51 protein-coding genes are annotated in these 55,637 nt (G+C 71.4%); 34 read left to right on the top strand and 17 right to left on the bottom strand.

The genetic code is table 11. From position 1 onward, the window contains the following. Positions 1–78 precede the first annotated feature (78 nt). The 3 genes from ACFT2C_RS18685 to ACFT2C_RS18675 are packed head-to-tail and all read right to left on the bottom strand — an operon-like array spanning position 79 to position 4,397. Entirely contained in the window at positions 79–1,170 is a 1,092-nt protein-coding gene (locus ACFT2C_RS18685) for an AEC family transporter (protein ID WP_377208572.1), read from the bottom strand. 30 nt (positions 1,171–1,200) lie between these two features. Continuing rightward, a complete protein-coding gene (locus ACFT2C_RS18680) occupies positions 1,201–2,334 on the bottom strand; it encodes a Gfo/Idh/MocA family protein (protein ID WP_377208571.1) in 1,134 nt (377 codons plus the stop codon). Beyond that, a complete protein-coding gene (locus tag ACFT2C_RS18675) occupies positions 2,331–4,397 on the bottom strand; it encodes a DUF6807 family protein (RefSeq protein ID WP_377208570.1) in 2,067 nt (688 codons plus the stop codon). The genes ACFT2C_RS18680 and ACFT2C_RS18675 overlap by 4 nt, the downstream gene beginning before the upstream one ends. Before the next feature lie 288 nt (positions 4,398–4,685). On the opposite strand from ACFT2C_RS18675, the gene ACFT2C_RS18670 reads away from it, so the two are divergent. From ACFT2C_RS18670 to ACFT2C_RS18655, 4 genes are all read left to right on the top strand, one after another. Further along, positions 4,686–5,609 carry a carbohydrate ABC transporter permease gene (locus tag ACFT2C_RS18670; RefSeq protein ID WP_377208569.1) on the top strand — a complete coding sequence of 308 codons (924 nt, stop codon included), beginning with the start codon at positions 4,686–4,688 and terminating at the stop codon, positions 5,607–5,609. Beyond that, on the top strand, positions 5,602–6,555 hold the full coding sequence (locus ACFT2C_RS18665; protein ID WP_377208568.1) for a carbohydrate ABC transporter permease: 954 nt from the start codon (positions 5,602–5,604) through the stop codon (positions 6,553–6,555). The genes ACFT2C_RS18670 and ACFT2C_RS18665 overlap by 8 nt, the downstream gene beginning before the upstream one ends. Before the next feature lie 60 nt (positions 6,556–6,615). Further along, positions 6,616–7,962, top strand: coding sequence for an ABC transporter substrate-binding protein (locus tag ACFT2C_RS18660; RefSeq protein ID WP_377208567.1), 1,347 nt, complete (start codon positions 6,616–6,618; stop codon positions 7,960–7,962). A 120-nt stretch (positions 7,963–8,082) separates the two neighbouring features. Further along, complete coding sequence (locus ACFT2C_RS18655) at positions 8,083–9,681, top strand: UxaA family hydrolase (protein WP_377208566.1); 1,599 nt, start codon at positions 8,083–8,085, stop codon at positions 9,679–9,681. A gap of 79 nt (positions 9,682–9,760) precedes the next feature. On the opposite strand, the gene ACFT2C_RS18650 is transcribed toward ACFT2C_RS18655, so the two are convergent. Next, positions 9,761–10,570, bottom strand: coding sequence for a MerR family transcriptional regulator (locus ACFT2C_RS18650; RefSeq protein ID WP_377208565.1), 810 nt, complete (start codon positions 10,568–10,570; stop codon positions 9,761–9,763). Between the two features lie 352 nt (positions 10,571–10,922). On the opposite strand from ACFT2C_RS18650, the gene ACFT2C_RS18645 reads away from it, so the two are divergent. The 3 genes from ACFT2C_RS18645 to ACFT2C_RS18635 all read left to right on the top strand — a co-directional run bounded on the left by ACFT2C_RS18645 (position 10,923) and on the right by ACFT2C_RS18635 (position 14,438). Further along, positions 10,923–11,840 (top strand): glycoside hydrolase family 19 protein, encoded by a 918-nt coding sequence (locus tag ACFT2C_RS18645; protein ID WP_377208564.1) that lies wholly within the window; start codon positions 10,923–10,925, stop codon positions 11,838–11,840. A 149-nt stretch (positions 11,841–11,989) separates the two neighbouring features. Continuing rightward, positions 11,990–13,045 (top strand): aldo/keto reductase, encoded by a 1,056-nt coding sequence (locus ACFT2C_RS18640; RefSeq protein ID WP_377208563.1) that lies wholly within the window; start codon positions 11,990–11,992, stop codon positions 13,043–13,045. A gap of 157 nt (positions 13,046–13,202) precedes the next feature. Continuing rightward, complete coding sequence (locus tag ACFT2C_RS18635; protein ID WP_377208562.1) at positions 13,203–14,438, top strand: NAD(P)/FAD-dependent oxidoreductase; 1,236 nt, start codon at positions 13,203–13,205, stop codon at positions 14,436–14,438. 30 nt (positions 14,439–14,468) lie between these two features. On the opposite strand, the gene ACFT2C_RS18630 is transcribed toward ACFT2C_RS18635, so the two are convergent. Then, positions 14,469–15,221 carry a TetR/AcrR family transcriptional regulator gene (locus tag ACFT2C_RS18630; protein WP_377208561.1) on the bottom strand — a complete coding sequence of 251 codons (753 nt, stop codon included), beginning with the start codon at positions 15,219–15,221 and terminating at the stop codon, positions 14,469–14,471. Between the two features lie 105 nt (positions 15,222–15,326). Here ACFT2C_RS18630 and ACFT2C_RS18625 point away from each other — a divergent pair, with 105 nt between their 5' ends. The 6 genes from ACFT2C_RS18625 to ACFT2C_RS18600 all read left to right on the top strand — a co-directional run bounded on the left by ACFT2C_RS18625 (position 15,327) and on the right by ACFT2C_RS18600 (position 18,951). Further along, entirely contained in the window at positions 15,327–15,824 is a 498-nt protein-coding gene (locus ACFT2C_RS18625) for a nitroreductase family deazaflavin-dependent oxidoreductase (protein WP_377208560.1), read from the top strand. Beyond that, positions 15,821–16,792, top strand: coding sequence for an NAD(P)-dependent alcohol dehydrogenase (locus ACFT2C_RS18620; RefSeq protein ID WP_377208559.1), 972 nt, complete (start codon positions 15,821–15,823; stop codon positions 16,790–16,792). The genes ACFT2C_RS18625 and ACFT2C_RS18620 overlap by 4 nt, the downstream gene beginning before the upstream one ends. A 29-nt stretch (positions 16,793–16,821) precedes the next feature. Then, positions 16,822–17,493 carry a ThuA domain-containing protein gene (locus ACFT2C_RS18615; RefSeq protein WP_377208558.1) on the top strand — a complete coding sequence of 224 codons (672 nt, stop codon included), beginning with the start codon at positions 16,822–16,824 and terminating at the stop codon, positions 17,491–17,493. Positions 17,494–17,550: 57 nt separating this feature from the next. Next, positions 17,551–18,294: a hypothetical protein gene (locus ACFT2C_RS18610; RefSeq protein WP_377208557.1), complete on the top strand. Its 744-nt coding sequence runs from the start codon at positions 17,551–17,553 to the stop codon at positions 18,292–18,294. Positions 18,295–18,392: 98 nt separating this feature from the next. Next, positions 18,393–18,614 (top strand): type II toxin-antitoxin system ParD family antitoxin, encoded by a 222-nt coding sequence (locus ACFT2C_RS18605; protein ID WP_377208556.1) that lies wholly within the window; start codon positions 18,393–18,395, stop codon positions 18,612–18,614. Continuing rightward, entirely contained in the window at positions 18,601–18,951 is a 351-nt protein-coding gene (locus ACFT2C_RS18600; RefSeq protein ID WP_377208555.1) for a type II toxin-antitoxin system PemK/MazF family toxin, read from the top strand. The genes ACFT2C_RS18605 and ACFT2C_RS18600 overlap by 14 nt, the downstream gene beginning before the upstream one ends. 69 nt (positions 18,952–19,020) lie before the next feature. On the opposite strand, the gene ACFT2C_RS18595 is transcribed toward ACFT2C_RS18600, so the two are convergent. From ACFT2C_RS18595 to ACFT2C_RS18580, 4 genes are all read right to left on the bottom strand, one after another. Beyond that, a complete protein-coding gene (locus tag ACFT2C_RS18595) occupies positions 19,021–19,500 on the bottom strand; it encodes a tRNA (cytidine(34)-2'-O)-methyltransferase (RefSeq protein WP_377208575.1) in 480 nt (159 codons plus the stop codon). A 129-nt stretch (positions 19,501–19,629) separates the two neighbouring features. Further along, entirely contained in the window at positions 19,630–20,451 is an 822-nt protein-coding gene (locus tag ACFT2C_RS18590; RefSeq protein ID WP_377208554.1) for an alpha/beta fold hydrolase, read from the bottom strand. Positions 20,452–20,591: 140 nt separating this feature from the next. Next, complete coding sequence (locus ACFT2C_RS18585) at positions 20,592–22,091, bottom strand: LuxR C-terminal-related transcriptional regulator (protein WP_377208553.1); 1,500 nt, start codon at positions 22,089–22,091, stop codon at positions 20,592–20,594. A 57-nt stretch (positions 22,092–22,148) separates the two neighbouring features. Then, positions 22,149–22,754, bottom strand: coding sequence for a hypothetical protein (locus ACFT2C_RS18580; RefSeq protein ID WP_377208552.1), 606 nt, complete (start codon positions 22,752–22,754; stop codon positions 22,149–22,151). A gap of 237 nt (positions 22,755–22,991) precedes the next feature. Here ACFT2C_RS18580 and trpS point away from each other — a divergent pair, with 237 nt between their 5' ends. Continuing rightward, positions 22,992–24,125, top strand: coding sequence for a tryptophan--tRNA ligase (gene trpS / locus ACFT2C_RS18575; RefSeq protein WP_377208551.1), 1,134 nt, complete (start codon positions 22,992–22,994; stop codon positions 24,123–24,125). A 121-nt stretch (positions 24,126–24,246) separates the two neighbouring features. Here trpS and ACFT2C_RS18570 read toward each other — a convergent pair whose 3' ends face one another. Beyond that, a complete protein-coding gene (locus ACFT2C_RS18570) occupies positions 24,247–26,172 on the bottom strand; it encodes a phosphoenolpyruvate carboxykinase (GTP) (protein WP_377208550.1) in 1,926 nt (641 codons plus the stop codon). Between the two features lie 245 nt (positions 26,173–26,417). Between ACFT2C_RS18570 and ACFT2C_RS18565 the strand changes: the two genes are divergently transcribed. The 3 genes from ACFT2C_RS18565 to ACFT2C_RS18555 all read left to right on the top strand — a co-directional run bounded on the left by ACFT2C_RS18565 (position 26,418) and on the right by ACFT2C_RS18555 (position 29,560). Then, a complete protein-coding gene (locus ACFT2C_RS18565; protein WP_377208549.1) occupies positions 26,418–27,908 on the top strand; it encodes a helix-turn-helix domain-containing protein in 1,491 nt (496 codons plus the stop codon). A gap of 55 nt (positions 27,909–27,963) precedes the next feature. Beyond that, on the top strand, positions 27,964–28,641 hold the full coding sequence (locus ACFT2C_RS18560) for a hypothetical protein (RefSeq protein ID WP_377208548.1): 678 nt from the start codon (positions 27,964–27,966) through the stop codon (positions 28,639–28,641). Positions 28,642–28,822: 181 nt separating this feature from the next. Continuing rightward, positions 28,823–29,560 carry a DUF2306 domain-containing protein gene (locus ACFT2C_RS18555; protein ID WP_377208547.1) on the top strand — a complete coding sequence of 246 codons (738 nt, stop codon included), beginning with the start codon at positions 28,823–28,825 and terminating at the stop codon, positions 29,558–29,560. Here ACFT2C_RS18555 and ACFT2C_RS18550 read toward each other — a convergent pair. Next, positions 29,557–30,855 (bottom strand): alpha/beta fold hydrolase, encoded by a 1,299-nt coding sequence (locus ACFT2C_RS18550; protein WP_377208546.1) that lies wholly within the window; start codon positions 30,853–30,855, stop codon positions 29,557–29,559. The two genes, ACFT2C_RS18555 and ACFT2C_RS18550, sit on opposite strands and share 4 nt — an antisense overlap. A 70-nt stretch (positions 30,856–30,925) precedes the next feature. On the opposite strand from ACFT2C_RS18550, the gene ACFT2C_RS18545 reads away from it, so the two are divergent. The 4 genes from ACFT2C_RS18545 to ACFT2C_RS18530 are packed head-to-tail and all read left to right on the top strand — an operon-like array spanning position 30,926 to position 33,085. After that, complete coding sequence (locus tag ACFT2C_RS18545) at positions 30,926–31,381, top strand: nucleotidyltransferase domain-containing protein (protein WP_377208545.1); 456 nt, start codon at positions 30,926–30,928, stop codon at positions 31,379–31,381. Beyond that, positions 31,378–31,770, top strand: a complete 393-nt coding sequence (locus ACFT2C_RS18540; RefSeq protein WP_377208544.1) for a DUF86 domain-containing protein — start codon at positions 31,378–31,380, stop codon at positions 31,768–31,770. Before ACFT2C_RS18545 ends, ACFT2C_RS18540 begins: the two co-directional genes overlap by 4 nt. A 27-nt stretch (positions 31,771–31,797) precedes the next feature. Beyond that, a complete protein-coding gene (locus tag ACFT2C_RS18535; RefSeq protein WP_377208543.1) occupies positions 31,798–32,508 on the top strand; it encodes a hypothetical protein in 711 nt (236 codons plus the stop codon). Continuing rightward, positions 32,492–33,085: a TetR/AcrR family transcriptional regulator gene (locus ACFT2C_RS18530; protein ID WP_377208542.1), complete on the top strand. Its 594-nt coding sequence runs from the start codon at positions 32,492–32,494 to the stop codon at positions 33,083–33,085. Before ACFT2C_RS18535 ends, ACFT2C_RS18530 begins: the two co-directional genes overlap by 17 nt. Positions 33,086–33,160: 75 nt before the next feature. Here ACFT2C_RS18530 and glpK read toward each other — a convergent pair whose 3' ends face one another. The 3 genes from glpK to ACFT2C_RS18515 form a co-directional block, all read right to left on the bottom strand. Beyond that, the gene (gene glpK, locus ACFT2C_RS18525) at positions 33,161–34,675 is read right to left on the bottom strand and encodes a glycerol kinase GlpK (protein WP_377208541.1); all 1,515 of its coding nucleotides are present in this window, start codon (positions 34,673–34,675) and stop codon (positions 33,161–33,163) included. Between the two features lie 54 nt (positions 34,676–34,729). Then, complete coding sequence (locus tag ACFT2C_RS18520) at positions 34,730–35,461, bottom strand: MIP/aquaporin family protein (protein ID WP_377208540.1); 732 nt, start codon at positions 35,459–35,461, stop codon at positions 34,730–34,732. A 121-nt stretch (positions 35,462–35,582) separates the two neighbouring features. After that, positions 35,583–37,328, bottom strand: a complete 1,746-nt coding sequence (locus ACFT2C_RS18515; protein ID WP_377208539.1) for an FAD-dependent oxidoreductase — start codon at positions 37,326–37,328, stop codon at positions 35,583–35,585. 214 nt (positions 37,329–37,542) lie between these two features. Between ACFT2C_RS18515 and ACFT2C_RS18510 the strand changes: the two genes are divergently transcribed. Then, entirely contained in the window at positions 37,543–38,055 is a 513-nt protein-coding gene (locus ACFT2C_RS18510) for an amino-acid N-acetyltransferase (RefSeq protein WP_377208574.1), read from the top strand. 7 nt (positions 38,056–38,062) lie between these two features. Here the strand turns inward: ACFT2C_RS18510 and ACFT2C_RS18505 are convergent, their stop codons facing one another. Beyond that, positions 38,063–38,959 (bottom strand): A/G-specific adenine glycosylase, encoded by an 897-nt coding sequence (locus ACFT2C_RS18505; RefSeq protein WP_377208538.1) that lies wholly within the window; start codon positions 38,957–38,959, stop codon positions 38,063–38,065. Between the two features lie 246 nt (positions 38,960–39,205). On the opposite strand from ACFT2C_RS18505, the gene ACFT2C_RS18500 reads away from it, so the two are divergent. After that, the gene (locus ACFT2C_RS18500) at positions 39,206–40,024 is read left to right on the top strand and encodes a hypothetical protein (RefSeq protein WP_377208537.1); all 819 of its coding nucleotides are present in this window, start codon (positions 39,206–39,208) and stop codon (positions 40,022–40,024) included. A gap of 72 nt (positions 40,025–40,096) precedes the next feature. Here the strand turns inward: ACFT2C_RS18500 and disA are convergent, their stop codons facing one another. Together disA and radA are read right to left on the bottom strand one after the other, a co-directional pair. Further along, positions 40,097–41,179: a DNA integrity scanning diadenylate cyclase DisA gene (gene disA, locus ACFT2C_RS18495; protein ID WP_377208536.1), complete on the bottom strand. Its 1,083-nt coding sequence runs from the start codon at positions 41,177–41,179 to the stop codon at positions 40,097–40,099. A gap of 80 nt (positions 41,180–41,259) precedes the next feature. Continuing rightward, positions 41,260–42,666, bottom strand: a complete 1,407-nt coding sequence (radA, locus tag ACFT2C_RS18490; RefSeq protein WP_377208535.1) for a DNA repair protein RadA — start codon at positions 42,664–42,666, stop codon at positions 41,260–41,262. Between the two features lie 103 nt (positions 42,667–42,769). On the opposite strand from radA, the gene ACFT2C_RS18485 reads away from it, so the two are divergent. From ACFT2C_RS18485 to araA, 11 genes are all read left to right on the top strand, one after another. After that, on the top strand, positions 42,770–43,720 hold the full coding sequence (locus ACFT2C_RS18485) for a phosphatase PAP2 family protein (protein WP_377208534.1): 951 nt from the start codon (positions 42,770–42,772) through the stop codon (positions 43,718–43,720). 56 nt (positions 43,721–43,776) lie between these two features. Next, on the top strand, positions 43,777–44,433 hold the full coding sequence (locus ACFT2C_RS18480) for a hypothetical protein (RefSeq protein ID WP_377208533.1): 657 nt from the start codon (positions 43,777–43,779) through the stop codon (positions 44,431–44,433). A gap of 34 nt (positions 44,434–44,467) precedes the next feature. Continuing rightward, entirely contained in the window at positions 44,468–45,271 is an 804-nt protein-coding gene (gene proC / locus ACFT2C_RS18475) for a pyrroline-5-carboxylate reductase (protein WP_377208532.1), read from the top strand. A 46-nt stretch (positions 45,272–45,317) separates the two neighbouring features. Then, complete coding sequence (locus tag ACFT2C_RS18470) at positions 45,318–46,319, top strand: LacI family DNA-binding transcriptional regulator (RefSeq protein ID WP_377208573.1); 1,002 nt, start codon at positions 45,318–45,320, stop codon at positions 46,317–46,319. A gap of 191 nt (positions 46,320–46,510) precedes the next feature. Then, entirely contained in the window at positions 46,511–47,446 is a 936-nt protein-coding gene (locus ACFT2C_RS18465) for a carbohydrate ABC transporter permease (protein WP_377208531.1), read from the top strand. Continuing rightward, positions 47,446–48,309, top strand: coding sequence for a carbohydrate ABC transporter permease (locus ACFT2C_RS18460; RefSeq protein WP_377208530.1), 864 nt, complete (start codon positions 47,446–47,448; stop codon positions 48,307–48,309). The genes ACFT2C_RS18465 and ACFT2C_RS18460 overlap by 1 nt, the downstream gene beginning before the upstream one ends. Positions 48,310–48,359: 50 nt before the next feature. Beyond that, positions 48,360–49,703: an ABC transporter substrate-binding protein gene (locus ACFT2C_RS18455; protein ID WP_377208529.1), complete on the top strand. Its 1,344-nt coding sequence runs from the start codon at positions 48,360–48,362 to the stop codon at positions 49,701–49,703. Positions 49,704–49,889: 186 nt separating this feature from the next. Further along, complete coding sequence (locus ACFT2C_RS18450) at positions 49,890–51,293, top strand: RICIN domain-containing protein (protein ID WP_377208528.1); 1,404 nt, start codon at positions 49,890–49,892, stop codon at positions 51,291–51,293. A gap of 320 nt (positions 51,294–51,613) precedes the next feature. Continuing rightward, positions 51,614–53,281, top strand: coding sequence for a xylulokinase (locus tag ACFT2C_RS18445; RefSeq protein WP_377208527.1), 1,668 nt, complete (start codon positions 51,614–51,616; stop codon positions 53,279–53,281). Then, entirely contained in the window at positions 53,278–54,057 is a 780-nt protein-coding gene (locus tag ACFT2C_RS18440; protein WP_377208526.1) for an L-ribulose-5-phosphate 4-epimerase, read from the top strand. Before ACFT2C_RS18445 ends, ACFT2C_RS18440 begins: the two co-directional genes overlap by 4 nt. Further along, on the top strand, positions 54,054–55,568 hold the full coding sequence (gene araA, locus ACFT2C_RS18435; RefSeq protein WP_377208525.1) for an L-arabinose isomerase: 1,515 nt from the start codon (positions 54,054–54,056) through the stop codon (positions 55,566–55,568). The genes ACFT2C_RS18440 and araA overlap by 4 nt, the downstream gene beginning before the upstream one ends. Positions 55,569–55,637: the final 69 nt, after the last annotated feature.

Here is a 55,637-nt window from a genome sequence, read left to right as displayed (position 1 = left end):
GTTGCGCCTAAGACGGGCACTTAGGCGCAACGATCACGCCCACAACCAAAGACCGGCTACGGCAGGCGCGCGGGCGCGTCACGCCAGGAGCGCGCCGACGACCACCAGGACGGGCACGCACAGCGCCGTCGTCCAGACCGTCGCGCGCGCGGAGACGCCGTCGAACACGCCGTACCGCGTCGCGTACGTGGTCACGTTCACGGCCGTGGGCAGCGCCGCCATCGTGACGACGACGGCGAGGGCCGGCGCGTCGAGGCCCACCGCGATCCCCAGCCCCCACGCAGCCAGCGGGTGCAGGACGTTGCGCACCAGGACGGCGACGGCGATCACCGAGCCCACCAGCCTGCGGCCCTGGCTCTGGCCCGCGCCCGCGCCGCTGCCGTCGCCATCGACGTCGCGATCACCATCGACGTCACCGCCGCCGAAGCCGCCCGCCGGGGGCAGCGGCACTGCGAGCGTCATGCCGAACATCAGCAGTCCCAGCGGCGGCGCGGCGGCGCCGATCAGGTCGAACGGCATCAGGACGACGTCGGGCAGCCGGCCGCCGGTCAGCTCACCCAGCACCGCGACCAGCAGGCCCGCGACCGTACCGAGCGTGATCGGGTTCCGGAACGCGGCGAGGAACACGTGCCCCACGGACCGCCAGGCCGACGGCGCCGCTCGCCCGTCGGCCGCCACCGACCGGTCGAGCACGGAGAGGGTCAGCGGCGCCAGCACGAGCAGCTGGAAGAGCAGGGTCGGCACCACGGCGAGCGCGTCGTCGAACAGGTAGACGGCGAGCGGGATCCCGATGTTCCCTGCGTTGACGTAGACGGCGGCGAGCGTCGTCACGGCGGCAGGGCCGGCAGGCAGCCGGAGGAGCCACCGCGCCACCGCGGCGGTGACCAGGCCGAGCGCGGCGGTCGTTGCCCAGGTGACCACGGCGCCGCGCGAGAGGACGTGCGCCAGGTCCGTCGAGGCGAGCGTGCTGAACATCAGCGCGGGCGCGCAGATCGTGAAGGACAGGGTCGCGAGGGTATGCCGGGCCCCGGCGCCGTCGGCGGACTCTCCGGAACCGCCCCGCGCGACCCCGCGAGGGAGGCTACGGCCCGACAGCAGGCCGGTCCGCTGGATCACCCAGCCGAGCGCGACCACGCAGGCCATGGAACCGATGGCAGTCAGGACGGGCAACACCTACGCACCCTCCCACGGACGGGCGCGCTAGCTCCGGCCTGTCCACGGGGCGCCCAGCTCCGTGAACGTGCGCTGCTCGCGGGCGGCCCGCTCGCACCACTCGGCGACGTCGTGCACCACGGGGTGCCGGGCGTCGTCGGCGTCGACCCAGTCCACGAACGCGTCCCCGATCGGCGCCGGATCGGCCGCCGTGCGCACGGCTTCGAGCACCTGCATGAACGCTCCGGTGTCCCGCACGTCGCACAGGAGCCGCTCCCCGGAACCCGCCGCCGAACGCGCCACCAGCAGGTTCTCCAGCAGCCCGGTGCGCCCGTACTGCTTCTCCGCGACGACTCGTCCTGTGCGCAGCCGCACCAGGTCGTGCTCGTACTCCAGCTCGATCTCGCCGGCGGTGCCCTGCACGATCACCCGCGCCGGAGTGCGTTGTGCCGCGCAGAGCGTCAGCCCGAACCCGTACCGCGTCCCGTCCGTGCCGACGGCCCGCAGCGACGAGGTGTCGTCCGCCTCGATCGCGTTGGCCCGCCACAGGTCGGTGTTCACGTACGCGACGTCGGTGGAGGCCCGGGCGCCGCCGACCCACAGCGCCGTCGCGACGGCGTGCGCGAGCGGGTTGGTCACCACGCCGTCGACCACCGCGCGACCGCCCATCCGGCGCCGTCCCGCCCAGGGCGAGCGCGCCCAGTAGGCGGCGGTGCGGACCCACGTCCCGACGGCGCCGATGCCGGTCACCTGCCCCACCTCGCCGCGCGCGATCATGTCGGCGACGGCGGGCAGCGCGTGCGACCCGAAGGTCTGGAACCCGACCTGGCACAGCCGCCCGGTCCGCTCGGCGACGGCGACGAGCTCCGCGTGCTCCGCGAGGGACGCGCTGGTCGGCTTCTCCAGCAGGACGTCGATGCCCGCCTCCATCGCGGCGCGAGCGAGCGGCAGGTGCGTGTGGATCGGCGTGGAGAGCACGACGACGTCGGGCAGCGCATCGGCGTCGGCCGAGAGCAGGTCGCCGAGGCTCGCGAACCAGGACGCCGGGGCGTCGTCGGGTTCCCGCGGGTCGACGACGGCGCTCAGCCGCGCGAGCCCCTTCTCCTCGAGGTCCGCGACGGCGCGCAGGTGGGAGCCGCCGTGACCGTGGACGCCGACGACCGCCACCTTCGGCAGGCTCATCGTCCGCCCCCGTCGGTGAGGTTCGCGGCCAGCGCTGCGGCCGCCGTGCCGGTGAGCGCGCTGTCGAGCAGCACGGCGACGAGGTCGAGCTGCACGGCGCCGCCGTCAGGCACGAGCAGCGGGGAGTCCCACGCGAGCGCGGGGCCGGCGCCGGGGTACTCGGCACTACGCAAGAACCACGGTCGGACCTGGCTCGGCTGCACCAGCAGGAGCGTAGTGGACCGGCCGCCCTGCCGCTGCACGAACGCGACCCACGGCGACGTGCTGCCGTGCGCCCGGCGCTCGCCGGTGCCCGCCGCCGACAGGACCTTGGTGCTCTCGGCGATCGGCAGACGCCAGAACAGGCCGCCGTAGCCGGCGCCCGGCCGGCCGTTGGTGGCGGGCGAGCGGATCTCCAGGGGGCCGTGGTCGGCGTGCAGGGTGGAACGCCAGTCGAGGATCCAGCCAGGCGCGGCGTCGGAACCCGGGATCTGGGGGAGCAGGCGGGCGGTGACGCGGCGCTCCTCGCGGAGCTGCGGGTCGCCGTGCTCGTCGGACCACAGCACGTCCTCGACCAGCACCTCGTCGGCCCCGGCGCCCGACCTGGCACCGGACACCGAGGTCGCGGCCTCCACGCGGATGCCCTGAGAGGTCTGCCGGCCGTGGTTCTTCAGCAGCGTCGGGCCGACGTCCTCGATGAAGGTACGGCCGCCCCAGTGGCTCGTGCCGTTCACGTCCGGGACGGCGATACCGACGCCGTAGTGGTGCCGGTGGTCCACCGGGCTCACGTCGGTGAGCGGCACGCCGCCCAGGGTGTGCACGGGGTGCAGGTAGGGGCGCCGGGCGTGCACCTTCGGCATGCGGTCGCCGGCGTCGCGGCGGACCAGCTCCAGCCCGTCGCCGACGGTCAGCACGACGGCGTCGGCCTCGGGGTCGGCGGGGACGGACCACGTGGGCGGTGCCGTGGGCGGCACGGTCGGTATCTCCTCCCGCCCGACGACGACGACGGCGCCGTCGTCGTCCGTGATGTGCACGCGTTCCGGCCCCTGCGGCACCGGCCCGGTGCTGCCGCGCACCTCCAGGCTGGGCGTGAATCGGGCAGAGCTTGCGGGGTGGGCGTCGTCGTCGATCACGGCGTGCAGCTCCCTCCAGGCGTGTCGGCCGAGCTCGGCCTGCGGCACCGCGACAGTCGTCAGCGCGGGTGTGGCGTAGCGAGACAGTTCGATGTCGTCGAAACCGGCCACTGAGATGTCGGCGGGCACGGCGACCCCTGCCTCGTTCAGGCCCGCGAGCAGGCCGAACGCGACCAGGTCGTTGAAGGCCACCGCGGCGGTGGCGCGGGTCGCCAGGACGGCGGGCGCGGCGGCGTGGCCGGCCTGGATGTCCGGCCCGGCGGGCAGGTCGAGGACCTCCAGGTCCGCGTGCTGCTTCCGGGCGCGGGCGAGGCCGGCGCGGCGCAGCTCGTCGGAGGCGCTCCGCACGGGCCCGCCGAGGTAGACGATCCGGCGGTGGCCGAGGGCCACCAGGTGCTCGACGACCTGGAGCGCGCCGTCCTCGTAGTCCACGACGAGGCTGGGCGCCGCGCCGCCGGTCTCCCGGTTGACCAGGACGACGGGCTCGACATCGGCGATGAGCGCGCTCAGCTCGGCGTCCCCGATGCGGGGCGAAACGAGCACCAGGGCGTCGCAGCGCATGCGCGCCTCCAGGGCGATGGCGCCCTCCTGCTGATCGTCCTCGACCGTGTCCGCGACGAGCACGCGGTAGCCGTCCTCGGCGGCGCCGTCCATGACGCCGCGCAGGATCTGCTGGAACACGGGATTTCCCAGGTCAGGCACGACGAGCGCCACCGTCTGGGTGCGGCCGAGCGCGAGGCTGCGCGCGGCGTTGCTGGGCCGGTAGCTCAGCGACGCCGCGGCGCCGCGCACGCGCTCGGCGATCGTGGCGTCGACGGTGCTGCGCCCGTTCATGACGCGGGAGACGGTGGCCCGCGAGACCCCGGCCGCCGTCGCGACATCCCCGATCGTGGCCGTGACACGGCGCTGACCTGCGCGCTGACCCGTGCCCCCGGCGCTGCCGCTGACCATGTGCTCTCCGTCCGTCACTGACCGGTCCGCCTGGGCGATCTCCCGCGCCGTGGCGCGACGTCGGGCGGTACCGGTTTCCCGATGTGACCGTACACCATGGGAAACCGGTTCCTCATATGGTACGTTCCTCCACCAGAGACCGGTTTCTCACCGAGGTGACCGGGGATCGACGACGATCCGGAGGACGAACGCGATGCGCCACCCGAACCGCGAGCCCGGACCTTGGCGGTCCGAGCCCCCGCCCGCCAGGCGGTCCGAGCCCCCGCCCGCCAGCGCGGGGGTGAGCCCATGTCAGTGATCCAGGAGCTCTCCCACACCAAGAAGAGCGTCAGCCCACGGAGGAAGGGCGACGGGCGCTGGGCGCTGTTCTTCCTCGCGCCCTGGTTCGTGGGGCTCGCGCTCATCACCGCCGGTCCCATGGGCGCGTCGCTGTACCTGTCGTTCACGGACTACGACCTGCTCTCGGCGCCCCAGTGGGTGGGCCTCGAGAACTACACGCGGATGTTCGACGACCCGCGGTTCCTGAAGTCCCTCGGCGTCACGTTCACCTACGTGTTCGTGTCGGTGCCGCTGCAGCTCGCCGCGGCCCTCGGCCTGGCGCTGCTGCTCGACAAGGGCATGCGCGGGCTCGCCCTGTACCGCTCGGTCTACTACCTGCCCTCGCTGCTCGGCGGCTCGGTGGCGATCGCGATCCTGTGGCGCCAGATCTTCGGCGCGGACGGCCTGGTCAACCAGGTCCTGGCGCTCTTCGGCGTGCAGGGCCAGGGCTGGGTGTCGCACCCGGACTACGCGCTCGGCACCCTCATGGCGCTCAACGTCTGGACGTTCGGCGCGCCCATGGTGATCTTCCTGGCGGGCCTGCGGCAGATCCCGCAGATGTACTACGAGGCGGCCTCGATCGACGGCGCCTCCCGGTGGCGGCAGTTCCGCAGCATCACGGTGCCGCTGCTGACGCCGATCATCTTCTTCAACCTCGTGCTGCAGCTCATCGAGGCGTTCCAGTCCTTCACCAGGGCCTTCGTCGTGAGCGGCGGCAACGGCGGCCCCTCGGACTCGACGCTGCTCTACACGCTGTACCTCTACCTCAAGGGGTTCGGCTCCCTGGAGATGGGCTACGCGTCGGCGATGGCCTGGTTCCTGCTGCTGATCATCGGCGGCATGACCGTCGTCAACTTCGTCGCCTCCAAGTACTGGGTCTTCTACGATGACTGACGCCTCCACTCCCACCCGGACCGCGACGCCGACGGCAGTGCCACCGCCGTCCGACGGCGAGAAGCGAACCGCACCCGAGGACCGCCGTCCGACCGTCCGGCCACGGGGCCGGCACCTGCGCGCCAGGATCGGCAGCGTGCTCAAGCACGCCGGCCTGATCGCCTTCGGCTTCGTGATGCTGTACCCGCTGCTCTGGATGCTGGCGAGCTCGTTCAAGCCGAACGCGCTGATCTTCCGTGAGCCCGGGCTCATCCCGACCGACATCGACCTGTCCAACTACACGGACGGGTGGAACGCTCTGCTGCACCCGTTCAGCCACTACCTGATCAACTCGGCGCTCGTGGTGCTCGGGTCGGTGCTCGGCAACCTGCTGTCCTGCTCCCTGGCGGCGTACGCGTTCGCGCGGCTCGAGTTCCGGGGCAAGCGGCTGTGGTTCGCGATCATGCTGATGTCGATCATGCTGCCGATCCACGTCGTGATCGTGCCGCAGTACGTGCTGTTCTCCCAGCTCGAGTGGATCAACACGTTCCTGCCGCTGATCGTGCCGAAGATCCTGGCCACCGACGCGTTCTTCATCTTCCTGATGGTCCAGTTCTTCCGGGGAATCCCGCGCGAGCTGGACGAGGCGGCGACCATCGACGGCGCCAACCACCTGCGCATCTACCTGCAGATCCTGCTGCCGCTGTCGATGCCGGCCCTCGCCACCACTGCGATCTTCACGTTCATCTGGACCTGGAACGACTTCTTCAGCCAGCTCATCTTCCTCACCCGGCCGGAGATGTACACCGTGCCGATCGCTCTGCGCACCTTCGTCGACTCCACGGGCAACAGCTCGTGGGGCTCGCTGTTCGCGATGTCGATCGTGTCGCTGATACCCGTCTTCATCGCCTTCCTGTTCGGACAGAAGTACCTGGTCAAGGGCATTGCGACCACCGGAATCAAGTAGCGGTCCCGGAGCTCCGCCCGCGATGCGACAACGACGTCAACGTCACCGAAGGAGAAACCCATGAGCACCACCGGCAAGGCACTGACCACGAGGCGCGGCAAGCGCCTCGCCGCCTCGGCCGCGGGCATCGCGGCCGTAGCACTGACCCTCGCCGCCTGCGCGGGCGGCGACTCGGGCATCGGCGGGGGCGGCGACGAGTCGCCCACCGCCGCGGAGGAGTGCCCCTGCGAGATCCGGTTCGCGTGGTGGGGCTCCGACACCCGCCACGCCTCCACGCAGGAGATCATCAAGGCGTTCGAGGCGGAGAACCCCGACATCACGGTGGTCCCGGACTTCACCGACTGGGACGGCTACTGGGACAAGCTGGCCACCTCGGTGGCCGCCGGCGACACCCCCGACGTCATCACCCAGGAGGAGCGCTACATCTCCGACTACTCGTCGAAGAACGTGCTCGCCGACCTGGACTCGCTGGAGATCGACACGTCCAAGATCGACGACGGCGTCCTGGCCGGCGGCCAGATCGACGGGACGCAGTACGGCATCCCGACCGGGATCAACGCCTACGCGCTCGTCGCGGACCCGGAGCTCTTCGCCGACGCCGGCGTCGAGGTGCCGGACGACGCCACCTGGACCTGGGAGGACTACGTCACCACGGCGAACGCCGTCGGGAAGGGCGGCGACGGCGTCTGGGGCACGCAGGACCAGGGCTTCAACGAGGCCGGCCTCAACGTGATGGCGCGCCAGCGCGGCGAGACGCTGTTCACGCCCGAGGGCGAGCTCGGCGTCTCCGAGGAGACCATCGCGGACTTCTTCCAGGTCTCCCTCGACCTGATGGAAGGCGGCGGGCAGCCCGACGCCGCACGCACCGTCGAGTACCAGGCGGCCGGCCCCGAGGGTGGTCTGCTCGGGACCAACCAGGGCGCCATGGGCGTCTGGTGGACCAACCAGCTCGGCGCGCTGACCGAGTCGTCCGGCCACGAGCTCGAGCTGCTGCGGATGCCCGGCGAGACCGAGGGCGAGCGCACCGGCATGTACTACAAGCCCGCGATGTTCTACTCGGTCTCCGCGGACACCGCGTACCCGGAAGCCAGCGCGAAGTTCGTCGATTTCCTGCTGAACTCGCAGGAGGCGGCCGACATCATGCTGACGGACCGTGGCCTGCCGGCGAACACCGAGGTGCGCGAAGGGATCCTGGAGCACCTGCCGCCCACCGAGCAGAAGGTCGCTGACTTCATGGCGGACATCGAGGACGAGATCGTCGACAACCCGCCGCTGCCGCCGAACGGGTCCGCCGAGCTCGCCGACATCATGGAGCGCATCAACACCGAGGTGCTCTTCGAGCGCATCACCCCGGACGAGGCGGCCACCCAGTTCATAGACGAGGTAACGGCGGCCACAGCCAACTGACCCCCGGTCCGTTGAGTGCGGGGTATTTGTTGGGCTGGGGCCTTCCAGACCGCAAATACCCCGCACTCACCATGTCGGGGGGTCGGTAGGGTGAAACAGGTTCGATAGAGAGGTGTACCCGTGTCAGAGGTCGATCTGCTCGTCCTGCGCGAGGGGGACGACGTCGCCGTCGCGACCCGCGACCTGAGGCCGGGCGATACCGCCTCGGCCCCAGGGACAGGCCGGGTCGCCGTCGGGCAGCCGGTGCCGCGGGGCCACAAGATCGCGCTACGAGACGTTCCCGCGGGCGCTGGGGTGCACAAGTACGGGCAGGTCATCGGGGTCGCGACCGCCGACATCGCCTTGGGCGACCACGTGCACTCGCACAACCTCGGGTTCGAGGAGGGCTCGCGCGAGGCGCCCCTGGGCGGCACGCACACCGAGCTCCCGCTGCCCGACGGCGCCCGCCCCACCTTCCGCGGTTACCGGCGGGCCGACGGCGGCGTCGGCACGCGCAACTTCGTGGCGATCCTGACGAGCGTGAACTGCTCGGCGTCGACGGCGAAGATGATCGCCGACCAGTTCCGCGGCGCCGCCCTGGACGAGTTCGAGAACGTCGACGGCGTCATCGCCCTCACGCACACGTCGGGCTGCGGCCTGGTGCCCGACTCGGAGGGCGGCCAGATCCTGCTGCGCACCCTGCGCGGGTATGCCGCCCACCCGAACGTGGCCGGCCTGCTCGTGCTGGGGCTGGGCTGCGAGATGGTGCCGGGCGCCGCGCTCTCGTCCCGCTCGGGCCAGGTCGCGGACCTGGGGATGCCCACTCTCGGGCCGCCCGACGACGCGAGACAGGGCCTGCTGGCCGCCATCCCGGCCGACACCCTCGTGCGGAGCCTGACCATCCAGGAGGCCGGCGGCGTACGCGCCTCCGTGCGGGCGGGCATTGCCGCAGTCCGCGAGATGCTGCCGCTGGTGAACGCCCGCGAGCGCGTCGAGTGCGACGTGTCGGAGCTGGTGCTCGCCCTGAACTGCGGCGGGTCGGACGGCTACTCCGGCATCACGGCCAACCCCGCGCTGGGCTGGGCCTCGGACCGCCTGGTCGCCTATGGGGCGACGTCGGTGCTGGCCGAGACCCCCGAGGTGTACGGCGCGGAGCACCTGCTCACGGCCCGCGCGGTGAAGCCCGAGGTGGCGCAGCGCCTGCTGGACCGCATCGACTGGTGGCGCGGCTACGTCGCGGCGGGCGGCGGCACGCTGGACAACAACCCGTCGCCGGGCAACAAGGCCGGCGGCCTCACCACGATCCTCGAGAAGTCCCTCGGGGCGGTCGCCAAGGGCGGCCAGGCCGACCTCGGCGCCGTCTACGAGTACGCCGAGCCGATCACCGAGCGCGGCTTCGGGTTCATGGACACACCCGGCTACGACCCGGTGTCGGTGACGGGCCTGGTGGCGGGCGGCGCTAACGTGGTGGTGTTCACGACCGGGCGCGGTTCGGTCTTCGGCTGCCGCCCGACGCCGTCGATCAAGGTGGCTACGAACACCCCGATGTACTCGGTGATGTCCGAGGACATGGACATCAACGCGGGCGTCGTCGTCGACGGCACGGCCACCGTCGCCGAGGTGGGCCGGCAGATCTTCGACCGGATCCTTGCTGTCGCGTCCGGCGAGCGGACGGTCAGCGAGGAGCTGGAGATCGGCGCCGAGGAGTTCATCCCCTGGCACATGGGCGCCGTCACCTGACCCCGCTCTTGGTTGTGGGCGGGATCGTTGCGCCCAAAACAGGCGCGTAGGAGCCACGATCACGCCCACAACCAAGGGGTCATGCGCGGGTGACGGGCTGTTGCAGCTCGGTGACCCAGTCGGCCTGGTCCTCGCGTTCGGCCCGGATGTACAGCTCGCGGCAGGGGCCTGACGGCGTGAGCCCGCGCTCCGTCGCCTCGGTCATCAGGGCCATCCAGCTTCTCGAGATCCCATCCATGGGTCCCAGGTGGACGGCACATGCCGCGACCCGCTGGGCGGGCAGCTCGACGATCTCGATGCCGGGCAGTGGCTCGCCGTCGTACTCGAATCCGCAGGTGATGCTGACGCCGTCCTCGCCCATGTCGTACTGGGCGATGGGGACCTCCAGCATCCCTGGGCCGTGTGCGTCAGTGAGGGCGTTCGCGACGGCGTCGAACATCGGCCCGACGACGGACGCCACTTGCGGCTGCTCCGCGACAATGGTGGACTGCATGGCCAGCCTGACGGCCGGCAGGTCCTTGGTGATCATCTCGATGGTGGACATGGTCTTCTCCTCTTCGATGAGCCGGAGCCTGCGTCCGACGTCGGCCAGCCGCGCGGTCGCCAGCGCGTGCTCCCGAGCGACCTCGTCCAGGCGTTCGCGCAGGAGCACGGCCAGCCGACCGGTGTCGACGCCGTCGGCCAGCGCGGCCGCGATGTCGTCGAGGCCGAAACCGAGCTGGCGCAGTGCCACGATCCGGTGCAGCCGGGCCAGCTGTGACGGGTCGTACGAGCGGTAGCCGGTGAACTCGTCGACGTGGGCGGGAACTAGCAGCCCGGCCGTGTCCCAGTGCCGCAGCATGCGGTGGGTCACCTGACCGATCTGCGCGAAGGCTCCGATGGGCAACACAGTCCAGTTCTCCCGCCTGACACGGTGTGAGGGTCAAGTCGAATGCTGCCCTACGGTGGCGGGGAATCTCCTCTGTTGTCGCAGCGGAAAGCCAGCGACAACTGAGTTCTCCCCGCAAACATCAGCGGAAGGTGCGTTCCGCTGATGTTTGGGTGAGAAGCTCAGCCCTGGCTGATGTTGCGTCTCGTGCCGCCGTCCCCGGCGGTGCGCCACTCGTGGTCTCGTCGTCCGCACCCGTACGGGTCGTTCGTGTGGGAATCCCTCACGCACGCCCATCAACCACCTTGCTAGGTTCCTGAACAAATCGGTCGTCGACCCCGACGGCCCAGAACCCGAAGCGAGGTGGTTCCCCGTGAGATCTCGTCGCGCACCGCTACTGATCGCAGCTCTCGTTGCTGCGCTCCTGACCACAGGAGCAGCCGTCGTCACCGTTCCGGCAGCCCAGGCCGCGGTGGCCGACTGCAGCTCGCCCGCCTGGAGCAGCAGCGCGGTCTACGTCGGCGGCAACCAGGTCACCTACGGCGGCGCCGCCTGGCGCGCCAAGTGGTGGACCCAGGGCGAGACACCCGGCACCACCGGCGAGTGGGGAGTGTGGGAGCGGGTCGGCACGTGCGACGGCGGCGACCCGCCGACCGATCCGCCCGGCGCCGAGGACTTCCCGGTCAGCCAGACCCAGTTCAATCAGTTCTTCCCCAACCGGAACGCGTTCTACACCTACGCCGGGCTCGTCGACGCGCTCACCGCGTACCCCGGCTTCGCCAACACCGGTAGCGAGACCGTCCAGAAGCGTGAGGCCGCCGCATTCCTCGCCAACGTCTCCCACGAGACGGGCGGCCTGGTCTACATCGTCGAGCAGAACACCGCGAACTACCCGCACTATTGCGACACGTCCCAGCCCTACGGCTGCCCGGCCGGCACCGACCAGTACTACGGTCGCGGGCCCATCCAGCTGAGCTGGAATTTCAACTACAAGGCGGCGGGTGACGCCCTCGGCATCGACCTGCTGCACAACCCGCGCCTCGTGGAGACCGACTCGGCGATCGCCTGGAAGACCGGGCTCTGGTACTGGAACACCCAGAACGGTCCAGGCACGATGACGCCGCACGCGGCGATCGTGAACGGCGCCGGATTCGGCGAGACCATCCGCTCCATCAACGGCAGCATCGAGTGCAACGGCGGCAACCCCGCACAGGTGCAGAGCCGCATCGACACGTATCTCCGCTTCACGTCCGCGCTGGGCGTCGACCCGGGCGGCAACCTGAGCTGCTGACGCTCCGCGAAGTGCGCTTCTGCTCAGCGATCAGGCCCGAAATCCCGGTAAGTTCCGGGCCGGATCGCTGAGCAGAAGCGCACTTTCCGATCTCGCGGCAGCGGGCCGCGTGGTCGATCGGCCGGAGCGGCCCGTGCCACGATGGGCGCATGCCTCTCGCACCTCGGTACCTCGCAGCTGAGGACCGTTACGACACCATGACCTACCGTCGCACCGGCCGTTCCGGCCTGGATCTGCCCGCGCTGTCCCTGGGGCTCTGGCACAACTTCGGCGACACCAGCCCGTTCGACACGCAGCGCGCGATCCTGCGCCGGGCGCTCGACCTGGGTGTGACGCACTTCGACCTGGCGAACAACTACGGCCCGCCGTACGGCTCGGCGGAGGAGAACTTCGGCCGCCACTTCGCGGCCGACTTCAAGCCGTACCGCGACGAGCTGATCCTCTCCACGAAGGCCGGCTACGACATGTGGCCCGGCCCCTACGGGGACCACGGGTCGCGCAAGTACCTCATCGCGTCCCTGAACCAGTCGCTCACCAGGATGGGCGTCGACTACGTCGACGTCTTCTACCACCACCGGCCGGACCCCTCGACGCCACTCGAGGAGACCATGGGCGCGCTCGCGTCGGCGGTCCAGCAGGGCAAGGCGCTGTACGTGGGCGTCTCCAACTACTCGCCGGAGCGGACGCGCGAGGCTGCGCGGATCCTCGGCGACCTGGGCGTCCCGCTGCTCATCCACCAGCCGTCCTACTCGATGCTCAACCGGCACATCGAGAACCCGGCGCACGAGGACGCCTACGACGGCAGGCAGAGCGAGTCGCTGCTCGACGTCGTCGGCGAGCTCGGCGTGGGGACCATCGTCTTCTCCCCGCTGCAGCAAGGCCTGCTGACCAGCAAGTACCTCACGGGCGCGGCGCCCGAAGGGTCCCGGGCCGCGCGCCCCGACTCGCCGTTCCTCTCGTCCGGCGCGCTCACCGAGGACTACCTCGGCCGCGCCAAGGCGCTCAACGAGATCGCCGGCGGCCGCGGCCAGACGCTCGCGCAGCTCGCGCTCGCCTGGGTGCTCCGGGACCAGCGCGTGACGTCGGCCCTGATCGGCGCGTCGTCGGTGGCGCAGCTCGAGGACAACGTCGCGGCGCTCGCGGCGGGCCCGCTGAGCGACGACGAGATCGCGGCGATCGAGCCGTTCGCGCAGCCGCTCGGCTGACGGGGGAGCGGGACAACCAGGAAATCCACACCACACGTTCCACCGCACTTCACGGAGTCGTTGCACCGAATCGACCCGTCGGGCGGACGATAGAGGCGTCGCCGCTCGACGGGGAGGGGTATGGGGAGGTAGGGCTCTGAGGAGAGGGAGCACGAGCGTGCGCGAGACGAAGACCGCTGTCGTCGTGGGGGCCGGGATGGTCGGCCTCGCGACCGCCTGGCACCTGCAGGAACGTGGCGTCGAGGTGACGGTCCTGGACCGGACCGGTGTGGCCTCCGGCGCGTCCTGGGGGAACGCCGGCTGGCTTACTCCGGGCATGGCGATGCCGCTGGCCGACCCGTCGCTCTGGACCTATGGCCCTAAGGCGATGCTCGACCCCGACGCCGCCCTCAGCGTCCCCTTCCGGTTCGACCGGGCGCTCTGGGGCTTCGTCGCCCGGTTCATGGCGCACGCGACGCCGGGCGCGTGGCGGCGCGCGATGGCGGACCTCACGCCGATCGACCGGATGGCGCTCGAGGCGTACGACGAGCTCGAGGCGGGCGGCGTGCACGCGACGTCGTACCCCAGCCGCTGGGTGGTCGGGTTCGAGCGGGAGCGGGAGTCGGTCCCGTTCGTCCACGAGCTGCGCGGTGTGGCCAAGGCGGGCCAGGAGGTCCGCCTCTCGAGGGTGCCCGACGGCGTCCGCGTGCCCCACCTCTCCCGGGCCATCCAGTCGGCCTGGACGCTGGAGGGGCAGCGATACATCGAGCCGGGCCCGTACGTGGAGGCGCTGGCGACCGCGGTCAGCGCGCGTGGCGCGAAGCTCCTGACGGACGCTCAGGTCACCGGCATCCGGCCGGTGCCGGGCGGCGCCGAGGTCGCCATCCAGGGACACGACACGATGACCGCCGACGCCGTGGTGATCGCCACCGGCGCGTGGCTCCCGGGCCTGGCGCGGCAGTTCGGCGTGCGGACCCGGGTGCAGGCGGGGCGGGGCTACTCGTTCAGCGTTCCCGTGGAGGGCCCGCCGATCGACCACCCCGTCTACTTCCCGGCCCGGCGCGTGGCCTGCACGCCCTACCAGGGGCGGCTGCGCGTGGCCGGGACCATGGAGTTCCGCGGGCCGGACGAGCCGTTCCAGGCCGGCCGCGTCCGGGCGATAGTGAACTCGGTCCGCGGCCTCTTCGAGGGCGTCGACCTGGACTCCCGCGAGGACGAGTGGGTGGGCTCCCGGCCGGTGACGCCGGACGGGCTGCCGCTCGTGGGCCGGACTGCCGCCCCCGGCGTCTACGTGGCCGGCGGCCACGGTATGTGGGGCATCGTGCTCGGCCCCGCGACCGGCCGCGCGCTTGCGGGCCTGATCACGACGGGGCAGACGCCGGAGGAGATCCGGCCGTTCGACCCGTTGCGGTGACCCTGTCCACGGCCGTCGCGGGAGATCCGGTCAGCTCTGCTCACGTGCGGCGAGCCGGTCGAGCCCGTCGAGGACGATGTCGAGGCCGAACTCGAACTCCGTCTGATCGTCGCACCAGCCGAGGGCCGACCCCGCACCCTCGTGCGTGACCTCCGCCAGCATCTCCATCATGTGCGGAACCTGGTCGGCCATCTGCGCGAGCAGCGCGATGGCGGGGTCGTCGGCGCCCTCCTTGGCGCCCCCGCCCGCGGCCGAGCCGGCCACGGCGCCGTCGGGCTCGAAAAGCTCCTGCGAGAACCCGAGTGCCCGGCTGCCCAGGGCGTGCATGGCGTGGTGGATCAGGTCGTAGGAGAAGCCCCCGCGGCGCATCAGGCCGAGGAGCGAGTCGTAGTACCGCACAATGTGCAGGCTGAACGACGTCCGGGTCTCCAGGACCGTGGGCGCCCACGGGTGACGGACCAGCACCGCGCGGGCCGTGAGGATCTGCCGGCGCATCGTGGGCTTCCACGCTGCCAGGGGAGCGTCGTCGGCCAGCGGCTCCAGCCGGCCGACGGCGTCCTGGATCTCCGCCGCGACCACGTCGACCACGCCGTCCAGCAGGTCTTCCTTGTTGGCGACGTGGTGGTAGAGCGACATCGCCTCGATCCCGAGCTCGCGGGCCAGGCTGCGCATCGTGAGCGCGCCTAGGCCGTCCCGGTCGGCCAGCGCGACCGCCGACTCGAGCACCCGGGCGCGCGTCAGGACGCTCCGTGGTGCCGTGCCTGTCGTCCGAGGTGAAGTCATGGTGCCGCGATCCTACGTCTACCGAACCCTTGACGGGCCGGGCTTGCACATCTACCTTACGACGTAAGGCTTGCATCGTAAGCCTCTTCGAGAAGGCGGGACGTCATGTGGGTCTGGATCCTCTGGGTTGTCCTGGGGCTGCTGGTGGTGGCGCTCGCCGGCTTCCTCGCGCTCGTGATGGCCATGCGCACCAAGAACCGGCGAGGGCTCGCCATCATCCGCCGCTTCAGCAGGCGGTTCGGCCGCCCGATCGAGCTGCGCACCGCTGGGGAGCCCGGCGCTTCCGCGGCGGTCGTCCGGCACGTCGGGCGAAAGTCGGGTGCGTCGTACGCGACGCCGATCGGCGTGTATCCGATGGACGACGACTTCCTCGTCTACCTGCCGTACGGGCCGGGCGTCGACTGGTTGCGGAACATCCGTGCGGCCGGCTCTGCGGAGCTGCGGGTCGAGGGGCGCACGCACCGGGTGGCGCCGCAGGTCGTCGAACCGGCCGACGCGCTGCCCTACCTGTCCGCGCGGGATCGCCGGGTCGCCCGCGTCTTCGGCGTCACCGACTTCCTCGTGCTGCGGCGCACGCCGGTCGTCTCGGGCGGCGCCTCGTGAGGGCCGTCGTCCGGGACAGATACGGTCCGGTCGAGGGCCTGCGGGTGGCCACGCTCGAGCGGCCCGTCCCGGATCCGGGGGAGGTAGTGGTCCGGGTCAGGGCCGCCTCGCTGAACATGGCGGACCTCGATCACCTTCTCGGCCGCCCGCGCCTCGCGCGGATCGGCACCGGCCTGGTCCGGCCGGCCAACCGCCGGGTCGGGGTCGACGTCGCCGGGACCGTCGAGGAGGTGGGGCGGGACGTGACCGGCCTCCGCCCGGGCGACCGCGTCTGGGCCGACCTCTTCGGGAACGGGCACGGCGCGCTGGCGGACCGCGTGTGCGTCCCGGCGTCGGCCCTGTCGCCGCTGCCGGACGCCGTGTCGTTCGACGACGCCGCCACCGCACCGCACTCGGGGTCGCTCGCCCTGCAGGGTCTGCGCGCCGCCGGGCCGATCCGGCCTGGCGAGCGGGTGCTGGTCAACGGCGCGGGCGGGTGCGTGGGGCCGTTCGCCGTGCAGATGGCGAAGGCCCGGGGCGCCGTGGTGACCGCCGTCGACCACGGCGACAAGCTCGACTTTCTCCGGGACCTGGGCGCGGACGAGGTGATCGACTACACCCGCGAGGACGTCACGCGAGGTGACCGGCGGTTCGACGTCGTCCTCGACATCGCCGACACCCGGTCCGTGCGGCTGCTCCGCCGCGCCCTGGCGCCGGGTGGGCGGTACGTGCTGATCGCCCGGCGGATCGGCTCGTTCGCGGAGAAGGCGCTGCTGGGCCCGGTGGTCGGCGGGCTGACCGGGACCCGGATGGGCGTCTTCTCCTGGCGCCCGAACCAGCGGTCCGACCTGGCGGAGCTCGCCGGGCTCCTCGCGGCCGGCGACGTGGTGCCGCGGATCGACCGGCGCTACGCGCTCGACGACGCGGTCGAGGCCTTCCGCCGGCTGGAGTCTGGTGCGGCTCGCGGCAAGGTCCTGGTGATCCCGTAGCTCGCGGCGACCGTGGCAGGATCGGGCGCATGACGCAACGCCGCATCCTGATCCTGGCCGGCCGCGGGCGCTACGAGGACCCCTGGCACGACCACGCGGCGACGTCGCACACGGTTGCAGGCATCGTCGGTGACCTGGGCGCCGTCCAGGTGCGCGGGCTCTTCCGCGACGCACTGGACGACCTGGACTCCTCAGTGGGCCTGCTGGTCGTGAACGGCGGCTCCGGCCGCCGTGACCCGGGCTTCGACGGGTCGGACGACGACTGGCTCGCCTTCCACGCCCGGCTGGCGGACTGGGCGCGGGCAGGGGGCGCGGTGCTCGGCCTGCACCAGGCAGCGAACACGTTCTACGACGCGCCCGACTGGCCGGCGGTGCTCGGCGGCCGCTGGATCCCGGGCGAGTCCATGCACCCGCCGATCGGCCCAGCGCGGTTCGAGCTGGCGCAGGGGCACCCGGTCACGGACGGCCTCGCCGCGGTCGAGGCGTTCGACGAGCGCTACTGCCGCCTCCAGGTCGCCCCCGGAACGCGGGTCCTCGGCACCACCCGGGACGACGACGGTGCCGAGCAGCCGGCCCTCTGGGTCAACGAGGCGCACGGCGGCCGCAGCGTGTACTCGGGGCTGGGACACGACGTCCGCTCGTTCGCTTCGGAGGGGCACCGGGAGCTCCTGCGCCGGTCGGCGTCCTGGCTGCTGTCGTAGCGCATCGTCGACGCGGGGCTTGACCTCAACCAAGATTCAGGTTGTTGGCTGGCCTGCATGGAGATCATGAGCGTCGACACGGTGACCCGATCGACGGCGGAGACGGCCGCGTACTACGAGACCATTCTCGGGCTCCCGGTGCGGAAGGAGATCGGGGCGGTGGAGGTCGCCGTCGGGCGATCGGTCATACGGTTCCGGGAGGATCCGGGCGCCGCGGGCGACCAGCACTACGCCTTCCTCATCGACGACGCGCGGTTCGACGCGGCCCGCGCCTTCCTCGAGGCGGGCCCCGGGCTGCTGGGCGACGGCGACCGCACCGAGTTCGAGGCGCAGGCCGCCTGGAACGCGCGATCGCTCTACTTCCCCGGGCCCGACCGGTCGGTCCTGGAGGTCATCGCGCGCCGGGACCTCCCCTCAGCGCTGGGTGCCGGGCACGTGTCGGGGGCGAAGGCCTCGAGCCCGCACGGGTCCGGCACCCAGCTCGTCCCGTTCGGCGCCGGCGACCTGCTCTCCGTGAGCGAGGTGGGCATCGCGGTGCCCGACGTCGTCGCTACCGCCGACCGGCTCGCCGACGCCGGGATCGGCCGCTACCCGGCCGGGTCGGCGACGTTCAGCCCGGCCGGGCACATCGACGGCATGCTCATCCTGGTCAGCCCGGGCCGTACCTGGTTCCCGACGTCGGATCGCATGGTCGGCGAGCCGCCCGTCACCGTGGTCGCGCAGGCCGGGGCGGCGAGCCCCGGTGTCGTACCCGGGCGGTACGAGCTGGCCCCGGGCCGCGTCCTCGTCGTCCGGCCGTAGCCCCAGGCCGGTCGACGCGGGCGGGCGGGCGTCAACGTGGTGCTACCCCTGGCCCAGAATGGGGCGACTCGGGTAGGATCAAGGGTATGAAGGTTAGTGTGAGCATTCCGGAGCAGGATCTACGGTTCCTGGACGACTACGTGGAAGACAAGGGCCTTGGGTCACGGTCGGCCGCCGTCCACGAGGCGATCGTTGCGCTTCGACAGATGGCGCTCACGCTTGAGGCTGAGCAGGCGATCGCAGAGTGGTATGACTCAGGCGAGGCCGAGGTCTGGGATGTGACGGTGGCCGACGGGCTGGAGTCCGATGTACCGCGGTGAGATCTGGTATGCGGACCTCGACCCAGTTCGGGGATCCGAGGCGAACAAGGTTCGGCCGGTCGTGATCGTGTCGAACGACGCCTACAACGCAGCAGCTCGACGACTTGGGCGTGGCGTGCTGACGATCGTGCCGCTGACGAGCAACGTCAAGCGGGTGCACTCGTTCCAGACGTTGGTCTCGAAGCGTGGCTCGGGGCTCCCCGTCGATTCCAAGGCGCAGGCAGAGCAGGTGCGTGCCGTTGATATGGCCCGCCTGGTCAACCGCGTAGGAAAGCTCACTGCAGAGGAAGTGGCGGCGCTCGACGAGGCCCTGCTGGTACACCTCGGGATCTCCTGAGTCGAGTGTCTGAGCGCGAACATCACTTTTGCGAGAATCTCAACATCACTCTTGCGAGCGATCGTTGCCTCACGCCCCCTCAGCGAACCCCGCCTGCCGCCACACCTCGTACACCGCTATCGACGCCGCGTTCGTCAGGTTGAGCGACCGGCGTCCGGGCAGCATCGGGATCCGCAGCTCGTCGGTGACGCGCGGGTGGGCGAGCGCCTCGGGCGGCAGGCCCGTCGGCTCGGGCCCGAACAGCAGGATGTCGCCCGGCCGGTACGTCACGTCGGTGTAACGGGTGGTCGCGCGGGTCGTGAACGCGTAGACCCGGGCGTCCGGCACGGCGTCGAGCGCCGCGTCGAGCGACGGATGCACGTCCATGACGGCGAGGTCGTGGTAGTCGAGGCCCGCACGCTTCAGCTTGGCCTCCGACAGGTCGAAGCCGAGCGGCTCCACCAGGTGCAGCCGCGCGCCCGTGACGGCCGCGAGACGGATAGCGGAACCGGTGTTTCCGGGGATGCGGGGCTCGAAGTACACGACGTGGGCGAGCGGGGAATCGGGCAGCGCGGGGGCGTCAGGCTGGTGCGGCACGGGTCCATTCTCGCTGCCCGACGGCGGGGCGTCGTCCCGCCGTCGGGCAGCCTGCCTCCCGCCGTCGTGACGACCTGGAGAACAGCTCGCAGCCGGGGTTGTTCAGGAGGCGATGAACTCCAGGAGCTCCTTCGAGAAGTCCTCCGCGTAGGTGCCGTAGAGCCCGTGCGGGGCACCCGCGTGGACCTTGAGCGTCGCGTCCTTGAGGATCTCCGCGGTCTTGAGCGCGGCGGCCGCGATCGGGACGATCTGGTCGTCGTCGCCGTGGGAGACGAGGACGGGGATGTCGATGGCCTCCAGGTCGGCCGTGTAGTCCACCGCCGAGAACTGCGCGATGCAGTCGTAGGCGGGGACCAGGCCGGCCTGCATGGAGAGCCGCCAGAACTGGTCCCGCACCCCCTGCGTCACCGCGGAGCCCTCGCGGTTGCCGCCGTAGAACGGGACCGCGAGGTCCTGGTAGTACTGCGAGCGGTCGCTCAGCACGTGGGCGCGGATGTCGTCGAACACCGCGAGCGGGGTGCCCTCGGGGTTGTCGGGCGTCTGCAGCATGAGCGGCGGGACGGCGCCACGCAGGACGGCCTTGCGGACCCGGCCCGAGCCGTGCCGCGCCAGGTAGTGGGCGACCTCGCCGCCGCCCGTGGAGTGGCCGACGAGCACGGCGTCCTGGACGTCGAGTGCATCCAGCACCGCGGCCAGGTCGTCCGCGTAGTGGTCCATGTCGTTGCCGGTGGCCGTCTGGGTCGACCGGCCGTGGCCGCGCCGGTCGTGGGCGATGGCGCGGTAGCCCGCGTCCACGACGGCCTTGATCTGGACGTCCCAGTCGTCCGAGTTGAGCGGCCAGCCGTGGCTGAACACGACCGGGCTACCCGAGCCCAGGTCCTTGTAGTAGATCTCGACGCCGTCGGAAGTGGTGACAAGAGGCATGTCGAAGGCCCTTCTTCTGGGCCGACCTGCGTCGCCTGGGCGACCCTCCGGCCGGCCGTGAACGATGGTGTCGCCAGCCTCCGTCGCGGGTCGCGGCGGGCGCTTCCGTCAGATGACTGCACCGGTCACGGCACCGACGGTCACCGTGCGTCGAGAACGTCCCGGAGCTGGGCCCGATGGGTCACGCCGAGCAGCGGGAACACCCGGTACAGGTGGGAGCTGACCGTCCGCGGCGAGAGGAACAGCCGCTCGCCGATCTGCCGGTTCGTGAGACCGTGCGCAGCGAGCAGCACGATCTCGCGCTGCTGCGGGGTGAGCTCGGGCAGCGTGCCGGCGCCGCCGTCGTCCGCCCGCTCGGGGTGCGGCGCCGGCACGGTGGCCCCGGACGAGGCGCCGGCCGCGCGCACACCCGCGGCACGCAGCTCGGCCGCGGTGCGCCGGGCGAACGGGCCGGACCCGAGCCGCTCGAACGTGTCCTGCGCGGCGACCAGGTGCGGACGGGCCTCGGCCACCCGGCGCTGTCGGCGGAGCCATACGCCCAGGTCGAGCTGGACGCGGGCGCGTTCGAACGGCCACGTCGCACCCTCCCGGTCGGCCAGCGCGGCCGCGAAGTGCCCCTCGGCCCGCGCCCGGTCGGCGGCTGCTTCGGCTGCGGCGGCCACCAGGGCCGCGGCGTGCTCGACCAGCGCCCGCAGCCGGGCGGAGCCGTGCCCGGCCGCTTCCCGGAAGGCGACCGAGACCTTGCGCGCCTCCGCGAACCGGCCGGTCCGCAGGGCGGCCGTGACCAGGTCGACCGCCCCGTACAGCGAGAGATGGGGATGAAGCGGGTCACCGTGCTCGTCCACGATCAGCCGGAGCGCGTCGTGGGCGCGTTCGTGGTCGCCCTCGACCAGCGCGGCCAGTCCCAGCGCCCGGCGAGCGACGACGCCGACGGCGCGGCTCGCGTCCGCATCGAGTCCGACCAGCGCCCGCGCCGCCAGCTCCCGAGCGGTTCCGGGGTTGCCGCGGAGCGCGGCGAGCGCCGCGAGCTCGGCGTCGGCGACACGCCGGACCATCTCCGCGTCCGGGGTCCCGGCGAGCCGTACCGCCTCGGCGTGCGCGACCAGCGCCTCGTCCCAGGCACCGCTGTCCCGCAGCGCGGCGCCGAGCGTGTTCGAGACCAGCGCGTTCACACCGCCGAGCGCCGTCCGCTCCTGCCGGTCGAGGAAGGTGCGCAGGGCGGTCACCGCGTACGTCGTCCGGTCGACCACCCAGGCCGCGCCGCCGAGCTGGTTCAGCGTCACCTGATCAAGGCCTGACGGGTGGCCCATCGCGGTGAGCGCGGCCTCGACCTTCTTCACCGAACCTGTGGGGTCGAGCGAGGCGGCGAGCCAGATGGCGTGCGGCGGGCCGAGGTCCTCGTCCGGGCCGGCGTCGTCCTCGACCGGGCGGGCGAACGCAGGCGGCGCCGTCATCGCGGGTGCGAGCACGGCGGGCGGCCCGGCGTCCGCCTCGTGCGTCGTCCCGTCCCGGGACACGACCTCCAGGGCCGCCGCCACCTGGTCGCGGTGGGCCCGGTGGCCGGAGTTGTATGCGGCGACGGACGCCGGGGAGAGCGCCGACCACGCGGTGCCGGTATGTCCCGCGCGTGCGGCGCGCACCGCGACGGCGGACAGCAGCGTGACCGCCTCGGCGTGACGTGACGTACGCGACAGGGCCTAGCCCGAGGCGAGGCCGGCCTCCAGCGAGAGGGACAGGTCGTCGGTCAGGTCGGCCGCGCGGGCGCCGAGGCGGCCGACCCAGGTGCCGTCGCCCGCGTACATGGCGGCTCGCATGGCCAGCAGGTAGCGGCGCGCGGCGTCCGTCGAGTCCGGCGACAGCTCGGCCGAACGCTCCAGGGTCCGCGCCGCGCCCGCCCAGCCACCGTCGACCCGGGCTGCGTCGGCGGCGTCCTCGAGCGCCGCGGCGACCGGTTCGTCAGGTCCCAGGGTGGCCGCCGCGAGGTGCCAGGCACGGCGGTCGGCCCGCCGCGTGAGCGTGTCCGCCAGCAACCGGTGGGCGGCCTGCCGGTCCACGAACGGGGCCGCCTCGTAGAGCGCCCGTGGAGTGTCCGGGTCGCCCCAGAGCAGCGGCCGCGTGCCGGTCGCGTCCAGGCGGACCAGGCCGGATCGCTCGGCGGGCACCCAGTCGGCCAGCGCGTGCTCGGACAGGCTGCCGAGGAACAGGGGCAGGTCCTCGGGCGCCGCGGCCGCCGCGGCGAGCAGCAGACGCTGCGTGGCTTCGGGCAGGGCGGAGACGATGGAACTCAGGTTGAACGTGCCCACGGGCTCCATTGTCTCCGCTTCCCGGAGGAGACCGTGATCCCGCCCCGGGTAGTTCACCCGGCCGTCGGCCGGTGCTACGGTCGCCTCATGACGCACGGGCTGAGCTGGTGGCGGCTGCTCTCGCAGCCGTGACCTGACGCGCCCACCCGCACAGAAGTCCCGAGCTGCCCGCCGCAGCCCGGGACTTTTCTGTGCCCGACGCCGTGCGTGGGCAGCTCCCTGACCAAGGAGACCCACATGTCCGTCACCACGTCGCCCGAGGCGACCACCACGCCGTCGTCCGCCCCTCGCGAGACGCCCAGCATCACCCGGTCCGCCGCGGCGGCGCGCGAGCGCACCGCCGTCCTGGAAGACCTGATCGCCCGGAACCCGGGGGAGTACCGCGTCCTGACCGGGGACCGCCCCACCGGGGCCTTGCACCTCGGCCACCTGCTGGGGACCGTCGCCAACCGCGTACGCCTGCAGGACCTGGGCGTCGAGGTGTTCCTCATCGTCGCCGACTACCAGGTCATCACCGACCGGGACGACGCCGGCGACCTGCCGGTCACCGTCCGCGAGGTGCTGCTCGACTACCTCGCGGCCGGCCTGGACCCCGAGCGCAGCACGGTGTTCACGCACTCGGCGGTGCCCGCGCTGAACCAGCTCCTGCTGCCGTTCCTCTCGCTGGTCACGGTCGCCGAGCTGGAGCGCAACCCCACGGTGAAGGCCGAGGCGGAGGCCGCCCTGCTGCGGCAGAAGCGCGGCATCTCCGGCCTGCTGTTCACCTACCCGGTGCACCAGGCCGCCGACATCTTGTTCTGCCACGGCAACCTCGTGCCCGTCGGCGTGGACCAGCTGCCGCACCTGGAGATCACCCGCACCATCGCACGGCGGTTCAACCAGCGGTACGCGGCGGCCCAGCCGTACTTCCCCGAGCCGGACGCGCTCATCGCGCCGTCGACCACCGTCCTCGGCGACGATGGCCGCAGGATGTCCAAGTCGCGCGGCAACGCCCTGGAGCTGCGCGCCTCCGAGGACGAGACGGCGGCCTTCTTCAGGAGGGCCAGGACCGACGCCGACCGTGTGATCACCTACGAACCGGAGCGCCGGCCCGATATCGCCAACCTGCTCCAGATCGGCGCCTACTTCTCGGGGACGACGCCGGAGGCGCTCGCCGACGAGATGGGCGCCGCCGGCGCGGGCCGTCTCAAGGCTGTGGTCACCGAGGCGGTGGTGGAGGGCCTGCGCCCACTGCGTGCCCGACGGCGGGAGCTCGCCGCCGCGGGACCGCGCCACCTCGCCGAGATCCTCGCGCGGGGCAACGCCCGGGCGAACGCGATAGCGGACCGCACCCTGGACGACGTCCGCGGGCTGATGGGGATGCGGTACTGAGCGCGGACAGGGGAGATCCCCGGCCAGGATGCCTCAATAACCTGGCCGGGGACGCCTGTTCGGACGGCCGACGGCGCGACGGGTAGCCACCCGAGGAAGTCGCGCCGTCAGCCGCCCGAGATCATCGGGCCAGACGCTCCCTCAGGGCGTCCAGCTGGGTGTGCAGCGCGGCCGGAGTGTGGTCGCCGAACCGGGCGAAGAACTCCTCGGTCAGGTCGGCCTCGGCCTGCCACGGCTTGGTGGGGATGTCAAAGAGGGCGGCCATGTCGGCGTCGGGCACCTCGATGCCGTCCAGGTTCAGCGTGCCCGGTGCGGGCACGCTACCCACGGGGGTGGCGACGGAGACGTCCTCGCGCAGGCCACGGCCGGCCTCGACCTGGCCGACGATCCACTCGATGACGCGCGAGTTCTCGCCGAATCCCGGCCACAGGAAGCGGCCGTCGTCGCCCTTGCGGAACCAGTTGACCTGGAAGATCGTCGGGCGCTTCGACTCCTCGATGCCGTCGCCGACGGTCAGCCAGTGCGCCCAGTGGTCGGCCATGTTGTAGCCGCAGAACGGGAGCATCGCGAAGGGGTCGCGGCGCAGCTCGCCGAGCGCGCCCTCGGCGGCGGCCGTGCGCTCCGAGGAGATGGTGGCGCCCATGAACACGCCGTGCTCCCAGCCGAACGACTGCGCCACCAGCGGCACGTTCGTGGCGCGGCGGCCGCCGAACACGATCGCGTCGACCGGCACACCGGCCGGGTCCTCCCAGGTGTCCGCGATGGTGGGGCACTGGGCCGCCGACACGGTGAACCGGGAGTTCGGGTGCGCGGCGGGGCGCTCGGCGGCGTCGGCAGGCGTCCAGTCGTTGCCCTGCCAGTCGATCAGGTGCTCCGGCGCCTCGGGCGTGAGGCCCTCCCACCAGACGTCGCCGTCGTCGGTCAGGGCGACGTTGGTGAAGATGGTGTCGCGGTCGAAGGTCGCGACGGCGGTCGGGTTGGTGTCGATGCCGGTGCCCGGCGCGACGCCGAAGAAGCCCGCCTCGGGGTTGATGGCGCGCAGCGTGCCGTCGGGGCCGGGGCGCATCCAAACGATGTCGTCGCCGAGGGTCTCGACCTTCCAGCCCGGGATGGTGGGCTGCAGCATCGCGAGGTTCGTCTTGCCGCACGCGCTCGGGAAGGCGGCGGCCAGGTGGTACTGGCGCTGCTCCGGCGACGTGATGCGGATGAGCAGCATGTGCTCGGCGAGCCAGCCCTCGTCGCGCGCCATCGCCGACGCGATGCGCAGCGCGAAGCACTTCTTGCCGAGCAGGGCGTTGCCGCCGTAGCCGGAGCCGTACGACCAGATCTCGCGGGTCTCCGGGAAGTGCACGATGTACTTGGTGTCGCTGCACGGCCAGGCGACGTCCGCCTCGCCCTCGGCGAGGGGCGCGCCCACCGAGTGCACGGCGGGGACCCACTGCTGGCCGGCGTCGATGAGCCGCAGGATCTCGTCCGAGACCCGCGTCATGACGTGCATCGACACGACGACGTACGGCGAGTCGGTGATCTCGATGCCCACCTGCGAGATGGGGCCGCCCACCGGGCCCATCGAGAACGGCACCACGTACATGGTGCGGCCCTTCATCGAGCCCTCGAAGACGCCGTCCAGCTCGGCGCGCATCTCGTCCGGGGCCATCCAGTTGTTGGTGGGGCCGGCGTCCTCCTCGTCCTGCGAGCAGATGAAGGTGCGCGACTCGACGCGGGCGACGTCGGCCGGGTTGGAGCGGGCCAGGTACGAGCCCGGGCGCTTGGCCTGGTTCAGCTCGACAAGCGTGCCCGCGGCGAGCATCTGATCGATGAGGCGCTGCTTCTCGGCGGCCGAGCCGTCGCACCAGACGATCTCGTCGGGCTGCGTGAGCGCGGCGACGCCGGCCACCCAGGCCCGCACGTCCTGCTCGCCGGCCGGGGGCACGGGGCTCGTGGCCGCCTCGGACGACGTGGCCGACGCGGTGCTCTGGTCGGTCGTGAGGTCGGAGACGAGCTCGGCGACGAGCCGGGTTCGGCGGGGGTTCGCGAGGACGGACATGTGCGCTCCGATCGTCATGCGGCGGGCCACGGTGGCGGGCTTGTTTCCACTCTCGTGTGCGGAACCGCTCGAATTCCAGTGTTGGGGCTGTCAAGAATCGCTGATCTTCACTTAGTGTGAAGGAGCGGGTTCTTGTTGCCGGGTCACGGCAAGACAACTGCTTGGCTGTGAGCGTGATCATGGCGACTACCCGCCCGTTTGAGGCGCAACGATGACGCCCACAACCACGAGCTGACGGAGGCGACATGCCTACGAGAGGTGACGCGACGGCGTCGGGCGGCGAGACCGACCTCATCACGCTGGGGCGCCGCATCCGGCACCTGCGCACCGCGCACGGGCTGACGCTGGATGCGCTCGGCGAGAAGGTGGGCTCGGCGCCGAGCCTGCTCTCCCTCGTGGAGAACGGGCGGCGCGAGCCGCGGCTGTGGCTCCTCCGGTCGATCGCGGAGGCGCTCGGCGTGCCGATGAGCGAGCTGCTGAGCGCGGAGCCGCCGTCGCGCCGCGCGGCCCTGGAGATCGCGCTCGACCGGGCCCAGCGCGGCCCGCTCTTCACCACCCTCGGCGTGCCGGCGGTCAAGCCCAGCCAGAAGCTGCCGATGCCGGTGCTGGAACAGCTCGTGGGCCTGCACGACGAGCTGGCGCGGCGCGAGCAGATGGCGATCGCCACGCCCGAGGAGGCGCGGCGGGCCAACACCGACCTGCGCCTGGAGCGGGAGGCCCGCGACAACCACTACCCGCAGTTCGAGGCGGTCGCGGAGCAGCTGGTCAAGGCCGCCGGGTACACGGGCGGTGCGCTCACCCACCGTACGGTGGCGCGGATGGCGGAGCAGATGGGCTTCACCCTCCTGCACGTGGGTGACCTGCCCCGGTCCGCCCGCAGCGTGACCGACCTGCGCAACGGGCGCATCTACCTGCCACCGGCGTCGACGCCAGGCGGTCACGGGCTGCGGTCGCTCGCGCTGCAGGCGCTGGCACACCGCGTGCTGGAGCACGACCGGCCGCGGTCCTACGGCGAGTTCCTGCGCCAGCGGGTCGAGATCACGTACTTCGCCGCGGCCTGTCTGGTGCCGCAGTTCGTGGCGGTGCCGTTCCTCCAGGAGCGCAAGCGGGAGCACGATCTCGCGGTCGAGGACTTCCGCGACGCCTTCGGCATCACGCACGAGGCCGCCGCGATGCGGCTCACCAACCTCGCCACCCACCACCTCGGCATCCCGCTGCACTTCCTGCGCGTGGGGGCCGACGGCGCGCTGTTCCGCGGCTACGCGAACGACGGCCTGCCGTTCCCGCAGGACGTCACGGGCGCCATCGAGGGGCAGCTCATCTGCCGGCGGTGGGCGGCCCGCGAGGCGTTCGAGCGCCGCGACCGGGCCACCGAGTTCTATCAGTACACCGACACTCCGGCCGGGACGTTCTGGTGCTCCACCCAGACCGGATCGATGTCGCCGGCCGGTGGGCCGGACGGCGGGTCGGGCGCGTTCTCCATCACGGTCGGCGTGCCGTACGCGCACGCCAAGTGGTTCCGAGGGCGCGACACCCGGGTGCGGCGCGTCTCGACCTGCCCCGACCCGGCGTGCTGCCAGCGCCCCGCGCCGGAGCTCACCGAGCGCTGGTCGGGCGAGGCCTGGCCGTCCGGGCGCATGCACCAGCAGATCCTCGCGGCCCTGCCGCGTGGCGCCTTCCCCGGCGTCGACGACGCCGAGGTCTACGCGTTCCTCGACAAGCACGCGCCCGAATGACGGCTTCACGGTGTATCGCGCGTTCCGGGTGGGTGCCGGGTTAGCGTAGGCAACCGTGGCATCGAACCTGGCTTGCATCGGACTGGACGTCTGGCGACGTAGCGACTTTCGCGACATGGTGGCGGTCGCTCGCGCCGAGGCGGTGACCATCGCCAAGGACGGCGAGGTCGGCGTCCATATCTGGACCGACGCCTCCGGTGCCCGCCTGATCATCACTACCGAGGGCGACCTGGTCCGGGTGGTCACGCCCTCGTTCTGCGCCTCTCCCGGCGCGATCATGTCGGAGCCGCAGGCGGTCGACGGCGGGCTCGTGCTCGCCGAGCTCGTGAACGACGAGGACGAGGTCATCACCGAGATCGCCTGCCAGCTCGAGGAGCTCGCCCTGCTCGGCTCGGCGGCGCCGCCGGTCGAGGGCCCGGCCTCCGTCGTCGTCCTGGGCAACTCCGTGCAGGTGACCGGGCGGGTCGACGGCGGCGTGGCAGGCCTGGTCTTCGAGCCCACCGGGGCGTACGCCGCGGCGACCGACGCCGTCGCGCACCTGACCGGCGTCGTGCTCGCGGTCGAGCAGCGCTCCGTCTCCCGGACGGGCCAGGCGTTCACCGCCGCGCGCGTGCAGACCGACGGCTTCCAGGTCACGCTCTGCGTCCCGGCCGGCGACCCGCCGCTGGCCGCGGGCGACGTCGTCGAGGTGGACGGCTACGTGGTCGCCTCGATCCCGGCCCTCCGCGCCTGACTCGGTCGGCGGCGGCTCTCGGCGGCTGTCATGAGGGCGAACGTAGGTGTAGTCGCTGCATGGGCGCTCGGAGTGCGACTATCCCTACGTTCGACGGCGGCGCCAGGGTAGGGCGGGCCCTACCCTGGCGCCGTGGGTGTGCAGGCTGGGTTGGGTGCCAGCGCCTTCTTACGGTCGTCGTATGGCCTCTGACCTGCGTAAAGATGCTCGCGTAGCCCGCCCGACCGCTTCTCTTGCCGGACGGCCTCGGTGGTGGCGCCGGCCCTGGATCGCCCCGCTGGGTGTGGTCGTGCTGGCGTTCCTCGCCTTCTCGCTGCCGCGCTACCTGGGTCTGGACCCCCAGCAGAGCCTCGTGCCTTCGACCTTCCCCGGGCACTACGCGCTGCTCGTGGCCCACATCGGGTTCGCGACGGTCGCGATGACCACCGGGTTCTTCCAGGTGTGGCCGTGGTTCCGTCGGCGATTCCGGTCGACGCATCGGCGCTTCGGGCATGTGTACGTGCTGGGTGGGGTGATCCCGGCGTCGATCCTCGCGGGCATCATCGGTTCGGCCTCCCCGTTCGGGCCGATGTCGGCGGTGAGCCACGTGTTCCTGGCGGTGTTGTGGCTGTCCTGCACGGTGGCCGGGTTCCGGGCGGCCCGGCAGCGCCGATTCGACGACCACCGCGAGTGGATGGTCCGCAGCTACGTGCTCACTCTGTCGATCATCACCAACCGCCTGTGGCACCTCGTGTGGATGCCGGTCCTCGGGCCGCAGGTGGACACCTGGTTCCAAGGCAGCGACATCGCCATGCTGCAGACCGAGATGGCACTCACCAACTGGCTCGGCTGGACCGTGCCGCTGGTCGTGGCGGAGGTGTGGCTGATGCGCCGGCGTCCGGGCCGCCGCCGTCGGACGACTGGGGCCGCCTCCCGTTAGTCGCGCAGCGGGCCGCCGCGCGCGTCCAGGCGGTCCAGGAGGCGGGACAGGACGTCGCCGAGGCGCAGGCCGTCGTGCTCGAACTCGTTGGTGACCCACGGCGCCACGTTGCCCACGTGCGCCGCCGTCTCCAGCGAGAGCGACGAGTCGACGAACATGTCGTCGAAGTACACGGCGGCCTCGACCGGGACCTCGTTGTCCGCGAGGCGGTGCAGGTCGTACAGGTCGCCCCAGTGCTGCCGCTCGGCGAGGGCGTTCGCCGCGGCCTCGAACGGTCGCAGGGCGCTGATCTCGGAGAACATCCAGGGATAGATCATCTCGCCGGTCATCAGCAGCGGGCGGGCGTCTTCGCCGAAGGCCGGGTCGGCGTCGCGCACGGACTGGGCGGCCCACGCCGTCGGACCCGTGTGAGCCTGGGCGTAGACCGACTCGTGCAGGACGGCGTACAGCGGGTTCGTCGCGAACGACGTCTCCGCCGCCACCGTGGCGAGGAACGTGTCGCTGAGTGGACCGCCGTGCGGAGAGTCGAACGCCTCGTCGACGATCCAGTGCACCCGGTCGAAGCCGGGCTGCATGCCGAAGTCCATTCCGAGCGTCTGGAACCTGCGGGTGGTGAGCATGTCGCCGCCCGGCTCGGTCACCTGGCCGGTCGAGAGGCGGTCGGCGATGCGCCCGAGCGCCTTCACGGCGTGCGGGTAGCGCGCGCGGAACCGCTCGTTCTTGGCGATCACGCGCGGCTGGGTGCGCTCGTAGACCTCCCGGGCCGACGCCGTGAGGCCGGGCAGGCCGCCGGTGACGATGCTCGCGTTCAGGCCCTCGGGGGCGAACGACAGGTACGTCATGGTGATGAAGCCGCCGTACGACTGGCCGAGCGAGGTCCAGCGGCGGCCGTCGAACACTGTCTTCCGGACGTGCTCGGCGTCGCGCACTATGTTGTCCGCGCGAAAGTGCGCGAGGTACTCGGCCTGCTGCTCAGGTGTGCCGACGGCGTTGAGCGCAGCCGCCCGGACCGCGCTGGACCGCCCGGTGCCGCGCTGGTCGAGGAGTACCACCCGGAAGCGCTTGAGCGCGGTGCCGACCCAGCCGTCCGGGCCGGTCGGGCGCGGGCCCTTGCCGCCGGGGCCGCCCTGCAGGAACACGAGGAGCGGCAGGTCCTCGGTGCGGCGTGCGGGATCGACGAGCTCGCGGGCGAACACCGAGATCGTGGGGGATCCGTCGGGCTGGGACCAGTCGAGCGGGACGTCGACGGAGTGGTCGGTGACGTGGACGCCGGGAAGGGTGTAGCTGATGGGCACGGGGTCACGCTATCGCTGCGGGCTATGGCGACACCTAGCACCGTGATCACAAGTCGATATAATCGAAGTCATGGGCAACTACGGGAGGGATCTGCGCGCCCGGCGCGTACGCGCGGGGTTGACGCAGCGCGAGCTGGCGGCGAGGTCGGGAACATCGCAGCCAGCGATAGCCGCAATCGAGAAGGGCGTCCGCAGCCCCGTGCTCGAGACCCGAGCTCGACTCGATGCTGCCCTTCGGGTGCGGCCTTCGATCCTGCTGGAGAGCGCACTCGAGCAGGTCCGGGAAGTGCTCGGTCGGTACGACGTGACCAACCCGCGTGTCTTCGGGTCCGTGGCGCGAGGCGAAGATACGCCGGAGTCGGACCTCGACCTGCTGGTCACGACCCCGCGGGACTTCGACATCTTCGACAAGGTCGCGCTGGCCGAAGCCCTCGAGGAGGCAGTCGGCGTGCACGTGGATGTGGTTCCCGATGACGCGCACGGGCCGGCTGCCGCACGCGCAGCTGCCGACGCGGTGCCGCTGTGACCGCCGGTGCTGGCCCATCAGACTCGGGAGAGGGTGCGGCCGATCGAGAGAAGGTCGGCCGGTACCTGGCGGACCTGGCTCGATTCGGGGAGCAGGCACGCCAGCTGGTCTCCGAAGGGCACGAGGCCTATATGGCCCAGACGTTCGACGGGGAACGGAGCAGAGGCTTTGGTGAGCACATCGTCCTGAATGTCGCGACGGTTGCCGAGCGCCTCCCGGAGTGGTTCAAGGAACTGCATCCCGATATCGGCTGGCCCGCTCTCAAGGGGATGCGCAACCTGATCGCTCACGTCTACGACGGCGTGGACGACGAGCTCGTGTGGCGCGCCCTGGTGAAGCGCGTGCCCTGGATGGTCGAGGAGCTGACCGACGGTGATTCGTTGCATTAGTGGAGTCGCTGCTCTAATAATTGACTCATGACGACCACCGAGGTGCGACAGCCACCTGCCCTCGCCGCCCTGCTCGGCCTGGGCGTGCTCGCCCTCGGCCTCGCGCTGGGCTGGTTCGCGCCCGCGCTCGCGCGGGGCCTGGTCGACCTGATCGAGGCGACGCCGCTGCCCGCGCCAGGCCCGGTCCGGACGATCGGGACGCTCACCCTGCCGTGGTCGCTCGCGATCCTGGGCGGGCTCGGGCTGGTGTGCGGCGCGTTCTTCGCCCTGATGACGGTCGCCGAGGCGCCCCGGCTCACCGTCTCCGACGACCACCTCGAGCACCGGCAGGAGGAGCGCGAGGTGTGGATCGAGCGGTCCGACGTCGGCGCCGCGTTCCGCGAGAAGAACGACCTGGTGCTCCTGCGGCCGGACGGCGGCCTCCGCGCCCGGCTCGACGTCGACACCCTGTCCGGGGCCACGGTCCGGGGAGCCCTCGACCAGCACCGCTGGCCGTGGCGGGACACGGACCCGTACGAGCAGCGGTTCGAGCGCTGGGTCGACGGCCGGCCCGGTTTCACGGCCGCCGAGCACGAGGCGCTCCGACGTCGGCTCGAGGAGCGCGCGGACGAGGCCGCCCGTCGCCAGGCGGACGAGGACCTGGCCGCGCTCGGACTGGTGGCTCGTGTCCGGGACGACCGGATCCAGGTGCGCCGGGCGACGTCGGCCGACGAGGGCGCGCGTGGCGCGGACCGTTGACCCCGCGCGCCACGAGGCGCGCCGGCTCGTCATCATCGACGCCGCCCTGACCGTCTTCGCGGAGCGCGGGTACGACAGCACCACCACCGCGGCGATCTGCCGGCAGGCGGGCATCGGGTCGGGCACGTTCTTCCACTACTTCCCGACCAAGCTGGACGTGCTGCTGGCGATCCTGACGCTGGGCATCGAGGAGGTCCGTGAGGCCGGGGCAGTCTACGCGGACCGGACGGACCCGCTCGGCGTCCTCCTCGACATCGTCAGGCAGGGCGCCGACGACGCCGCGGAGCCGCGGATGCCGGGCTTCGTGCGCGCGGTGGGCGGCGTCATGCACCAGCCGGACGTCGCCGCGAAGCTCGACGAGGACGCGCAGGCGCAGCGTGACCTGATCCTGCCCTGGGTCGAGAAGGCGCAGGGCGCGGGCGAGATCAGGACCGACCTCACCCCCGACCGGATCACCTCGTGGCTCTACCTGCTGACCGACGGCTTCCTGGGCCGCATAGCGGTCGAGGAAGACTTCACCGCAGAAGGCGAGAAGGAAACCCTCGTGGACACGGCACGACGTTTCCTGGCGCCCTAGTGCGAACGCTGGTCGAGCTTGTCGAGACCGGTCTCGACAAGCTCGACCAGCGAGGTGCGCTCGACCAGCTGCAGGTCAACCGATATCCGCGTCCACCCAGTCGAAGGTCTTCGTCACGGCCTTCTTCCAGCTCCGGTACAGCCGCTCCCGCTCGGCCTGTTCCATGTTGGGCTCCCACCGCCTGTCCTCCGCCCAGTTCGCGATGACGTCGGACTCGCCCTTCCAGAACCCGACCGCGATGCCCGCCGCGTACGCGGCGCCGAGCGCGGTGGTCTCCGCGACGACGGGGCGGACGACGGGGACGCCGAGCTGGTCGGCCTGGAACTGCATCAGCAGCTCGTTGGCGATCATGCCGCCGTCCACCTTGAGCTCGGTGAGCTCCACGCCGGAGTCGGCCTTCATGGCGTCCATGACCTCGCGGGTCTGATACGCCGTGGCCTCCAGAGCGGCCCGCGCGATGTGGTTCCGGTTGACGAACCGGGTCAGGCCCACGAGGGCACCCCGCGCGTCGGGCCGCCAGTACGGCGCGAACAGGCCGGAGAAGGCGGGCACGAAGTACGCGCCGCCGTTGTCCTCGACCTTGCGGGCCATCCATTCGACGTCCTGCGAGTCGGCGAACATGCCCAGGTTGTCGCGGAGCCACTGGACCAGTGACCCGGTGACGGCGATGGAGCCCTCAAGCGCGTAGACGGCGTCCGCGTCGCCGATCTTGTAGCAGACCGTGGTGAGCAGGCCGTGCTCGGACGGCACCTTCTCCGTACCCGTGTTGAGCAGCATGAAGTTGCCGGTGCCGTACGTGTTCTTCGCGGTGCCGACCTCGAAGCATGCCTGCCCGAAGGTCGCGGCCTGCTGGTCGCCCAGGATGCCCGCGATGGGCACGCCGGGCACCATGCCCTTGGTGCGCCCCTCTCCGTACACCTCGGAGGAGGAGCGGATCTCGGGGAGCATCGACAGCGGGATGCCCATGTCCGCGGCGATGTCCTCGCGCCAGGACAGGGTGTCGAGGTCCATGAGCATGGTGCGGGAGGCGTTCGTGACGTCGGTGACGTGCACGCCGCCGTCGACCCCGCCGGTCATGTTCCACAGGACCCACGCGTCGGTGTTGCCGAAGAGCAGGTCGCCGCGGTCGGCCGCCGCGCGCGCGCCCTCGACGTTGTCGAGGATCCATTTCACCTTGGGCCCGGAGAAGTAGGTGGCGAGGGGCAGGCCCACTATCGCCTTGTACTTGTCCGCGCCCTCGGACCCGCCGAGCTCGTCGACGATGGCCTGCGTGCGCGTGTCCTGCCAGACGATCGCGTTGTAGACCGGCTTGCCGGTCGTCTTGTCCCACACCACCGTGGTCTCGCGCTGGTTGGTGATGCCGACGGCGGCGAGATCGGTGTAGTTGATGTTCGCCCTGGTCAGCGCGAGACCCACCACCTCGCGGGTGTTGTCCCAGATCTGTTCCGGCTTGTGCTCCACCCAGCCGGCCCGCGGGAAGATCTGATCGTGCTCGATCTGCCCGCTGGACACGATGGTCCCGGAGTGATTGAAGACGATCGCCCTGGAGCTTGTCGTGCCCTGGTCGATCGCGAGTACGTAGTCAGCCATCGGTCTTGACTCCCTTGTCTGTGTCGAAGCCTGTGTTGAGGTTCGGGCCGCGGATCAGGCGACTGCCGCGGCCAGCAGTCCGCCGAGAGCGCCGCCGACGAGCGGCCCGACCACCGGGACCCACGAGTAGGCCCAGTCGCTCGAGCCCTTGCCCGGGATGGGCAGGACGAAGTGGGCGATGCGCGGGCCGAAGTCACGGGCCGGGTTGATGGCGTACCCCGTGGGACCACCGAGGCTCGCGCCGATACCGGTCACGAGGAGGGCTGCGGCCAGCGGCCCGATGTCGCCCGGCCAGTTCGCGAACGACAGGATGACGAAGACCAGCATGAACGTGCCGATGACCTCGGTGACGAAGTTCCACAGGTACGAGCGGATCTGCGGGCCGGTCGAGAAGACCGCGAGCTTGATCGCCGGGTCCGCGTCCTCGTCGAAGTGCTGCTTGTACGTCAGGTACGCGAGGACGGCGCCCACGAAGGCGCCGGCGAGCTGCGCGACCCAGTAGATGAGCATGTTGACGAAGTCGGCCGGGATGCCCGGGGCGAACTCCTCGGCCCCGCTGGACAGGACGCCCAGCGTCACGGCGGGGTTGATGTACGCCCCGGACTTCAATGCCACGTACACGCCGGCGAAGACTGCAAGACCCCACCCGAAGTTGATGAGCAGCCAGCCGCCGTTGAATCCCTTGTTCTTCGGGAGGATCACGTTGGCGACGACTCCGGCACCGCCGAGGATCAGGATCATGGTGCCCAGGAACTCCGGAACCATGATGTCCGTGAATGCGTTCATCGTTGACTCGCTTTCTGCCGACCACTATGTCGGCGTACGGAGGTGAACCCGGCGGCTCCTCTGGGGTGTCCCGTCGGCGGACTAGTAGGGGTTTCCTTGGTTCCCTTGGTACCTTGTTTCGCTAGTTCCGTAGCGGCTGCATTGCCGCCACGTCTGGGGTGGTCAGACGTGCCCGTTCGGCGCCCTCGTCGTCGGTGGCTTCCTCGGCGTGCCGTTCCGCCTCGATCCGCGCCTGCCAGGAACGGACCTCGCGCTCCGTGTCGGACGCGTCCCAGCCCAGCAGGGGCGCGACGACGGACGCGACCTCCTCGGCCGCCTCGGTGCCGCGGTCCGCGACCTCGTAGACGAGCCGCGTGCGGTGCGCCAGCACGTCCTCCAGGTGGAGGGCGCCCTCGTGGCTCACGGCGTAGTGCACCTCGGCCCGCAGATAGGCGGGCGCGTGCTCCAGCGGCTTGGCGAGCGAGGGATCGGCATCGCACAGCTCGACGATCTCCGCGAGGTTGGCGCCGTACCGGTGCAGCAGGTGGTCCAGCAGCGGGGGAGCCCAGCCGAACCGCTTGCCCCACGTGCGCGACTGACGCTGTACGGCCCGCAGCCCGACGGCGCCCGTGAGCGGGATCTGGTGCGTGATCGAGGGGAGAGCGGCGGCGCGCTGCCCGATTGCGAAGTCGACGGCGTCCTTGGCCATGATCCGGTAGGTCGTCAGCTTGCCGCCGGCGATGACGGTGAGGCCCGGCGTCGGCGAGGCGACGGTGTGCTCACGGCTGACCTTCGCGCTGCTCGTGCCCGCCTTGGTGCCCGGTTGCAGCAGCGGGCGCAGGCCCGCGTAGGTGCCGATGATGTCTTCCCTGGTCAGGGGGTGTGCCAGGACAGCGTTGGCGTGATCCAGCACGTAGTCGATGTCGGCGCTCGTGGCGACCGGGTGCGTCGGGTCGAGGCTCCACGGCGTGTCCGTGGTGCCGATGATCCAGTACCTGCTCCACGGGATGACGAACAGCACCGACTTCTCCGTCTGCAGGATCAGCCCGGCGTGGCCGCGGATCCGCTCGCGCGGCACGACGAGGTGCACCCCCTTGCTGGCGAGCACCCGCAGCCCGCCATCCGAGCCGGCCAGCGCCTCGGTCTCCTCGGTCCAGACGCCGGTCGCGTTGATGACCGCCCGCGCCCGGACGGTGATCTCATGGCCCGTCTCCAGGTCCACGACCACCGCGCCGTTCACGGCGCCCGTCGCGCCCTGCGTCAGGCTCACCACCTGGGTGCGGCTGGCGGCGTGTGCCCCGTAGCTCGCGGCGGTGCGGATCAGGGTGGCGACCAGGCGGGCGTCGTCGACCGACGCATCCCAGTACTGGACCGCGCCGACAGCGGCGTCGTGCGCCAGGTCCGGGAACTTGGCCTCCATCTGGTTCTTGCTCAGGTGCCGGTGGAACGGCATCGGACGGCGGCCCGGCGTCAGCGTCGCCAGGATGTCGTACATGGCGATGCCAGCGCCCACATAGGCGCGCTCCCAGACGCGGTGCTCCAGCGGATACAAGAACGGGACCGGACGCACCAGGTGTGGTGCGAGGTCCCGTAGCAGCAGGTCGCGTTCGGTGAGTGCCTCGTGGACCAGCTCGAAGTCGAGCATCTGCAGGTAGCGCAGTCCGCCGTGGACCAGCTTGCTGCTGCGGCTGGAGGTGCCCTGCGCCCAGTCCTGTGCTTCGACGACGGCGGTCGACAACCCGCGCGTGACCGCGTCCAGCGCTATTCCGGCGCCGGTGACGCCGCCCCCGATCACCAGTACGTCGAGCTCGGCCGAGGGGCTGACGCTGGCTTCGAGAGCGGCCAGCGCCTGGGCCCTCGCGTCTGCGGTCAGGCGTGTGGATGCCATGCGCCAAACTCACCACGCATTCCGTCACTTGGCAAGACCTTTGCCCTGTGTGCCGGGGTATGTGGGGAGGTTCTCTTGCTCACTTTCGGGTTCGGCATGCGTTTCGCCTGGTCTGCACCTTCTGGTCGGCGGCTGTCGTCCGCCTGGTGTGCGCGCCGGGCGCACCGCGCGGCCCCGGCCGTAGTGTGTCGCCGTGACGACACCCGAGGCGCCGATGGCGCCCGTGATCCGACCCGCCCTCCCCGCCGACGTGCGCACGATCCGCGACCTCGTCGAGCCCCTCAGCCAGGAGCGCATCCTCCGGCCGTACGAGATGGTCGGGTACTACGAGGCGGTCCAGGAGTTCCTGGTGGCGACGGACCCGACCGCCGCGCCGGACGACCCCGCCGTCGGCTGCGGGGCGCTCCATGTGATGTGGGACGACCTCGCCGAGGTGCGCACGCTGGCCGTGCACCGCGACTGGCGCGGCCGCAGGGTGGGGCACGCGCTGCTCGAGGCGCTGGTGGAGCGGGCCCGCGCGCTGGGTCTGCGCCGCGTGTTCTGCCTGACCTTCGAGGTCGGCTTCTTCGCGGCACACGGGTTCCGCGAGATCGACGGCACGCCGGTGACGCCCGAGGTGTACACCGAGCTGCTGCGCTCCTACGACGAGGGCGTCGCCGAGTTCCTCGACCTGGCGCGCGTCAAGCCCAACACCCTGGGCAACTCCCGCATGCTCCTGGAACTCTGACAACCAGTTACCTCGGCAGGTGGAGGCGGTTTGCTTCGTCCTGTTCCGCCAGGCCGTCCTCGATGAGGGCAGCGATCGCCCGGTCGAGCTGGTGCGGGTCGTGCCACAGGTTCGCGAGCAGAGCTCTTTCCACCGGCTCGTCCGCCTGCCGGAGCTCCGCCATGACGCGGCCGCGCGCCTGCCGGTCGGTGCCCGCCCAGGCCTGGGTGCGGCGTCGGCCGGCGTGGGCGTCCGGGGGCGAGCCCGCCGCGCGCCACGCGCACAACCCCGCCACCGGGCAGGCACCGCACTTCGGCGCCTTCGCCGTGCAGACCAGCGCGCCGAGCTCCATCGATGCCGCGGCCCAGCGCGCGGCCTCGGCGTCGCCGGGCGGCGCGAGGGCGGTCGCCAGCGCACGCTCGGTCGCGGTGTACGACGGCGCGGGCAGCGCCGTCCCGCCGACCGCGCGCGCCAGCACCCGGCGCACGTTCGTGTCGACCACCACCGACCGCTTCCCGTAAGCGAAGGCCAGCACCGCGGCCGCCGTGTACTCGCCGATGCCGGGCAGGGCGCGCAGCTCGGCATCGGTCCGAGGCACGACGCCGTCGTGCCGCTCGACGATCACCTTGGCGCACTCCTGCAGCCGCAGTGCGCGGCGCGGATACCCGAGCCGGCCCCAGGCACGGAGCACGTCGGCGGTCTGCGCCCGGGCCAGTTCGGCGGGCGTCGGCCACTGCTCCAGCCACGCACGCCAGGCGGGCTCGACGCGCACCACCGGGGTCTGCTGCAGCATGACCTCGCTGACGAGCACGCCCCACGGCGACCGGTCCGGCGCGCGCCAGGGCAGCTCGCGCGCGGCGCCGTCGAACCACTGCACGACGCCGGAGCGCACCTCGGTGCGTCGCGTCGTCTCCAGCCCTCTCACGAGGACTCATCCTGCCGCACGATCCGTCCCGGAGCTGTCAGACGCTGAGGTCACCCGGGCGGCCTCAGCGTCTGACACGTGCGGGGCGGGCGTGCGGCGCTCGCGGCGCAAGACCCGTGAAGTGGGACACGTGACCGACTCGGCGGCGCGGCTGCCGCCGCGGCGGTGTGCGGCGTCGTATTTTGGTGGCGCGGGTGTCACCGCACGTCAGACCATGTAGCAGTAGTTCAGCAGGGGGTTCAGCAGGTGGTCAGTGCACCGGAGCGAGCCGAGCGGCCCTCAGGCCCCGACGCCGATCAAGGGCTCGCCGGCGCAGGTCCGCGTCGCCGCGGGCGCCTGATCGCGGTGCTGGTCGTGCTGGCCCTCGGCGGCATCGGGGTGGCCGCGACCTGGCCCGAGACCGAGCCGTCCATCGTGTCGCACAAGGTGGACCCGCCGGACCCCGTGGACCCGAACGCCGCAGCCTCGCCGTGCGCGGCCGAGGACCTCGACATCCGTCTCGCGGCCGACCGCGTCGCCGTCACACCGGGTGTGCCCGTCAAGTTCACTGTGTCGCTGCAGAACGAGGGCGAGGTGCAGTGCCTTGTCGACGGCCCTCGGCGCAGCCTTGCCGTGACCGCGTACCAGGGCGAGGTGGGCGAGCCGACGGCGGAGCGCGTCTGGTCGTCGGCGGACTGCGCCGGCGAGAAGGAGGAGCGGCTGCTGCTCCTCGGGCCCGGCGACGTCGACATCACGGAGGCGAGCTGGTCCGACTCCCGGTCGGCGCCCGGCTGTGCCCCCGGCCAGCCCAAGCTGGTCGCCGGCGAGTACACCGCCCAGGCCACGCTCGCCGACGTCGAAGGCGTGGCCAGCGACGTCGTCCGGGTGACGTACACGGTGCCGGAGCCGAGCGGGTCGCCGTCGCCCTCCGGGAGCCCATCGGGAAGCGCGTCCGCGAGGCCGTCCGGCAGCGCGTCGGCCGACCGGAGTGCGCATAGGAGCGAGGAAGCGGCCGAGAGGTCGACCGACAAGCAGACGGAGAAGTCGACGGAGAAGTCGACCGACAAACCGAGCAAGAAGCCCTGATCACAGCGTTGAGTGCTGGATATCCGCCCCGTTTCGCGCATCGACGGGGCGAAGATCCAGCACTCGACGGTGTCAGACGTAGCGTTCCAGGATGCTGGACTCCGCCAGCCGGGACAGGCCCTCGCGGATGGTCCGGGCGCGCTGCTCGCCGACACCGTCGACCGACATGAGGTCGTCGACGCTCGCGGCGAGGAGCTTCTGCAGGCTGCTGAAGTGGCCCACGAGCTGCTCGATGGTGGTGTTCGGCAGGCGCGGCACCTTGGACAGCAGCCGGTAGCCGTGGGGCGCGACGGCGGCGTCGAGCGCGTCCCCGCCCCCGGGAAGGTCCAGGATCCGGCCGATCTGGCCCATGTCGAGCAGCTGCTGGGACGTCAGCGCGGACAGCTCGGCCTGCACGTCGGCGAGCGTGCGGTCCTTGCGGCCCAGCACGTAGTCGCGGATCACGAACTCGCGGTCCGCGCCGACATCGCCGATCAGCTCGTCGAGCTGCAGCGCCAGCAGGCGGCCGTCCACGCCGAGCTCGATCACGTAGCCGGCGATCTCGTCGGAGATGCGGCCGACCATCTCGAGGCGCTGCACCACCGAGCACACGTCGCGCACGGTGACCAGGTCCTCGATCTCCAGCGCGGACAGCGTGCCGGACACCTCGTCGAGGCGAGCGCGGTACCGCTCGAGCGTGGCGAGGGCCTGGTTGGCGCGGCCGAGGATCGTGTCCGAGTCCTCCAGCACGTGCCGCTGCCCACCCACGTAGAGGGCGACGATCCGCATCGACTGGCTCACCGAGATGACCGGGAAGCCAGTCTGCTTGGCGACGCGCTCGGCGGTGCGGTGGCGCGTGCCGGACTCGGTGGTCTCGATGGTCGGGTCGGGCAGGAGCTGCACCGCTGCCTTGCGGATACGGGTGGCACCCCGGTCGAGCACCACGGCGCCGTCCATCTTGGACAGCTCGCGCAGGCGCGTGGCCGAGAAGTCGACGTCGAGCGAGAAACCGCCGGAGCAGATCTGCTCCACGGTCGGATCGAGGCCCAGCACGATCAGCGCGCCGGTACGGCCGCGCAGGATGCGTTCGAGTCCGTCGCGGAGTTCGGTCCCGGGCGCGACAGCGGCCAGGGTCTCCCGGAGCAGCTCGTCAGGGTGCGAGGAGGTCGTGGCCACGAAGAAATCCTACGCTGTGCGCCGGGTCACAATCAGTTCGTTTCACGAACCGGTCACCGGCTGTCCATCTCGTCGCCAGCTCAGCCACCTGCGGACTGCGCCCATTGCACGGCATCGCGGATGTGGGCCGCCTCGACGAGCTGCAGCCCGTGCGGCGCCTTGACGCCGGTCCCGTGCGGCACGACGGCGTGCGCGAACCCCAGGCGCGCGGCCTCGCCGAGGCGCCGGTCCAGCCCGGCGACGGGGCGCAGGTCCCCGGCCAGGCCGACCTCGCCGACGGCCACCGTGGCCCCCGGCAGCGGCCGGCCGGTGCGGGCGGAGACCAGCGCGAGTGCGGCCGCGAGGTCCGACGCCGGCTCGGTGATCCGGGCACCGCCCACGGTCGAGGCGTAGACGTCCTGGTCGGCAAGGAGCAGCCCGCCGTGCCGCTGCAGCATGGCGAGGATCATGGCGAGCCGGCTGGAGTCGACGCCGCTGGTCGCACGGCGCGGGTTGTTCAGCGGGCTGGGCGCCACGAGCCCCTGCACCTCGACGGCGAGCGGGCGCCGTCCTTCCAGCGTCACCGTGATGCACGACCCGGCGACCCCCGAGCCGGCGTGCGACAGGAACAGACCGGATGGGTCCGGCAGCCCGACGATCCCGCTCTCCGACAGGTCGAAGCAGCCCACCTCGTCCGTCGGGCCGTACCGGTTCTTCACCGCGCGGATCATGCGGAGGCGCGAGTGCCGGTCGCCCTCGAACTGGCACACCACGTCGACCAGGTGCTCCAGCGTCCGCGGGCCGGCGACGGAGCCGTCCTTGGTCACGTGCCCCACGAGGATCGTCGGGATCTGCCGCTCCTTGGCCACCGCGATCAGCGCGGCGGCGACCTCGCGCACCTGCGATACGCCACCCGGCGCGCCGTCCACCTGCCCGGACGCGATGGTCTGCACCGAGTCCACGATGAGCATGTCCGGCTGGTTCGCCTCCAGGTGGCCGAGCACCGTACCCAGGTCGGTCTCCGCGGCGAGCAGCAGGGTGGGCGACAGCGCCCCGATGCGCTCGGCCCGCAGCCGGACCTGACCGGCGGACTCCTCGCCGGTCACGTACAGCACGGTGCGGGGCGACTCGAAGCCGTCGGGCCCCAGGGCGCCGTCGGCCACGTTGCTCGCGACGGCGAGCAGGAGGGTCGACTTGCCCACGCCCGGCTCGCCCGCGAGCAGGATCACCGCACCAGGAACCAGCCCGCCGCCGAGCACCCGGTCGAACTCGCCGACGCCGGTCGGGTTGGCGCGTGCGGACTCCACGTCGATGTCGGCGATGGGCCGGGCGGGCTCGCGTGCGGGGGACACGGCGGCCGTGCGCGGGCCCGACGCCGCCGGCCCGTCCTCGCTCACGGTCCCCCACGCCTGGCACTCCCCGCAGCGGCCGACCCACTTGACGGTGGTCCAGCCGCACTCGGTACAGCGGTATGCGGGCCTGGCCCGCTTGGAGGTCGATGAGGTCACGAGCGCAAACGTACGTGCCGCCACTGACAGTGGCCGCGAAGATCGCTCCGCCGTGCTCCCCCGTAGCGTCACGGCGGTCAGCCTGACCAGGTATCTTGCGACCATGTTGTCCTCCGACGGGCGCTTGGCGCGCCGCGCCGGATCCCATACCGAGCCCGGCCCTCTGACAGCTGAGCGAGCCCGCCGCCAGGCGACAGCTCGCGCGGCCGGGCTCGCGGTTGCCTTCGCGGCGGCGCTGGGCACCTGGCTCGTCTGGTGGGCGATGGTCACCACGTGGCCCGGGCAGCGCGTCGAGGAGCGCGCCTTCGAGACGGCCGACCGGTACCAGGACGTCGTCAACCACCTCGTGGAGCCCGTACTGCTCCTCGGTTCGCTGCCGTGGCTGGCGGCCGGCCTCCTCGTGGTGTGCGGGATCGGGCTGCTGCGCCAGAGGTGGGCGGCCACGGGCCTGGCCGCCGTCGTCATCCTGGGGTCGAACCTGGCCACGCAGGTGATCAAGGATGGCCTGCTCTACCGCGTCGGCCTCGTCGGCGAGTGGAACCGGGACGTGAACACGCTCCCGAGCGGCCACGTCACGGTAGTGGCGGCGGCCTGGGCGGCGCTCCTGCTCGTCGTCCCGCGGGGCTGGCGGCCGGCGACGGCGCTCGCAGGTGCCGCAGCCACCTGCGCCATGGGCCTGGCGGCACTCGCGGACCGCTGGCACCGCCCGTCCGACGTCGTCGCGGCGGTGCTCGTCGTGGTGGCCTGGACTGCTGTGGTGTGCGCTTTCGCGCCGGCGCGGTGGGCGGGCCCGCCCACCGCACGCGGGGCGGGGGCCGGCGAGGTCGCGACGTGGTTGGTCACGACACTCCTTGGCGTCATCGCCGTGCCGGCGGCTGGGGCCTCCGTCCTGGCAGCAGTCTCGACGGAGGGTCATGCCTGGGCGGCACTGGCGTGGAGCAACGGCCTCACCGCTTACGCCGGGGGTCTCCTCGCCGCGTGCGCGGCTTCGGCGGCCGGGTTCGCGGCACTGCTCGCGGTGTGCCTGCGCGCCGATGTCAGTGCTCCGACATAAGGTTTCCGCTGAGCCACCGTGACGCACCCGGTGGACCGAGCACGGGGAGCCAGGACATGACCGACCAGCGCGTGAACTCACCGCGTACCGGCGCGACCGCGTCGGTGGCCGCGAACAAGGCGTCGCCCGCGGTGTACCGCCGCCGTCGGCTCGTGGTGGTCGTGGGCCTGCTCGTGACCCTGCTCGCCGTGGTCCTCGTGGCGGGCTTCGCGTGGCCCGGCTTCTGGCGCAGCAGCGAGACGGAGCCGCAGCCCGTCCCCACGGTGACGGTCACGGCGCCGGCCCCCACCCCCACGGTGAAGGCGATGGAGCGCGCCGGCGACGAGACCGCCTTCCAGAAGGCCCTCCCGTCCGCGGTGCTTCAGTTCGCGCTGGGCACGCTCAGCAAGGCCGAGGAGCCCAAGCAGCAGGGCGCGCTGGAGGCCTGGAACGCGGAGTACTCCGACGGCGGCTCCGGCGAGGTGGCGCTCGTGGCGGGCCAGTGGGCGACGTCGGACGAGGCAGCCACTGCGGCGGCGGCCTGGACCCAGGCCGCCGGCGAGGCGGACCGCGAGGGCGACGTGAAGGTCGGCAAGAAGGTGGTGGGCCAGTACGCGATAGTGCCTGCCAAGGGCGGCAAGGCCGTCGTCGTCTGGCAGAACGGGACCGCCGTGATGCAGGCGACCGGCCCTGCCGATGCGATGGAGGACTTCTACGCGGCCTTCCCGCTGTGAGCGCCCCAGTGGGGCGGCGGGGGAGAATGGCGCCGTGAACCAGCGACTTGCGGTACTCGGGGCCGGGAACATGGGCGAGGCGGTGCTCGCGGGCGCGCTCTCGGCAGGCTGGGCGTCCGCTGACGTCGTCGCCACCGTGCGGACCGAGGCCAGGGCCCAGCACCTGCGCGAGACCTACCAGGTGGCCACCACCAGCGACAACGTGACGGCGGTCCGGGGCGCGGGTCTCGTCCTCGTGGCGGTGAAACCGAAGGACGTCGGCGCCCTGCTCGACGAGATCGCGCCCGGGGTGGACCCAGGGGCCGTGGTGGTCACCGTCGCGGCCGGCCACCCCGCTTCGTTCTACGAGCAGCGGCTGCCCGCCGGCACCGCCGTCGTACGGACCGTGCCGAACACGCCCGCCGCGATCGGCGCGGGGATCACCGCCATCGCGCCGGGCGCCGCCGCCACGGATTCCGATCTCGAGGCGGTCGAGCACCTGTTCGCGGGCACGGGCGCCGTGGTGCGCACCGCGGAGAAGGATCTCGACGCGGTCACCGCGATCTCCGGGTCCGGCCCGGCGTACATCTTCTACGTCGCCGACGCACTCGCCGAGGCAGGTGTGCTGCTCGGCCTGACGCGCGACGTCGCACGCCGCCTGGCCACGCAGACGCTGCTCGGCGCGTCGCGCCTGATGGACGAGTCGGGGGAGCACCCAGTGCTCCTGCGCGAGAAGGTCACCTCGCCGGGCGGCACCACGGCGGCCGCCCTGCGGGCCCTCGACGACGGCGGCGTGCGGGCCTCGTTCCTGGCCGCCGCGACCGCCGCGCGTGACCGCGCCCGCGCGCTGGGTGGATGATTCCCTCGTGACCATCTCTCGACCCGCGATGACGCGACCGCCGGCCATGGCCGACGTTGCGGCGCTCGCCGGCGTCTCCCACCAGACCGTTTCGCGTGTGCTGAACGGGCACCCGAGCGTGCGCCCGGAGACCCGGGAGAAGGTGCTGGCGGCGATCGCGGAGCTCGGCTACCGGCGCAACAGCGCGGCGCGCGCCCTGGTTACGCAGCGGTCGACGACGGTGGGCGTGGTGACCACCGGGTCCCCGCTGTTCGGCCCGTCGAGCACGCTGATCGCCGTCGAGGAGGCCGCGCGCGAGCAGGGCTGGTACGTGAGCGTCGCGACGCTGCGCCGGTATGACGCCGCCGCCCTGCATGACGCCCTGGAGCACTTCTTGGACCAGGCGGTCGAGGGCATCGTGGTCATCGCGCCGCACAGCGACGTGGCCGACGCCGTGGAGTCGTTCCAGGCCCCGGTGCCCGTGGTCCTTATCGCGGCGCGCGAGCTGCAGCCCGACGTGCCGACCATCCCCCTGGCCGTGGACCAGCGGGCGGGCGCACGGCTCGCCGTCGAGCACCTGATCGAGCTGGGTCACCGGCAGATCCTGCACGTCGCGGGCCCGCAGGACTGGCTGGACGCCGTCGAGCGCGAGGAGTCCTGGCGTGCGGTCCTGACCGAGCACGGCCTCCCCGTCCCGGAGCCGGTGATCGCGAGCTGGACCGCGGACAGCGGCTACATGGTGGGGCTCGACCTGGCGCAGCGGGTGAAGGCGGGCGACGGCCCGACGGCGGTCTTCGCCGCCAACGACCAGCTCGCACTCGGCCTGCTGCGCGCCTTCTGGGAGTGCGGCGTGTCGGTGCCCCATGACGTGTCGGTGGTCGGTTTCGACGACGTCGACGGCTCCGGCCACTTCATCCCCCCGCTCACGACGGTGCGCCAGCCGTTCGTCGACCTGGGCAGGCGGAGCGTGGCGCTGCTCCTCGCGGCGGTCGACGGCGGCAAGCCCGCGGCCGAGCTGATCGCGCCCGAGCTAGTGGTGAGGAGAAGTGCTGCGGCGCCGCGGACGTGAAGGCGCGTCCGCAGCCCTGTGGACGCCCGGAGCAGACTCCAGGGTTGCAGTTGCGCAACATCGTCGTCCGGTGCCCAATGGGGGCGTTGACAGGTCCGCACCGCAGTGGCAGAGTCACCGCGCACGAGGATGTTTACGTTGACATTTCCGTCTTCGGGCAGCATTGTTGCCTGACGCTTTCCGGGACATTGATGTCCAGGCGATTCCGGACATGGCGGTCCGGGGAAAGGGGTGCGCCAGTGCCTGGTCGCCGCCCACCGAGCCTCCGCGTCTCCGCGGCAGGCTGGAGTTTCGTGACGCCCTTCCTTGTGGTGTTCGCGCTGTTCATCGTGACCCCGCTGGTCTACTCCCTGTACCTGAGCCTGTTCCGCAACCAGCTCATGGGCGGGACCACCTTCGCCGGCCTCGACAACTATGCGGCCGCCTTCTCCGACCCCAAGCTCTGGGACGGCGCCGGCCGTGTCGGGCTGTTCCTGCTGGTGCAGGTCCCGATCATGCTGGCGCTGTCGCTGATCGCCGCGCTCGCGATCGACAGCGGCCGCCTGCACGGCAAGGAGTTCTTCCGCGTTGCGCTCTTCCTGCCGTACGCCGTGCCCGGCGTCGTGGCGGTGCTGATGTGGGGCTTCATGTACGACGACCGGCTGGGCCTCACGGGTAGCGTCAACGACCTGGTGGGTTTCAGCCTCATCGACCCGTACACGAAGCAGTGGATCCTCACCGCGATCGGCAACATCGTGACCTGGGAGTTCGTGGGCTACAACATGCTGATCCTCTACTCGGCGCTCAAGACGGTGCCGGTCGAGATCTACGAGGCGGCGTCGATCGACGGCGCCGACCAGTTCCGGATAGTGCGGTCCATCAAGCTGCCCGCCGTCCGCGGGGCCCTGATGATCGCGACGATCTTCTCGATCCTCGGCAGCTTCCAGCTCTTCAACGAGCCGAACATCCTCAAGCAGATCCAGCCGGCCTTGATCTCGTCGTACTACACGCCGAACATCTACGCCTACAACCTGAGCTTCCAGGGCAACCAGGTGAGCTACGCGGCGACCGTCGCGATCGTGATGGGCCTCGTGACGGCGATCATCGCGTACGTGGTCCAGCTTCGTGGGACCCGGAGGGAGGCGTGATGGCCGGCTACTCGTATCTTCGGCCGCGCAAGTCGGTCACGCTGTCCGTCCTGCTGGGTGCGCTCATCATCTACTCGATCCTGCCGCTGACCTGGATGCTGTTCAGCATCACCAAGACGCAGCCCGAGCTGCTCAGCTCGTTCGGCCTGTGGTTTTCCGGCCCGTTCGCGCTGTTCGAGAACCTCCAGCAGGTCGTCACCCACGACGACGGCATCTTCGTGCGCTGGTTCGGCAACACGCTGGTCTACGTGATCGTGGGCGCCGGCGGCGCCACGATCCTCGCGACCGCCGCCGGGTACGGGCTGGCCAAGTACCGGTTCCGCGGCCGCAACGCCGTCTTCGCGTCGATCCTCGGGGCCATCGCGGTGCCCGGCACCGCGCTGGCCGTGCCCACGTTCCTGCTGTTCAGCCAGGTGGGCCTGACCAACACCATGTGGGCGATCATCCTGCCGTCGCTGGTCTCGCCCTTCGGCCTCTACCTCATGTGGGTGTTCTCGGCCGAGGCCGTGCCCACCGAGCTCCTGGAGGCGGCGCGGGTCGACGGCGCGGGTGAGTGGCGCACCTTCTTCACCATTTCGCTGCGCCTGCTGGCGCCCGGGATCGTGACCGTGGCGCTGTTCGCGATCGTCGCCACCTGGAACAACTACTTCCTGCCCCTGATCATGCTGAACGATCCCGACCTCTACCCGCTGACGCTGGGCCTGTACCAGTGGCTGGCGGATGCGTCAGGCATCGGTGCCAAGCCGGTGTTCAACCTGGTCATCACCGGTTCGTTCCTGACTGTCGTACCGATAGTCATCGCCTTCCTGGTGCTCCAGCGGTACTGGCAGTCCGGGCTGAGCGCGGGCAGCGTGAAGGCCTGACCGAAGTGCAGAAAGACCTGAACTACGACGACGTGGAAGAAGGAAAGACCATGACCATCATCCGAAACCGACGCGTTGCGATCGGCGCAGTGGCCACGCTGCTGGCCGCCTCCCTCACCGCCTGCTCGGGCGGTGGGGGAGGCGGCGGTGGCGGAGGCGAGGGCGCGGACACCGACGAGATCGAGGCGGCGCTCCAGGAGGGCGGCAGCATCACGTACTGGACCTGGACCCCGCAGGCCGAGAAGCAGGTCGCCGCGTTCGAGAAGGCTTACCCGAAGGTGGACGTCACGCTCGTGGACACCACGGGTGCCGGCGACGCCAACACCAAGCTGCAGAACGTGATCGCCTCCGGCAAGGACGTGCCGGACGTGGTGCAGATCGAGTACCAGTCCGTCCCCCAGTTCCAGCTCCCGGGCCAGCTCACCGACCTCACCGAGTACGGGTTCGACGAGCTGGAGAGCCTGTACACGCCGTCCACCTGGGGCGCGGTGACGCAGAACGACGGCATCTGGGGCCTGCCGCAGGACTCGGGCCCGATGGCGTTCTTCTACAACAAGGACGTGTTCGACGCCGCTGGCGTCGACGTGCCCACGACCTGGGACGAGTACGTCGCAGCGGCGCGCGCCATCAAGAAGCACGACCCCAAGACGTGCATCGGCAACGACTCCGGTGACCCGGGCTTCACCACCAGCATGATCTGGCAGGCCGGCGGCACCCCGTTCCAGACCGACGGCGACGCGGTCACCATCGACCTCGCCGACGAGGGCACCACGAAGTGGGCGGAGATGTACCAGCCCCTCATCGACGACGGGCTGCTCTGCGACCTCCCGGGCTGGAGCGACGAGTGGTACCAGGCCCTGGGCGACGGCACCATCGCGTCGGTGGTCCTCGGCGCGTGGGCGCCCGGCGTCTTCGAGGACGGCGTCCCCGACGGCAAGGGCAAGTGGCGCGTGGCCCCGACGCCGACGTACGACGGCACCCCGGCGAACGCCGAGAACGGCGGAAGCACGGAGTCCATCCCGGAGGCGTCGGAGAACAAGCTGCTCGCGGCCGGATTCCTGAAGTGGCTCAACGCGAGCGACGAGTCGATCAAGGTCTTCATGGACACGGGCGGCTTCCCGGCCACCGTCAAGGAGCTGGGGTCCGACGAGTTCCTCGGCTACGAGTCCGAGTACTTCGGCGGGCAGAAGATCAACGAGGTGCTCGGCGCGGCGGGCGAGGACGTGAACGAGGGCTGGCAGTACCTGCCCTGGCAGTCCTACGCGAACAGCATCTACGCGGACACGGTGGGCCAGGCCTACCTCGACAAGTCCTCGCTCCTGGACGGCCTCGCCGCCTGGCAGGAGGAGAACGTGAAGTACGGCACGGACCAAGGATTCAACGTCAACGGCTGACGCCGGTCGTCGACCCCCGGTGAGGGCGGGGATCCCGAGCGTCGGGATCCCCGTCCTTCCCCGCGCCACGCTGGTGCGCCGCACCATCGCTGTCCCCGCACCACCCGATCGCACCACCCGATCTTCCGTACAGCACCGAGCTCTGTCCTGCCCGAATCCTGCACTGCGATGAAGGAGTGTGGTCCCGTGAGGCGTCTTTATGCTGCCCTCGCTGCCCTGGCCTGTGTTCTGACGAGCGTCGTCGGCGCCGTGTCGGCCCAGGCCTCGCCCGAGACGGTCGAGAACGCTACCCAGTTCACCGACACGTCCGGCAACCCGCTGCACGCCCACGGCGGCGGGGTGGTCAAGGTGGGTGAGTACTACTACTGGTTCGGCGAGAACCGGAACTCGGACAACACGTTCCGGTACGTGTCGGCGTACCGCTCCACCGACCTGGTGCACTGGGAGTTCCGCAACCACGTGCTCACCGAGGCCAGCGCCCCCGAGCTCGCCACGGCCAACATCGAGCGGCCCAAGGTCATGTACAACCAGGCCACGGGCAAGTTCGTGATGTGGATGCACAAGGAGAACGGCGCCGACTACTCGGAGGCGCGCGCGGCGGTCGCCGTCAGCGACACCGTGGACGGGAACTACACCTACCAGCGCAGCTTCCGGCCGCTCGGGCACATGTCCCGCGACATCGGCGTGTTCGTCGACACCGACGGCACCGGGTACATGTACTCGGCCGCCAACGAGAACTACGACCTGCACATCTACCGGCTCACCGCCGACTACACCGACATCCAGTCGCTCGTCGCCAACCCGTGGCCCGGCGGCCACCGCGAGGCCCCCGCGCTGTTCAAGCGGGGCAGCACGTACTTCATGCTGACCTCGGGCGCCACGGGCTGGAACCCGAACCAGCAGAAGTACGCCACCACGAGCAACCTGGCGTCCGGCTGGTCGGCCATGCAGAACGCCGGCGACTCGACGGCGTACGGCTCGCAGACGACGTTCGTGCTGCCGGTGCAGGGCACCTCGGGCACGTCCTACCTGTACATGGGCGACCGCTGGGGCAACTCGATCGGCACGAACGTGAACGGCTCGAAGTACGTCTGGGCGCCGATCACGTTCCCCACGGCGACGTCCATGGCGTTCAGCTACTACCCGGAGCTCGTGATCGACGAGGCCGCCGGCACCGTGACCGGGCAGGGCGGGCCGTTCGAGTCGCTCACCGCCAGGCACTCCGGCAAGTGCGCCGACGTGACCAGCCAGTCCTACGCGGCCGGTGCGCAGGTCAAGCAGTACGACTGCAACGGCGGCGGGAACCAGCGGTTCTGGTTCCGGAGCGCGGGCGGCGGCTACTACAACCTCGTGGCCCGGCACAGCGCGCTCTGCGTGCAGGAGAACGCCACGAACGTGACCCAGGAGAGCTGCGGGACGGGCACCAGCCAGCAGTGGTCGGTGGTCGCGGCGTCCGGCAGCTTCGTGACGATCCGGTCGCGGGCCACGGGCGAGTGCCTCGATGTCAATGGCGGTTCGACCGCGAACGGGGCGGCAGTGATCACCTACACGTGCAACGGCGCCACCAACCAGCAGTGGACCCGAGGCTGAGCGAATACCCAGCCCTGAGCCCGTCCGGCGTCCCCTCGCTCCCGCCGAAGTAGGGCGGCGAGGTAGAACTGTGGCGAGAGAGAACCCCGGCGAGATAGAGCCGCAGCGCGCCAGAGTTCTACTTCGCCACAGTTCTACCTCGGCGCAGGCGCCGGGACGGCCGGGATGACCGGCTCGTTGAGGACGTAGGCTGTCGTAACGTATCGTGTGAGCGCTAACATCGCCGAGGGACGGTTTGCGGACCGCCAACCGTGGCGGTCGACCGACGGTTGTAATGAACGACGCCTCGCGACGACGCGGGCAGGACGGAGCGGTCCACGATGGTGGAGCGGCAGGACGAAGGAGTGGGCCGGCTCGCCGGCCTCCGAGAGGCGATCGAGCAGGGGCGGACAGCCCTCGGCATCGAGCTCGGCTCCACCAGGATCAAGGCGTGCCTGGTCGGCCCGGACAACGCGCCGCTCGCGAGCGGCAGCCACGACTGGGAGAACCAGCTCGTCGACGGCGTGTGGACCTACTCGCTGGACGCCGTGTGGTCCGGCCTGCAGGGCTCGGTGACGGCGTTGTTGGCCGACGTCGAGCAGCAGTACGGCGTACGGCCCACGACGTTCGGCGCCCTCGGCGTCTCGGCGATGATGCACGGCTACCTGGCGTTCGACGACGCCGACGAGCTGCTCGTGCCGTTCCGCACCTGGCGCAACACCACCACGGAGCGGGCCTCGACCGAGCTGACCGGCCTGTTCGGGTACAACATCCCGCTGCGCTGGTCGGTCGCCCACCTGCACCAGGCGATCCTCGACGCCGAGCCGCACGTGCCGCAGGTGCGGCACGTCACCACGCTGGCCGGGTACGTGCACTGGCGCCTGACCGGGCAGCAGGTGCTCGGCGTCGGCGACGCCTCGGGCATGTTCCCGATCGACCCGGCGACGAAGGACTACGACCAGCGGATGCTGGCCCAGTTCGACGAGCTGGTAGCCGGCCGCGGGCCCGGGCTGGCCATCGCCGACCTGCTGCCGCGCGTCCTGCCTGCCGGTGCCGACGCCGGCGCGCTGACCGCGGAGGGCGCCGCGCTGCTGGACCCGACCGGCGCCCTGAAGCCCGGGATCCCGCTGTGCCCGCCCGAGGGCGACGCGGGGACCGGCATGGTCGCCACCAACTCCGTGGCGCCGCGCACCGGCAACGTCAGCGCCGGGACCAGCATCTTCGCGATGGTCGTCCTGGAGAAGGCGCTGGAGCGGGTGCACCCCGAGCTGGACCTCGTCACCACCCCGGCCGGCGACCTCGTCGCGATGGTGCACTGCAACAACGGCGCCAGCGAGCTCGGCGCCTGGGCCGAGATGTTCGGCCAGTTCGCCGCCGCGCTGGGGCAGCCGGCCGCGCCGGGCGCCGTCTTCGAGGCGCTCCTGCGGTCCGCCCTGGACGGCGACGCCGACGGCGGCGGCCTGCTCGCCTACAACTACCTGTCCGGCGAGCCGATCACCGGCCTGGAGGCGGGGCGCCCGCTGTTCACGCGCACGCCCGACAGCCGGCTCACCCTGGGCAACTTCGCACGCACGCAGGTCTACAGCGTGTTCGCCACCCTGAGCCTGGGCATGCGCGTCCTGGCCGAGGAGCAGGTCGAGCTGGACGCGATGTTCGCGCACGGCGGCCTGTTCAAGACCGAGGGCGTGGCCCAGCGCCTGCTAGCCGCCGCGCTCGGCGCGCCCGTGGCCGTGGGCCGGACGGCGGGGGAGGGCGGTGCCTGGGGCATCGCCGTGCTCGCCGCGTACCGCGCGTCCGCACGCGGCGCGGCCGCCCCGGAGCAGGATCTGGGCGCCTTCCTGGGCGCCGAGGTGTTCGCGGATGCCGCGCTCGACGTCGTCGAGCCCGACGCCGACGACGTGGCGGGCTACTCCGCCTTCCTGGATCGCTACAGCGCGGGCCTGGCGATCGAGCGCGCCGCCGTCGAAGCGCTCCGGACCCGAGACACGACGCAGGAGGCAGACCGATGACCGCACGTGCCCTGACCGACTACTCGCCGGCCGTCCTGGACGAGGTGGCGCGGGTCCGCGCCGTCGTCTCGGACCTGCACGCCGAGCTGCCGCGCTGGGGTCTGGTGGTCTGGACCGCCGGCAACGTGTCGCAGCGCGTGCCGAACACCGACGTGCCGGACGGCAGCGCCGACCTGTTCGTCATCAAGCCCTCCGGCGTCTCCTACGACGACCTCACCGCCGCGGACATGGTGGTGTGCGACCTCGACGGCAACCTCGTGGACGGGACGCGCGCGCCGTCGTCCGACACTGCCGCGCACGCCTACGTGTACCGGCACATGCCCGAGGTGGGCGGCGTCGTGCACACCCACTCCACGTACGCGACGGCCTGGGCCGCGCGCGGCGAGGAGGTGCCGTGCGTGCTCACGATGATGGCCGACGAGTTCGGCGGGCCGGTCCCCGTGGGCCCGTTCGCGATCATCGGCGACGACTCGATCGGCCGGGGCATCGTCGAGACCCTGAGCGGGCACCGCAGCCCCGCGGTGCTGATGCGCAACCACGGGCCGTTCACGATCGGCCGCGACGCCAAGGCGGCGGTGAAGGCCGCCGTGATGGTCGAGGAGGTCGCCCGCACGGTGCACATCTCCCGCCAGCTGGGCGAGCCCGTCCCGATGGAACAGCAGCACATCGACTCTCTCTACGACCGCTACCAGAACGTCTACGGCCAGCCCGCGACGACGCCGTCGGGCACCGCCGCAGAGCACACCGCCGCAGTGAACACGGAAGGACAGGCATGAGCACCAAGCCCTACGCGGACCGTGAGGTCTGGTTCCTCACCGGGAGCCAGGACCTCTACGGCGAGGAGACCCTCGCCCAGGTCGCCGAGCAGTCCCAGGAGGTGGCCCGGGCGCTGGACGCGTCGTCGGACGTGCCGGTCAAGGTGGTGTGGAAGCCGGTCCTCAAGGACTCGACGGCGATCCGCCGCGCGATGCTGGACGCGAACGGCGCCGACAACGTGCTGGGCGTCATCACGTGGATGCACACCTTCAGCCCCGCGAAGATGTGGATCGCGGGCCTGGACGCGCTGCGCAAGCCGCTGCTGCACCTGCACACGCAGGCGAATGTCGAGCTCCCCTGGGACGACATCGACATGGACTTCATGAACCTCAACCAGGCCGCGCACGGGGACCGCGAGTACGCGTACATCGCCACGCGGCTCGGCGTCGCGCGGACCACGGTGGCGGGGCACGTCTCGAACCCGGCGGTCACGCGCCGGGTGGGCACCTGGGTGCGCGGCGCGGCCGGCTGGGCGGCGACGCACGAGCTCAAGCTGGTCCGGTTCGGTGACAACATGCGCAACGTCGCGGTCACCGAGGGCGACAAGACCGAGGCCGAGCTGCGGTTCGGCGTCTCGGTGAACACGCACGGCGTGAACGACCTGGTGGCGGCGGTGGACGCCGTCGAGGAGTCCGCCATCGACAAGGTGGTCGCGGAGTACGAGGAGAAGTACGACGTCGCCCCCGAGCTCCGGGCGGACGGCGAGCGGCACGACTCCCTGCGCTACGCGGCGCGCCAGGAGATAGCGCTGCTCGGGCTCCTCGAGGCGGCCGGCGCCAAGGCGTTCACCACCAACTTCGAGGACCTGGGCGCCCTTCGCCAGCTCCCCGGCCTGGCGGTGCAGCGCCTCATGGAGCAGGGCTACGGCTTCGGCGCCGAGGGCGACTGGAAGACGGCGGTGCTCGTCCGGGCCGCCAAGGTGATGGGACTCGGCCTCCCCGGGGGCGCGAGCCTCATGGAGGACTACACCTACGACCTCACCCCGGGCTCCGAGCTCATCCTCGGCGCGCACATGCTGGAGGTCTGCCCCTCGCTGACCACCTCGACGCCGCGCATCGAGATCCACCCGCTCGGCATCGGCGGCAAGGAGGACCCGGTCCGCATGGTCTTCTCGGCGGACGCCGTCGAGGGCGCCGTCGTGGTCTCGCTCGCCGACATGCGGGACCGGTTCCGCCTGACGGCCAACGTGGTCGACGTCGTCACCCCGCCGCACGACCTGCCGAAGCTGCCTGTGGCGCGCGCGATGTGGGCGCCGCGGCCGTCGTTCGACGTCTCCGCCGAGTCCTGGCTGACGGCGGGCGGCGCGCACCACACCGTCATGTCGACGGCCGCGGGCATCGAGGCGTTCGAGGTGTTCGCGAACATCGCGCGCACTGAGCTGCTTGTCATCGACGAGGACACGACGCGCCGCGGCTTCGCCGATCAGGTGCGCCACAACCAGGCCTACTACCGCCTGGCACAGACCCTCTGACCTCTCGGTCCGCGAAGTAGAGCGCCTGTCCGCTCCGGCTCGGAGGAAATTCCGAGCGGAGCGGACAGG

The sequence above is a fragment of the Promicromonospora sp. NPDC057138 genome (assembly GCF_042670845.1).
Taxonomy (GTDB): Bacteria; Actinomycetota; Actinomycetes; order Actinomycetales; family Cellulomonadaceae; genus Promicromonospora.
The sequence above is the reverse complement of the archived record's forward strand: the minus strand, read 5'-3'. Positions and strand labels throughout refer to the sequence as shown.

Excerpts from the sequence above, each read along its gene's own strand:
- ACFT2C_RS18680 (WP_377208571.1), bottom strand. The coding sequence starts at position 2,334 with ATGAGCCTGCCGAAGGTGGCGGTCGTCGGCGTCCACGGTCACGGCGGC.
- ACFT2C_RS18675 (WP_377208570.1), bottom strand. The coding sequence starts at position 4,397 with ATGGTCAGCGGCAGCGCCGGGGGCACGGGTCAGCGCGCAGGTCAGCGC.
- ACFT2C_RS18670 (WP_377208569.1), top strand. The coding sequence starts at position 4,686 with ATGTCAGTGATCCAGGAGCTCTCCCACACCAAGAAGAGCGTCAGCCCA.
- ACFT2C_RS18665 (WP_377208568.1), top strand. The coding sequence starts at position 5,602 with ATGACTGACGCCTCCACTCCCACCCGGACCGCGACGCCGACGGCAGTG.
- ACFT2C_RS18660 (WP_377208567.1), top strand. The coding sequence starts at position 6,616 with ATGAGCACCACCGGCAAGGCACTGACCACGAGGCGCGGCAAGCGCCTC.
- ACFT2C_RS18640 (WP_377208563.1), top strand. The coding sequence starts at position 11,990 with ATGCCTCTCGCACCTCGGTACCTCGCAGCTGAGGACCGTTACGACACC.
- ACFT2C_RS18630 (WP_377208561.1), bottom strand. The coding sequence starts at position 15,221 with ATGACTTCACCTCGGACGACAGGCACGGCACCACGGAGCGTCCTGACG.
- ACFT2C_RS18625 (WP_377208560.1), top strand. The coding sequence starts at position 15,327 with ATGTGGGTCTGGATCCTCTGGGTTGTCCTGGGGCTGCTGGTGGTGGCG.
- ACFT2C_RS18615 (WP_377208558.1), top strand. The coding sequence starts at position 16,822 with ATGACGCAACGCCGCATCCTGATCCTGGCCGGCCGCGGGCGCTACGAG.
- ACFT2C_RS18610 (WP_377208557.1), top strand. The coding sequence starts at position 17,551 with ATGGAGATCATGAGCGTCGACACGGTGACCCGATCGACGGCGGAGACG.
- ACFT2C_RS18600 (WP_377208555.1), top strand. The coding sequence starts at position 18,601 with ATGTACCGCGGTGAGATCTGGTATGCGGACCTCGACCCAGTTCGGGGA.
- ACFT2C_RS18590 (WP_377208554.1), bottom strand. The coding sequence starts at position 20,451 with ATGCCTCTTGTCACCACTTCCGACGGCGTCGAGATCTACTACAAGGAC.
- trpS (WP_377208551.1), top strand. The coding sequence starts at position 22,992 with ATGTCCGTCACCACGTCGCCCGAGGCGACCACCACGCCGTCGTCCGCC.
- ACFT2C_RS18570 (WP_377208550.1), bottom strand. The coding sequence starts at position 26,172 with ATGTCCGTCCTCGCGAACCCCCGCCGAACCCGGCTCGTCGCCGAGCTC.
- ACFT2C_RS18565 (WP_377208549.1), top strand. The coding sequence starts at position 26,418 with ATGCCTACGAGAGGTGACGCGACGGCGTCGGGCGGCGAGACCGACCTC.
- ACFT2C_RS18555 (WP_377208547.1), top strand. The coding sequence starts at position 28,823 with ATGGCCTCTGACCTGCGTAAAGATGCTCGCGTAGCCCGCCCGACCGCT.
- ACFT2C_RS18545 (WP_377208545.1), top strand. The coding sequence starts at position 30,926 with ATGGGCAACTACGGGAGGGATCTGCGCGCCCGGCGCGTACGCGCGGGG.
- ACFT2C_RS18535 (WP_377208543.1), top strand. The coding sequence starts at position 31,798 with ATGACGACCACCGAGGTGCGACAGCCACCTGCCCTCGCCGCCCTGCTC.
- glpK (WP_377208541.1), bottom strand. The coding sequence starts at position 34,675 with ATGGCTGACTACGTACTCGCGATCGACCAGGGCACGACAAGCTCCAGG.
- ACFT2C_RS18520 (WP_377208540.1), bottom strand. The coding sequence starts at position 35,461 with ATGAACGCATTCACGGACATCATGGTTCCGGAGTTCCTGGGCACCATG.
- ACFT2C_RS18515 (WP_377208539.1), bottom strand. The coding sequence starts at position 37,328 with ATGGCATCCACACGCCTGACCGCAGACGCGAGGGCCCAGGCGCTGGCC.
- ACFT2C_RS18510 (WP_377208574.1), top strand. The coding sequence starts at position 37,543 with ATGGCGCCCGTGATCCGACCCGCCCTCCCCGCCGACGTGCGCACGATC.
- ACFT2C_RS18485 (WP_377208534.1), top strand. The coding sequence starts at position 42,770 with ATGTTGTCCTCCGACGGGCGCTTGGCGCGCCGCGCCGGATCCCATACC.
- ACFT2C_RS18480 (WP_377208533.1), top strand. The coding sequence starts at position 43,777 with ATGACCGACCAGCGCGTGAACTCACCGCGTACCGGCGCGACCGCGTCG.
- ACFT2C_RS18470 (WP_377208573.1), top strand. The coding sequence starts at position 45,318 with ATGGCCGACGTTGCGGCGCTCGCCGGCGTCTCCCACCAGACCGTTTCG.
- ACFT2C_RS18465 (WP_377208531.1), top strand. The coding sequence starts at position 46,511 with ATGTCCAGGCGATTCCGGACATGGCGGTCCGGGGAAAGGGGTGCGCCA.
- ACFT2C_RS18460 (WP_377208530.1), top strand. The coding sequence starts at position 47,446 with ATGGCCGGCTACTCGTATCTTCGGCCGCGCAAGTCGGTCACGCTGTCC.
- ACFT2C_RS18455 (WP_377208529.1), top strand. The coding sequence starts at position 48,360 with ATGACCATCATCCGAAACCGACGCGTTGCGATCGGCGCAGTGGCCACG.
- ACFT2C_RS18445 (WP_377208527.1), top strand. The coding sequence starts at position 51,614 with ATGGTGGAGCGGCAGGACGAAGGAGTGGGCCGGCTCGCCGGCCTCCGA.
- ACFT2C_RS18440 (WP_377208526.1), top strand. The coding sequence starts at position 53,278 with ATGACCGCACGTGCCCTGACCGACTACTCGCCGGCCGTCCTGGACGAG.
- araA (WP_377208525.1), top strand. The coding sequence starts at position 54,054 with ATGAGCACCAAGCCCTACGCGGACCGTGAGGTCTGGTTCCTCACCGGG.